The 53,965-nt window shown below is 70.8% G+C and carries 52 protein-coding genes and 3 pseudogenes (1 of these 55 cut by a window edge); 33 read left to right on the forward strand and 22 right to left on the reverse strand.

The window, feature by feature from the left end; all coding sequences use genetic code 11:
* Positions 1 to 713 carry the beginning of a sodium:solute symporter family protein gene (locus ACFYZ8_RS28805; RefSeq protein ID WP_359038527.1) on the reverse strand. The gene continues 820 nt to the left of window position 1, outside the view, so 713 of the gene's 1,533 nt are visible here — the first part of the coding sequence; it begins with the start codon at positions 711 to 713; its stop codon lies beyond the left edge, outside the window.
* Positions 714 to 902: 189 nt separating this feature from the next.
* Between ACFYZ8_RS28805 and ACFYZ8_RS28810 the strand changes: the two genes are divergently transcribed.
* From ACFYZ8_RS28810 to ACFYZ8_RS28825, 4 genes are all read left to right on the forward strand, one after another.
* A complete protein-coding gene (locus tag ACFYZ8_RS28810) occupies positions 903 to 1,118 on the forward strand; it encodes a DUF3311 domain-containing protein (RefSeq protein WP_037708068.1) in 216 nt (71 codons plus the stop codon).
* A 90-nt stretch (positions 1,119 to 1,208) separates the two neighbouring features.
* The gene (locus ACFYZ8_RS28815) at positions 1,209 to 3,308 is read left to right on the forward strand and encodes a carbon starvation CstA family protein (RefSeq protein WP_388538030.1); all 2,100 of its coding nucleotides are present in this window, start codon (positions 1,209 to 1,211) and stop codon (positions 3,306 to 3,308) included.
* Positions 3,305 to 3,499: a YbdD/YjiX family protein gene (locus ACFYZ8_RS28820; protein WP_359038533.1), complete on the forward strand. Its 195-nt coding sequence runs from the start codon at positions 3,305 to 3,307 to the stop codon at positions 3,497 to 3,499. The genes ACFYZ8_RS28815 and ACFYZ8_RS28820 overlap by 4 nt, the downstream gene beginning before the upstream one ends.
* Positions 3,500 to 3,580: 81 nt before the next feature.
* A complete protein-coding gene (locus ACFYZ8_RS28825) occupies positions 3,581 to 4,519 on the forward strand; it encodes a hypothetical protein (protein ID WP_388538032.1) in 939 nt (312 codons plus the stop codon).
* 3 nt (positions 4,520 to 4,522) lie between these two features.
* On the opposite strand, the gene ACFYZ8_RS28830 is transcribed toward ACFYZ8_RS28825, so the two are convergent.
* Positions 4,523 to 5,320 (reverse strand): SURF1 family protein, encoded by a 798-nt coding sequence (locus ACFYZ8_RS28830; protein WP_388538033.1) that lies wholly within the window; start codon positions 5,318 to 5,320, stop codon positions 4,523 to 4,525.
* A gap of 268 nt (positions 5,321 to 5,588) precedes the next feature.
* Between ACFYZ8_RS28830 and ACFYZ8_RS28835 the strand changes: the two are divergent.
* The 6 genes and pseudogenes from ACFYZ8_RS28835 to ACFYZ8_RS28860 form a co-directional block, all read left to right on the forward strand.
* Positions 5,589 to 7,595 (forward strand): annotated as a pseudogene (locus ACFYZ8_RS28835) (diguanylate cyclase domain-containing protein); the annotation flags it as partial.
* Between the two features lie 113 nt (positions 7,596 to 7,708).
* Positions 7,709 to 8,227, forward strand: coding sequence for a hypothetical protein (locus ACFYZ8_RS28840; RefSeq protein ID WP_359038539.1), 519 nt, complete (start codon positions 7,709 to 7,711; stop codon positions 8,225 to 8,227).
* An 89-nt stretch (positions 8,228 to 8,316) separates the two neighbouring features.
* Positions 8,317 to 8,565 (forward strand): hypothetical protein, encoded by a 249-nt coding sequence (locus ACFYZ8_RS28845; protein ID WP_388538035.1) that lies wholly within the window; start codon positions 8,317 to 8,319, stop codon positions 8,563 to 8,565.
* A gap of 111 nt (positions 8,566 to 8,676) precedes the next feature.
* Positions 8,677 to 8,940, forward strand: a pseudogene (locus tag ACFYZ8_RS28850) (hypothetical protein); the annotation flags it as partial.
* 73 nt (positions 8,941 to 9,013) lie between these two features.
* Positions 9,014 to 9,361, forward strand: a complete 348-nt coding sequence (locus tag ACFYZ8_RS28855; RefSeq protein WP_389050142.1) for a hypothetical protein — start codon at positions 9,014 to 9,016, stop codon at positions 9,359 to 9,361.
* Positions 9,362 to 9,478: 117 nt separating this feature from the next.
* Positions 9,479 to 9,721, forward strand: coding sequence for a WD40 repeat domain-containing protein (locus ACFYZ8_RS28860; RefSeq protein ID WP_388538039.1), 243 nt, complete (start codon positions 9,479 to 9,481; stop codon positions 9,719 to 9,721).
* A 278-nt stretch (positions 9,722 to 9,999) separates the two neighbouring features.
* On the opposite strand, the gene ACFYZ8_RS28865 is transcribed toward ACFYZ8_RS28860, so the two are convergent.
* Positions 10,000 to 10,983, reverse strand: coding sequence for a DEDDh family exonuclease (locus ACFYZ8_RS28865; RefSeq protein ID WP_388538041.1), 984 nt, complete (start codon positions 10,981 to 10,983; stop codon positions 10,000 to 10,002).
* Between the two features lie 87 nt (positions 10,984 to 11,070).
* Here ACFYZ8_RS28865 and ACFYZ8_RS28870 point away from each other — a divergent pair, with 87 nt between their 5' ends.
* The 4 genes from ACFYZ8_RS28870 (at position 11,071) to ACFYZ8_RS28885 (ending at position 14,719) form a co-directional block, all read left to right on the forward strand.
* The gene (locus ACFYZ8_RS28870) at positions 11,071 to 11,799 is read left to right on the forward strand and encodes a VIT family protein (protein WP_388538043.1); all 729 of its coding nucleotides are present in this window, start codon (positions 11,071 to 11,073) and stop codon (positions 11,797 to 11,799) included.
* Between the two features lie 104 nt (positions 11,800 to 11,903).
* Positions 11,904 to 12,812, forward strand: coding sequence for a sterol desaturase family protein (locus tag ACFYZ8_RS28875; RefSeq protein WP_388538044.1), 909 nt, complete (start codon positions 11,904 to 11,906; stop codon positions 12,810 to 12,812).
* A gap of 167 nt (positions 12,813 to 12,979) precedes the next feature.
* Positions 12,980 to 13,639, forward strand: a complete 660-nt coding sequence (locus ACFYZ8_RS28880; protein ID WP_388538094.1) for a lysoplasmalogenase — start codon at positions 12,980 to 12,982, stop codon at positions 13,637 to 13,639.
* A 36-nt stretch (positions 13,640 to 13,675) separates the two neighbouring features.
* A complete protein-coding gene (locus ACFYZ8_RS28885) occupies positions 13,676 to 14,719 on the forward strand; it encodes a zinc-dependent alcohol dehydrogenase family protein (RefSeq protein WP_388538045.1) in 1,044 nt (347 codons plus the stop codon).
* A 17-nt stretch (positions 14,720 to 14,736) separates the two neighbouring features.
* Here the strand turns inward: ACFYZ8_RS28885 and ACFYZ8_RS28890 are convergent, their stop codons facing one another.
* The 4 genes from ACFYZ8_RS28890 to ACFYZ8_RS28905 all read right to left on the reverse strand — a co-directional run bounded on the left by ACFYZ8_RS28890 (position 14,737) and on the right by ACFYZ8_RS28905 (position 20,462).
* Positions 14,737 to 15,744 (reverse strand): CopD family protein, encoded by a 1,008-nt coding sequence (locus ACFYZ8_RS28890; RefSeq protein ID WP_388538046.1) that lies wholly within the window; start codon positions 15,742 to 15,744, stop codon positions 14,737 to 14,739.
* Positions 15,745 to 15,855: 111 nt separating this feature from the next.
* Complete coding sequence (locus ACFYZ8_RS28895; protein ID WP_388538047.1) at positions 15,856 to 17,187, reverse strand: CoA transferase; 1,332 nt, start codon at positions 17,185 to 17,187, stop codon at positions 15,856 to 15,858.
* Positions 17,188 to 17,248: 61 nt separating this feature from the next.
* Positions 17,249 to 18,814 (reverse strand): S8 family serine peptidase, encoded by a 1,566-nt coding sequence (locus ACFYZ8_RS28900; RefSeq protein ID WP_388538049.1) that lies wholly within the window; start codon positions 18,812 to 18,814, stop codon positions 17,249 to 17,251.
* 100 nt (positions 18,815 to 18,914) lie between these two features.
* Positions 18,915 to 20,462, reverse strand: a complete 1,548-nt coding sequence (locus ACFYZ8_RS28905) for a S8 family serine peptidase (protein ID WP_388538051.1) — start codon at positions 20,460 to 20,462, stop codon at positions 18,915 to 18,917.
* A 252-nt stretch (positions 20,463 to 20,714) separates the two neighbouring features.
* On the opposite strand from ACFYZ8_RS28905, the gene ACFYZ8_RS28910 reads away from it, so the two are divergent.
* The 3 genes from ACFYZ8_RS28910 (at position 20,715) to moaA (ending at position 23,844) form a co-directional block, all read left to right on the forward strand.
* Positions 20,715 to 21,071 carry a DUF485 domain-containing protein gene (locus tag ACFYZ8_RS28910; RefSeq protein ID WP_359038561.1) on the forward strand — a complete coding sequence of 119 codons (357 nt, stop codon included), beginning with the start codon at positions 20,715 to 20,717 and terminating at the stop codon, positions 21,069 to 21,071.
* On the forward strand, positions 21,068 to 22,687 hold the full coding sequence (locus ACFYZ8_RS28915; RefSeq protein WP_388538053.1) for a cation acetate symporter: 1,620 nt from the start codon (positions 21,068 to 21,070) through the stop codon (positions 22,685 to 22,687). The genes ACFYZ8_RS28910 and ACFYZ8_RS28915 overlap by 4 nt, the downstream gene beginning before the upstream one ends.
* 167 nt (positions 22,688 to 22,854) lie before the next feature.
* Complete coding sequence (moaA, locus tag ACFYZ8_RS28920; protein WP_388538055.1) at positions 22,855 to 23,844, forward strand: GTP 3',8-cyclase MoaA; 990 nt, start codon at positions 22,855 to 22,857, stop codon at positions 23,842 to 23,844.
* On the opposite strand, the gene ACFYZ8_RS28925 is transcribed toward moaA, so the two are convergent.
* Both ACFYZ8_RS28925 and ACFYZ8_RS28930 read right to left on the reverse strand, forming a co-directional pair.
* Positions 23,841 to 24,059, reverse strand: a complete 219-nt coding sequence (locus ACFYZ8_RS28925) for a hypothetical protein (protein WP_057618194.1) — start codon at positions 24,057 to 24,059, stop codon at positions 23,841 to 23,843. The genes moaA and ACFYZ8_RS28925 overlap by 4 nt on opposite strands.
* A 204-nt stretch (positions 24,060 to 24,263) precedes the next feature.
* Positions 24,264 to 24,662, reverse strand: a complete 399-nt coding sequence (locus ACFYZ8_RS28930; RefSeq protein WP_359038568.1) for a DUF3099 domain-containing protein — start codon at positions 24,660 to 24,662, stop codon at positions 24,264 to 24,266.
* Between the two features lie 245 nt (positions 24,663 to 24,907).
* Here ACFYZ8_RS28930 and ACFYZ8_RS28935 point away from each other — a divergent pair, with 245 nt between their 5' ends.
* Positions 24,908 to 25,189 (forward strand): GlsB/YeaQ/YmgE family stress response membrane protein, encoded by a 282-nt coding sequence (locus tag ACFYZ8_RS28935; RefSeq protein ID WP_359038570.1) that lies wholly within the window; start codon positions 24,908 to 24,910, stop codon positions 25,187 to 25,189.
* A 63-nt stretch (positions 25,190 to 25,252) separates the two neighbouring features.
* Here ACFYZ8_RS28935 and tyrS read toward each other — a convergent pair whose 3' ends face one another.
* Genes tyrS through ACFYZ8_RS28950 form a run of 3 tightly spaced genes read right to left on the reverse strand, consistent with a single transcriptional unit; the run spans position 25,253 to position 29,494 of the window.
* Positions 25,253 to 26,521 carry a tyrosine--tRNA ligase gene (gene tyrS / locus ACFYZ8_RS28940; protein WP_388538057.1) on the reverse strand — a complete coding sequence of 423 codons (1,269 nt, stop codon included), beginning with the start codon at positions 26,519 to 26,521 and terminating at the stop codon, positions 25,253 to 25,255.
* 58 nt (positions 26,522 to 26,579) lie between these two features.
* Positions 26,580 to 27,974 carry a metallopeptidase TldD-related protein gene (locus ACFYZ8_RS28945; protein ID WP_388538059.1) on the reverse strand — a complete coding sequence of 465 codons (1,395 nt, stop codon included), beginning with the start codon at positions 27,972 to 27,974 and terminating at the stop codon, positions 26,580 to 26,582.
* Complete coding sequence (locus ACFYZ8_RS28950; protein ID WP_388538061.1) at positions 27,971 to 29,494, reverse strand: TldD/PmbA family protein; 1,524 nt, start codon at positions 29,492 to 29,494, stop codon at positions 27,971 to 27,973. The genes ACFYZ8_RS28945 and ACFYZ8_RS28950 overlap by 4 nt, the downstream gene beginning before the upstream one ends.
* Positions 29,495 to 29,760: 266 nt before the next feature.
* Here ACFYZ8_RS28950 and fabG point away from each other — a divergent pair, with 266 nt between their 5' ends.
* The 3 genes from fabG to ACFYZ8_RS28965 all read left to right on the forward strand — a co-directional run bounded on the left by fabG (position 29,761) and on the right by ACFYZ8_RS28965 (position 31,742).
* Positions 29,761 to 30,465: a 3-oxoacyl-[acyl-carrier-protein] reductase gene (fabG, locus tag ACFYZ8_RS28955; RefSeq protein ID WP_057618188.1), complete on the forward strand. Its 705-nt coding sequence runs from the start codon at positions 29,761 to 29,763 to the stop codon at positions 30,463 to 30,465.
* A 5-nt stretch (positions 30,466 to 30,470) separates the two neighbouring features.
* A complete protein-coding gene (gene fabI, locus ACFYZ8_RS28960; RefSeq protein ID WP_020140715.1) occupies positions 30,471 to 31,238 on the forward strand; it encodes an enoyl-ACP reductase FabI in 768 nt (255 codons plus the stop codon).
* Between the two features lie 150 nt (positions 31,239 to 31,388).
* Entirely contained in the window at positions 31,389 to 31,742 is a 354-nt protein-coding gene (locus ACFYZ8_RS28965) for a hypothetical protein (RefSeq protein WP_359038579.1), read from the forward strand.
* Here ACFYZ8_RS28965 and ACFYZ8_RS28970 read toward each other — a convergent pair.
* Entirely contained in the window at positions 31,717 to 32,412 is a 696-nt protein-coding gene (locus ACFYZ8_RS28970) for a FadR/GntR family transcriptional regulator (protein WP_359038581.1), read from the reverse strand. The genes ACFYZ8_RS28965 and ACFYZ8_RS28970 overlap by 26 nt on opposite strands.
* Before the next feature lie 70 nt (positions 32,413 to 32,482).
* Between ACFYZ8_RS28970 and ACFYZ8_RS28975 the strand changes: the two genes are divergently transcribed.
* The 4 genes from ACFYZ8_RS28975 to ACFYZ8_RS28990 all read left to right on the forward strand — a co-directional run bounded on the left by ACFYZ8_RS28975 (position 32,483) and on the right by ACFYZ8_RS28990 (position 34,961).
* Entirely contained in the window at positions 32,483 to 33,829 is a 1,347-nt protein-coding gene (locus ACFYZ8_RS28975) for a CynX/NimT family MFS transporter (protein WP_388538064.1), read from the forward strand.
* Positions 33,830 to 33,877: 48 nt separating this feature from the next.
* Entirely contained in the window at positions 33,878 to 33,994 is a 117-nt protein-coding gene (locus tag ACFYZ8_RS28980) for an SGM_5486 family transporter-associated protein (protein ID WP_086023195.1), read from the forward strand.
* 176 nt (positions 33,995 to 34,170) lie between these two features.
* Entirely contained in the window at positions 34,171 to 34,377 is a 207-nt protein-coding gene (locus ACFYZ8_RS28985; RefSeq protein WP_359038586.1) for a hypothetical protein, read from the forward strand.
* 65 nt (positions 34,378 to 34,442) lie between these two features.
* Entirely contained in the window at positions 34,443 to 34,961 is a 519-nt protein-coding gene (locus tag ACFYZ8_RS28990; protein ID WP_359038588.1) for a histidine phosphatase family protein, read from the forward strand.
* A gap of 89 nt (positions 34,962 to 35,050) precedes the next feature.
* Here ACFYZ8_RS28990 and serB read toward each other — a convergent pair whose 3' ends face one another.
* Together serB and ACFYZ8_RS29000 are read right to left on the reverse strand one after the other, a co-directional pair.
* Entirely contained in the window at positions 35,051 to 36,265 is a 1,215-nt protein-coding gene (gene serB, locus ACFYZ8_RS28995) for a phosphoserine phosphatase SerB (RefSeq protein WP_359038590.1), read from the reverse strand.
* Positions 36,266 to 36,404: 139 nt separating this feature from the next.
* Positions 36,405 to 39,189: pseudogene (locus tag ACFYZ8_RS29000) on the reverse strand (streptophobe family protein).
* A gap of 157 nt (positions 39,190 to 39,346) precedes the next feature.
* Here ACFYZ8_RS29000 and ACFYZ8_RS29005 point away from each other — a divergent pair.
* Positions 39,347 to 42,004 carry an FHA domain-containing protein gene (locus tag ACFYZ8_RS29005; protein ID WP_388538067.1) on the forward strand — a complete coding sequence of 886 codons (2,658 nt, stop codon included), beginning with the start codon at positions 39,347 to 39,349 and terminating at the stop codon, positions 42,002 to 42,004.
* 75 nt (positions 42,005 to 42,079) lie between these two features.
* Here the strand turns inward: ACFYZ8_RS29005 and ACFYZ8_RS29010 are convergent, their stop codons facing one another.
* From ACFYZ8_RS29010 to ACFYZ8_RS29020, 3 genes are all read right to left on the reverse strand, one after another.
* On the reverse strand, positions 42,080 to 42,838 hold the full coding sequence (locus ACFYZ8_RS29010) for a transglycosylase SLT domain-containing protein (protein ID WP_388538069.1): 759 nt from the start codon (positions 42,836 to 42,838) through the stop codon (positions 42,080 to 42,082).
* Positions 42,839 to 43,138: 300 nt separating this feature from the next.
* Positions 43,139 to 44,215, reverse strand: coding sequence for an S-adenosylmethionine:tRNA ribosyltransferase-isomerase (locus ACFYZ8_RS29015; protein ID WP_388538071.1), 1,077 nt, complete (start codon positions 44,213 to 44,215; stop codon positions 43,139 to 43,141).
* A complete protein-coding gene (locus ACFYZ8_RS29020; protein WP_388538072.1) occupies positions 44,212 to 44,907 on the reverse strand; it encodes an SDR family NAD(P)-dependent oxidoreductase in 696 nt (231 codons plus the stop codon). The genes ACFYZ8_RS29015 and ACFYZ8_RS29020 overlap by 4 nt, the downstream gene beginning before the upstream one ends.
* 186 nt (positions 44,908 to 45,093) lie before the next feature.
* Between ACFYZ8_RS29020 and ACFYZ8_RS29025 the strand changes: the two genes are divergently transcribed.
* The 3 genes from ACFYZ8_RS29025 (at position 45,094) to chpE (ending at position 47,233) form a co-directional block, all read left to right on the forward strand.
* Positions 45,094 to 46,239: a GAF domain-containing sensor histidine kinase gene (locus tag ACFYZ8_RS29025; protein WP_359038598.1), complete on the forward strand. Its 1,146-nt coding sequence runs from the start codon at positions 45,094 to 45,096 to the stop codon at positions 46,237 to 46,239.
* On the forward strand, positions 46,232 to 46,873 hold the full coding sequence (locus ACFYZ8_RS29030) for a response regulator (protein ID WP_388538074.1): 642 nt from the start codon (positions 46,232 to 46,234) through the stop codon (positions 46,871 to 46,873). The genes ACFYZ8_RS29025 and ACFYZ8_RS29030 overlap by 8 nt, the downstream gene beginning before the upstream one ends.
* A 114-nt stretch (positions 46,874 to 46,987) precedes the next feature.
* Entirely contained in the window at positions 46,988 to 47,233 is a 246-nt protein-coding gene (chpE, locus tag ACFYZ8_RS29035) for a chaplin ChpE (RefSeq protein ID WP_356112674.1), read from the forward strand.
* 215 nt (positions 47,234 to 47,448) lie between these two features.
* Here the strand turns inward: chpE and ACFYZ8_RS29040 are convergent, their stop codons facing one another.
* Positions 47,449 to 48,237: a hypothetical protein gene (locus ACFYZ8_RS29040; protein ID WP_388538076.1), complete on the reverse strand. Its 789-nt coding sequence runs from the start codon at positions 48,235 to 48,237 to the stop codon at positions 47,449 to 47,451.
* Between the two features lie 139 nt (positions 48,238 to 48,376).
* Between ACFYZ8_RS29040 and ACFYZ8_RS29045 the strand changes: the two genes are divergently transcribed.
* From ACFYZ8_RS29045 to ACFYZ8_RS29055, 3 genes are all read left to right on the forward strand, one after another.
* Positions 48,377 to 49,174 (forward strand): ABC transporter ATP-binding protein, encoded by a 798-nt coding sequence (locus ACFYZ8_RS29045; protein ID WP_030318316.1) that lies wholly within the window; start codon positions 48,377 to 48,379, stop codon positions 49,172 to 49,174.
* 94 nt (positions 49,175 to 49,268) lie between these two features.
* Positions 49,269 to 49,700, forward strand: a complete 432-nt coding sequence (locus tag ACFYZ8_RS29050) for an NfeD family protein (RefSeq protein WP_388538078.1) — start codon at positions 49,269 to 49,271, stop codon at positions 49,698 to 49,700.
* Positions 49,701 to 49,830: 130 nt separating this feature from the next.
* Positions 49,831 to 50,766, forward strand: a complete 936-nt coding sequence (locus ACFYZ8_RS29055; RefSeq protein ID WP_359038607.1) for an SPFH domain-containing protein — start codon at positions 49,831 to 49,833, stop codon at positions 50,764 to 50,766.
* Between the two features lie 62 nt (positions 50,767 to 50,828).
* Here the strand turns inward: ACFYZ8_RS29055 and ACFYZ8_RS29060 are convergent, their stop codons facing one another.
* The 3 genes from ACFYZ8_RS29060 to ACFYZ8_RS29070 all read right to left on the reverse strand — a co-directional run bounded on the left by ACFYZ8_RS29060 (position 50,829) and on the right by ACFYZ8_RS29070 (position 52,853).
* Entirely contained in the window at positions 50,829 to 51,335 is a 507-nt protein-coding gene (locus ACFYZ8_RS29060; RefSeq protein WP_120052820.1) for an HNH endonuclease, read from the reverse strand.
* Between the two features lie 152 nt (positions 51,336 to 51,487).
* Positions 51,488 to 52,027, reverse strand: a complete 540-nt coding sequence (locus ACFYZ8_RS29065) for a YbhB/YbcL family Raf kinase inhibitor-like protein (RefSeq protein ID WP_388538080.1) — start codon at positions 52,025 to 52,027, stop codon at positions 51,488 to 51,490.
* A gap of 43 nt (positions 52,028 to 52,070) precedes the next feature.
* Complete coding sequence (locus tag ACFYZ8_RS29070) at positions 52,071 to 52,853, reverse strand: sporulation protein (protein WP_359038612.1); 783 nt, start codon at positions 52,851 to 52,853, stop codon at positions 52,071 to 52,073.
* 141 nt (positions 52,854 to 52,994) lie between these two features.
* On the opposite strand from ACFYZ8_RS29070, the gene ACFYZ8_RS29075 reads away from it, so the two are divergent.
* Entirely contained in the window at positions 52,995 to 53,636 is a 642-nt protein-coding gene (locus ACFYZ8_RS29075; protein WP_359038614.1) for a DNA-3-methyladenine glycosylase, read from the forward strand.
* Positions 53,637 to 53,965 lie beyond the last annotated feature (329 nt).

Raw genomic sequence — 53,965 nt, forward strand, 5'->3', positions numbered from 1 at the left:
TGTCCGGGGGAGAGGAGCAGGGCCGGGGCGCCCAGGCGTTCGGCGGCCCCGTCGAACACCGCGCCCGGTCCGCCGAGCCGTTCCAGGACCAGCCAGGTGACGGCCGTGAGGGAGACGAACACGGCGACCGCCTTCAGTGCGGAGATCACGGTGGGCGCCCGCAGCCCGTGCCGGTAGGTGGCCACCGCGAGCCCCGCGAACAGCGCCACCATCACCAGGTCACCGGTCGCGCCCCGCGGATACACGCCCCCGGCGGTCAGCACGGCCCGTATCCCGAGCAGTTGCAGCGCCAGGTACGGCATCGTCGCCAGGATCCCGGTCAGCGCGACCACCAGGGCCAGCGGCGGCGAGCCGTAGCGGCCGCGTACGAAGTCGGCGGCGGTGATGTAGCCGTGCCGCCGGGCCACCTCACCGAGGCGGCTGAGCAGCACGAAGGCGATCGGACAGACGATCACCGTGTACGGCACCGCGAAGAAGGCGGCCCCGCCGTTGCCGTACGCGAGGCCCGGCACCGCGGTGAAGGTGTACGCGGTGAAGATCGTGCCGCCGAGCAGCAGCCAGGTCCACACCGGGCCGAGGCTGCGGTCGGCCAGCGCCCAGCCCTCCAGGGACGGCAGCCGGTCGCTCGGACGCAGCCGGCGCGCGGTCACGGCGAGCAGCGACGCTCCGCCGATCACGGCGAGGAACGTCGCGGTCATGGCGTTGTCGGCCATGGTCACCGTCCTTGGTGTGCCCCGGGTGTGTGCGCGGGGATGGCTGTGCCCTCGCGCATTAGTTGCGCGGACCGCCGGTTCGGATGACCGACATCGGCGGGAAATCTCCCCGGAATTCGCTGTCAACCGTCCGCGGGGGGTGGGCAACTCTTGCACAGACCGACAGCGATGGGGAGAGGAGCGCAGGTCATGGCACGGACCGGTCATCACCGGCTACGGCGCGTCGCGATCGCCGTACTGCTCCTCGCCCCCGCCGCCGGACTGCTGTGGGTCCCGATGTACGCCGGTGCGGAGCCGCGCCTCGCGGGCACGCCGTTCTTCTACTGGTACCAGCTCGCCTGGGTGCCGGGGTGCGGACTGTGCCTGCTCGCCGCGTACGCCCTGTCGGACCGACATCGCCGCTGAGCCCTTCTGATCTCGCACCGCTCTTGGTGAGGAGCCGCCATGCCCGAAACCGTCCTTCAGCCTGCCCTTGAGGCACCTGAAAAATCACGAATGTCACCCCGCTCGATCCTTCTGTGGGCCGCCGTCGCGCTGCTCGGCGCGGTCGCCTGGGGTGTGCTCGCGCTGGCCCGGGGCGAGCAGATCTCCGCGGTCTGGCTGGTCGTCGCCGCGCTCGGGTCGTACGCGATCGCCTACCGCTTCTACTCCCGCTTCATCGCCCGCCGCGTCCTGAAGCCGGACGACCGCCGCGCCACCCCGGCCGAACGGCTGGAGGACGGGGTCGACTTCCACCCCACCGACAAGCGGGTCCTCCTCGGCCACCACTTCGCCGCGATCGCGGGCGCCGGCCCCCTGGTCGGCCCGGTCCTCGCGGCCCAGATGGGATACCTGCCCGGCACCCTGTGGATCGTCGCCGGAGTGATCTTCGCGGGCGCGGTGCAGGACATGGTCGTGCTGTTCCTGTCGATGCGTCGGGACGGCAAGTCGCTCGGGCAGATGGCCCGCGACGAGATCGGCCGGGCGGGCGGTGCCGCCGCACTGGTCGCGGTCTTCGCCATCATGATCATCCTGCTGGGTGTGCTGGCCCTGGTCGTGGTCAACGCCCTCGCCCACTCCCCGTGGGGCACCTTCTCCGTCGCCATGACCATCCCGATCGCCCTGTTCATGGGCTTCTGGCTGCACCGCATCCGCCCGGGCCGGGTCGTCGAGACCAGCTTCATCGGCGTCGCGCTGCTGCTCCTCGCGATCATGGGCGGCAGCTGGGTCCAGAACTCCTCCCTGGCCTCCGCCTTCACCCTCAGCCCCACGACGCTGGTCTTCTGCCTGGTCGGCTACGGCTTCGTGGCCTCGGTCCTGCCGGTCTGGATGCTCCTGGCCCCCCGCGACTACCTCTCCACCTTCATGAAGATCGGGACCATCGCGCTGCTCGCGGTGGGCGTCGTGGTCGCCGCCCCGGTGCTGCGCGCGGACGCGGTGAGCGACTTCGCGACCTCGGGCGCCGGACCGGTGTTCGCGGGATCCCTGTTCCCCTTCCTCTTCATCACCATCGCCTGCGGCGCGCTGTCCGGTTTCCACGCGCTGGTCTCCTCCGGTACGACACCGAAGCTGATCCGCAAGGAGTCGCAGGTCCGCATGATCGGCTACGGCGCCATGCTGATGGAGTCGTTCGTCGCGATCATGGCGCTGATCGCCGCGGCCACCCTGGAGCCCGGCCTGTACTACGCGATGAACGCACCGGCGGGCCTGCTGGGCGCTACGGCCGAGTCGGCATCGCACGCGGTCGCCGGCCTCGGCTTCACCATCACCCCCGACCAGCTGACCCACGCGGCCAGGGCGGTCGAGGAACAGTCGCTGATCGCCCGCTCCGGCGGCGCCCCGACCCTCGCGGTCGGCATGTCGGAGATCTTCTCCGGGGTGTTCGGCGGCACTGCCATGAAGGCCTTCTGGTACCACTTCGCGATCATGTTCGAGGCGCTGTTCATCCTGACCACGGTGGACGCGGGCACCCGGGTCGGGCGCTTCATGCTCCAGGACATGCTCGGCAACGTGTGGAAGCCGGTCGGCCGGGTCAACTGGAAGCCCGGCATCTGGCTGTGCAGTGCTCTGGTGGTCGCGGCCTGGGGTTACTTCCTCTACACCGGCGCCACCGACCCGCTCGGCGGGATCAACCAGCTCTTCCCGCTCTTCGGCATCGCGAACCAGCTGCTGGCCGCCATCGCGCTGGCGGTGTGCACCACGGTCCTCGTCAAGTCCGGGAAGCTGCGCTGGGCGTGGGTGACCGGGGTTCCGCTGGCCTGGGTGGTCGCGATCACCTTCACCGCGGGCTGGCAGAAGATCTTCTCCGAAGACCCGCGGGTCGGGTTCTTCGCCCAGCGCGCCAAGTACGCGGACGGCATCGACGCGGGCCGGGTGCTCGCACCCGCCAAGACCCTCGACGACATGCACACGGTCGTCACCAACTCCACCGTCGACGGGGTGCTGATCACCGTGTTCCTGCTGCTGGTCGCGGTCGTGCTCGTGAACGCCGCGGTGGTGTGCGTGCGGGCGGTCCGGACACCGGGGGCACTTCCGACGACGGAGTCGCCGTACGCCGAGTCGCGGCTCGATGTTCCCGGCCGGGCCGGTGAGGAGCTGGCGGGAGTGCGCTCGTGACCGCGACCGCTCGGCGCTGGGCCCGGGGTGTCCGGTGGTACCTGCGGGAGCTGACGGGGGAGGCGGAGTACGACCGCTACCGCGAGTGGCATCTGCGCCACCATCCCGTCGCTCCGGTACCGACCCGGCGGGAGTACGAGGTGCTGCGCACGCGGCACCGGGAGGCTCATCCGCAGGGGCGGTGCTGTTGAGGCGTCACTGCTTTCGCCGCGGATCACGGGGCGGGCGTACTGCCCGCCCCGTGATCCCTCGACACTCACCCCGGGACCGAGATGCTCAGACGCCGCCGTCACGCCCTGCTGGTCCGCCCCGCCCTCGACGACGACGCGCTGCACGCGACGCTGACCGAGCTGCGGCCCACGCTCCAGTCCCACGGCCTCGGCGCGGGTTCCGGCCGCCCGCCCTGGCAGCCGGTCTCCACGCTGCTGCGGGACACGGGGAGGGACTGGGACCGCCGGTGGCACCGGATGTCCGTACTGGCGGGTGGCGTGCCGGTCGCGGTGTGCGAACGATGGATGGCGGAACGGCCCGGTGACGCGGACGCGCTGGTGCTGTGGGCCTGTGTCCGCAGCACACGGTGGACCTCCGCCGCGGGACGGTCCGCCGCCCAGGACGCCGAACGGGCGTGTCTGCGGGCCGCCGAGGCCTGTCCCGAGGATCCGACTCCCTGGCTGGCGCTCCTGGGGCTGATGCGTTCCCTCGCCGTGCCGGCCCGGGACGCCGTGCCCGTCTGGACCGAGGCCGTCACCCGCGCCCCCTGGCACCGGGGCGCCTACCACCGGCTGCTGAAGTACCTCTCCCCGCGCGGGCGGGGCTCGGTGGCCGACATGATGGACTTCGCCGGTCACGGTGCCACCCGCGCCCCGCACGGCTCACCGCTCGCCCTGCTCCCCGTGGCGGCCCGGGTCGAACTCGTCGCCCACCGGCATCGGCAGATGTCCCTCGGGGCGGACAGCCACTGGAACGAACCCCGGGCCGGTGCCGAGATCGAGGCGGCCCTGGCCGACTGGTTCCACACCGGGGCCGCCCCGCACGCCGAGGCCGTCGCCGACCTCAACCTCCTGGCCTTCGCCCTCGTCCGCATGCACCGCCCGGCCGACGCGGCTCCCGTGTTCCGGCGGATCGGCCGCCATATGACCCCGCATCCGTGGGAGCTGCTGCCCGAGCCGGAGCGCACGTTTCTTTACTGGCGGGACCGTCCGGACGGCTGAGGGTCACACGGCGGCCGGCTCGGCCTCTGTCGCGCCTTCCCGCTCCGTCTTCTCCCGGCGGTCGCGCAGCTCGCGCCGCACCAGGATGACCCATCCGACGGGGACCCCCACGGAGAACAGCCACCACTGGATCGCGTAGGCGTAGTTCAGCGCGGCGTCCTCCTTGCCAGGGTTGCCGCCGATCAGTTCCGGGCTGTCACCCTTCGGATCGGGCGCCGTCTGGGCGATGTAGCCGCCGAGCACCGTGGCGCCCAGCCGCTTCGCCTCCTGCTCGCTGTTGATCAGCATGACCTGCCGGTCCGGCAGCCCCTTGAGGTTCTTGATGCCGCTCGCCGCGGTCGTCTCGTCGGGCATCAGCCGCCCGGTGACGGTGATCTCGCCCTTCGGGGGAGCGGGGATCTCGGGGAACGCGGTCTGGCTCGGGCCGTTCGCGGGGATCCAGCCCCGATTGACCAGCAGCACCTTGCCGTCGTCGAGGACGAGGGGGGTCAGGACGTGGTAGCCGACCTCGTCGTCCGAGTTGGTGCGGCGACGGACGACGACCTCGTCGGCGGTGTCGAAGTGCCCCTTCGCGGTCACGCTGCGGTACCGGTCGTGCGTGGTGACCGTGTGTCCGGGTGAGGTCATCCGCTCCACGGGCACCGGCTTGGCGGCCATCGCGTCCGAGACCAGCTGGTTGCGGGCGCTGCGCTCCTCGTAGCGGTGCATCTGCCAGATGCCCAGCCTGATCATCGTGGGGATGAGGAGGAGGGCGACCAGCGTGAGGATCACCCACTGCCGGGACAACAGGAAGCGGTACACCCCATGACCGTACAACTCGGGCCCCGGGGTGTGCGCACAGGGGTGTGTCAGTGCTCGCAGATCAGTTTCACTCGATCGGGTTAGAAACTGGCCGTACCGTCCCATGCACGGAGTCCGCTGCGTAGGTTTCGGATCGAAATCACCGAGTGACCGTCCATATGCCATGCCAGCAGAAACGGGACCCACCAGCTCTTGGCGCTGGAGCCTCGGCACTGTGCAAGTAGTCACGAGGGGGGCTGTGGGCATTCGTCAGAATCGGATTCGCCCGATGGAGCCCGGCAGCGGGACAGCCCCGCCATGTCCGCAGGACTTCCGCAGCGGATTGCCGGGGTACGCACTGCTCGTTCTTGTCCTGCTGAGCGCGGCATACGCCGTTGGGGCCGCATTCGGCTGGGGGTCGGGCGAGGCCGCCCTGATCATGCGCGACTTCGGTCTCAGCGCCGCGTCCGGCGCGGCGGCCGTGTCCTGCTTCCTCTACGCCCGGCGCCACCAGGTCCGCGCCCGACTCGCCTGGCTGCTGTTCGCGCTGTCCTCGGCGACGGCGGCCCTGGGCTACCTGGTCTGGGGGTGGTACGAGGCTGTCCTGCAGCGGCCTGTGCCCAGCCCCAGTTATGGCGACGGGTTCTTCCTGTGCTTCGCGCCGCCCGCCGTCGTGGGCCTGCTGGTGCTCGTCAAACGGCCGGTGACGAGGGCGGGCTGGGTCTGTCTCGGGCTGGATGCCTGGCTCCTCGGTGGCTCACTGCTGACCCTGTCGTGGAGCCTCGCCCTGGCGGTGAAGTTCGACGGACTCAGCGTGGCGCACACCGCGCTGTCCCTGGCGTACCCGCTCCTGGACATCGCGCTGGTCAGCCTGGTGCTCGCGCGGTACCTCCGGCGCTCGTCGGTCAACCGCACCGCGGTCAACACCGCCTTCGGGGTGCTCGCGCTGACCGTGATGTGCGATGTCCTGCGCACTTCGCCGCTGCTGCACCACAACGGCCACTCGGGCCTGCTACTGGACACGGGCTGGTTCGCCGCTTCGCTGCTCCTGTCGTATGCCCCGTGGGCCGCGTCCCGGGGCGGGCTTCCGGAAGGAGCCAATGGTGCGCGCGGACGTCCGGGGCGTCTGGATGGTGACGCCCACGACGACCGTCGCGTTCGTTATCCGACCGCCAGGCCGACGGTGAGCCCCTGGCCGGCTCTCACGCCTTATCTGGCCGCCGCTGTCTGCACGTTGGGAATTGTCTACAACATCCTCAACGGCCGCAGGGTCGACCGCGTGGTGCTCCTCACCGGCGGCACCGTCGTGCTCGCCCTCGTGGTGCGCCAGGGCATCATGCTGCTCGACAGCATCACCCTCACCCAGGAACTCGCGCAGAAGGAGAACCACTTCCGCTCCCTGGTGCAGGGCTCCAGCGACGTCATCATGATCGCCGCGCCCAACGGCATCCTCCGCTACGTCTCCCCGGCCGCCGCCAGGGTCTACGGACGCCCCGCCGAAGACCTGGTGGGCACAGAACTGGCCGGTCTCATCCACCCGGAGGACCTGGGCTGCGTGGTGCACGAGGTGCGCCGCTTCCTCGCCGCCGACCCCCTCGAAGAACCCACCACCCGCATCGAGTGCCGCTTCCGGTCCGGCGACGGCGGCTGGCTCAACGTCGAGTCGACCGTCAACCGTCACCACGGCGGCCTCATCTTCAACAGCCGGGACGTGACCGAGAGAGTGCGCCTGCAGGCGCAGCTCCAGCACAACGCCGAGCGCGACCCGCTGACCGACCTGCTCAACCGTGCCCGGTTCACCCAGCGCGTCCAGCAGGCCCTCTCCGGCCGTCGCAGCGATCACAGCGTCGCGGTGCTCTTCGTCGACCTCGACGGCTTCAAGGCCGTCAACGACACGATCGGGCACCAGGCCGGGGACGAACTGCTCGTCCAGGCCGCCCGCAGACTCCAGCAAAACGTAGGGAACGAAGATACCGTGGCCCGTCTTGGCGGCGACGAGTTCGCTGCTCTCGTCGTGGACAGCAGCATCCGCGACCGCTCGACCCGCGAGCAGCACATCCTTGAACTCGCCGACAGGCTGAGAATCACCCTGTCCCAGCCTTCGCCCATCGACGGCGGAGACGTGAAGGTCACCGTCTCCATCGGAATCGCTTTCGCCGAGCCGGGGCTTGCCGCGAGCGAGTTGCTGCGCAACGCCGACTTGGCCATGTACCGCGCGAAGAGTTGGGGGAAGGACAGGGTCGAGCGATACGCGCCATATATGCAGGACGAGACTCCTGCGGTGGCCAGAGCCGCCGGCGAGACGCTGGAGCATACCCTCGCCCGACTCCTTGTATGGCTCGGGCCGCCGCCCGAGCCGACCGAACTCGAATACGCCCCGGCAGGAAACGGTGACGGAGGCGCCCGGCAGTGAGTACGGACGAAAACAGCAGTGCTCTGTCCCTTCCACAGGACGATCCCGTCGTTGCGGCGGGTCTGGACATCGCCATGAAATGGGGCGCCGCCCTCGGAGGGCCGGAAAAACTCAAAATCGCGTTCGAAGCCCTGGAGCCCCAGCTGAAGAGGGAGCACCAAATCCGCCTCCGGCAACTGGACATGCAGCGCGAGGCCACCGCACGTGCTGAAGAGAACGCCAGGGCCGCCGCGGAAGACATGGTGAGACTGGAGCGGGAGAAGCGACAGCACGCACTCCGGATGACCGGTTTGTACCTCAGTGCCGTGATCAGTGTCGCCATGCTTGTCGTCGGCGTTTACGTGGCCAAGGACATGTGGTGGCTTTCGCTCTTTCTCTGGGGTCCCAGCCTGGTGGCCATGGGCAAGCTGTATGCGCTGCGCCGTAGTGACCCTGGCGATATGAAGGCTCTGTCTCTGGGAGCCAGGACCGCGACAAGCGCAGCCCAGCAGGCGCAGCCGCCCCCCGTTCCGTGATGACACCGCTACGCCGACTCGTGGTACTCCCGGGTCGGTTCGGCGATGTCAGCTTGCGAGTGCCCGTCTCACCCCTGACGATGTGGTTCATGGCACGTTGCGAAGTGTGTGGGAATGACTACGAGCTGGCGTTCACTGTCGAGACCCGAGACAGGGCACGTCACGTTTTCGACTCGTTCGCTTGTGCGATCCATCGCATGGCGCCCATCTGTGAGCACTGCCGGGTGCAGATCATCGGCCAAGGTGTCGAGGTGGATGGCCACTGGTACTGCGGCGCGCACTGTGCCCGCGCGGAGGGCAAGGTAGGTGTCGTGGACAAGGTCGGTTCCGCCGTGTAGCCAACGGGCGCTTTGAGCAACGCCAGTCGGGCTGCCGTCGAGGGAGCCTGCTACGCCGAGCACCGGCGAACTGGGGAACGGTCGCCGTGACCGTAGCTCGAAGGCAGCCTTGCCCGCACCGCGGAGGAGTTCTACGGACAGCTCGACCCGGAGCAACGGAAGCTGGCCCGGCGGGTGTTCGTGCGGCTGACCGCGCCGGGCGACGGAACGGAGGACACCCGGCGGCCGGCGCGCCTGGAGGGACTGGAGGGGCTCGCCGAGCGGGCCGACGGCACCGACATCGTCGCTGTACTGGATCGTGCCGCCGGAGCACGGCTGCTGACGCTGGACCGCGAACGGGTCGAGCTGACCCATGAGGCGCTGATCCGCTGCTGGCCCCCGGCTGCACGGATGGCTGGCCGAGGACAGGGAAGCCCTGCGGGTGCTGCGCCGGCTCACCGATGCGGCATTGGCGTGGGAGGCGCTGGGACGGGATTCCGGCGCGCTGTACCGAGGCACGCGTCTTTCCACGGCCGGCGCGCTAGAGCGCGCTTCCCTGTCCGCGCGGGAGCGGGAGTTCCTGGACGCGAGCCGGGCCGCCGCGGACAGCGAACAAGCCGCCGCACGCCGCAGTGCGCGCCGCCTGCGCCGGCTCACCGTGTTGCTGACCCTGCTCCTGATCACCGCCTCGGCCACCACCTTCCACGCGATACGTGCCCAGGGCACCGCCACCCGGCAGCGCAACATCGCCGTGTCCCAGAAAGTCGCGGAGCAGGCCACCGCACCGCGCTCCACCAATCCCGCGCTCGCCAACTAGCTCAGCCTCGCCGCCTACCGCCTGGCCCTCACCACCGAGGCCCGGAGCAGTCGGCTCAGCACCTTCGCCACCCCGTACGCGACACGCCTCACGGGGCACACCGACAACGTCAACGCGGTGGCCTACTCCGCCGACAGCCGCACACTCATCACCGGCGGTAACGACGACACGGCCCGTCTGTGGAACGTCACCGACCCCCATCGCGCCCGCCCGATGGCCACCCTGACCGGCCACACCGGCAAGGCCAGCCACGCTGCCTTCAGTGCCGACGGCAGGACCCTGGCCGCCGCGAGCTGGGACGACACCGCGCGGCTGTGGGACACCACCGACCCGGCCGCCCCCAGGCGCTTGCCTCGCTGACCGACGACGAGCCCGTCACGCCGGTGTTCGCGGCGGCGTTCGGCCCCGGTGACCACACCACCCTGGCCACCGCGGGTGCGGACGGCGTCGCCCGACTGTGGGAGACGGACCCGGAGCGCGTCGCCGACCGTGTGTGCCGGCTCCGCCGTCCCGCCATCACCCGCGCCGAGTGGCAGACGTACTTCGGGAACCTTGGCTACCGGCCCCGTGCCCGTAGTAGGCCATCGCGGAGACGGCGGCGCCGGGCGAGTCGTACGGCGCATCATCCGTCCGTACGGTCATCCCTCCGACGCCGGTTCCACATCCCTCAGGAGCTGCCCGAAGGCCGCCTCGTCGACGACCGGGGTGCCGAACTGCCGGGCCTTGACCACCTTGGACGTGCCCGAGTCGGGGTCGTTGGTGACGAGGAGGCTGGTCAGCCGGGAGATGCTGGTGGCGACATGCAGCCCGGCCTCGATCGCCCGGTCCTCCAGGAGGTCGCGCTCGGTCGAGGTGTCCCCGGAGAACGCGATCCGCATGCCCTGCTTGAGCGGCTTGCCGTCCTCGTACCGCCCCGGGTTGGGGTAGGGGCAGGCGGGCCGCTTGCGCGTGGGCCGCCAACTGGTCGGCCGGTAGCCGCCGTAGCCCGCCGACTGCCGGGGCACCGCGCGGTCCGTCCACTCGGTGAGCGGCCGGCACTCGTGCAGCGGCAGCCGCACGCTGCGCGCGGCCGCGGCCCGCAGACTCGGCCGGAACGCCTCCGCGAGCACGCGCGCGTCGTCGAGGGCGTGGTGCGCCCGCTGCTGTACGACTCCGAAGTGGGCCGCCAGCGACTCCAGTTTGTGGTTCGGCAGCGGCAGGCCCAGCTCCTTCGACAGGACGATGGTGCACAGCCGCTGGCTCACCGGCGCCACCCGGCCCGCGCGCGCGTACTCGCGGGCGATCATCTGCCAGTCGAAGACGGCGTTGTGCGCGACGAGCACACGGCCGTCGAGACGGGCCGAGAACTCCTCGGCGATGTCCTGGAAGAGCGGGGCGCCTTCGAGTGCCTCGCTCGTCAACCCGTGGATCCAGACGGGGCCCGGATCGCGCTCCGGATTGACCAGCGTGTACCAGTGGTCCTCGACCTCGCCGCGGGCGTCCAACCGGTAGACGGCCGCGGAGATTATCCGGTCGTCGCGGGCCAGGCCGGTGGTCTCCACGTCGACGACCGCGTATCCCTGCGGATACGCGGCCGGCCACGCTGTGGGGGAGGACGCTGCGGTCGTCTGGTCTTCGAGCATGGTCCCTGAGGATACGGGCCACGACTGACAGTCCCTCACGGAGGCGTCGCTACCCGGCTCGCGGGCACGGGGTGCGATCCTCCGGGGATGACACAAGAGGGTGTGAGCGGGCCGGAGCACGGCGAGGCCCACGGCGGCGGGCTCGGCGCCCGCCTCAACTGGCTGCGCGCCGCCGTCCTCGGCGCGAACGACGGCATCGTCTCCACGGCGGGCCTCGTCGTCGGCGTGGCCGGCGCGACGGCCGACCGCGCGGCGTTGCTGACGGCGGGTCTGGCGGGCCTGCTGGCCGGCTCGATGTCCATGGCGGCCGGGGAGTACGTGTCCGTGTCGACCCAGCGCGACTCCGAGATGGCCGCGCTGGCCGTGGAGAAACGCGAACTCCGCGAACAGCCCGAGGCGGAGCTCGAGGAGTTGACTGAGCTTCTGGAGGAACGGGGCCTGTCCCGCGAGGTGGCCCGCGAGGCGGCGGAACAACTGACGGAACGTGACGCACTGCGGGCCCATGCGCGCGTGGAGCTCGGCATCGACCCGGACGACCTGACGAACCCCTGGCACGCGGCCTGGGCGAGCTTCCTGGCGTTCACGGCGGGAGCGCTGCTGCCCCTCCTTGCCATCGTGCTGCCGCCGTCGGGGTGGCGGGTGCCGGTGACCGTGGTGTCGGTGGTGGCGGCCCTGGTGCTGACGGGGTGGAGCAGCGCACGGCTGGGGGCGGCGGACGCTGGGCGGGCGGTGGTGCGGAACGTGGGGGGCGGAGTGCTGGCGATGGGGGTCACCTACGGGGTGGGGGTGTTGTTGGGGGCGGCCGGGGTCAGTTGACGTGTCCCTTGGCGGAGATCGCCAAGAAGCAAGCGCGTACCGCCGTGAATACTTGTGGGTAACAACGTCTAGCCGTGCCCGACCGGCGGTTCTACCGTGCACGCATGCCGAACCTCCCCGATGTCGTGGTCTGGTCCATACCCGCCTTCGTCCTGCTCACCGTCATCGAGATGATCAGCGTCCGACTCCATCCGGACGCCGAAGGTGCCGCGGCCGGCTACGAGGCGAAGGACACCGCCACCAGCCTCGGCATGGGGCTCGGCAGCCTCTTCTTCGACTTCCTCTGGAAGATCCCGATCGTCGCGATCTACACGGCGGTCCACGAACTCACCCCCCTCCGCGTCCCCGTCCTGTGGTGGACGATCCCCCTGATGCTGCTCGGGCAGGACTTCTTCTACTACTGGTCCCACCGCGGCCACCACGTCGTCCGCATCCTGTGGGCCTGCCACGTCGTCCACCACTCCAGCCGCAAGTTCAACCTCACCACCGCGCTGCGCCAGCCCTGGACGACGCTGACCGTCTGGCCGTTCTACGTCCCCCTCGTCGCCGCCGGCGTCCACCCGGCCGCGCTCGCCTTCTGCTCCTCCGCGAACCTCGTGTACCAGTTCTGGATCCACACCGAACGCATCGACAAGATGCCCCGCTGGTTCGAGTCCGTGTTCAACACCCCGTCCCACCACCGCGTCCACCACGCCTCCCAGGGCGGCTACCTGGACCGCAACTTCGGCGGCATCCTCATCGTCTGGGACCGGCTCTTCGGGTCGTTCGTCGCCGAGACCGAACGGCCCGTCTACGGGTTGACCAAGAACATCAACACGTTCAACCCGGTCAAGGTGGCCACCCATGAGTACGTGGCCATCGTCAAGGACATCAAGGCGGCGCGCAGTTGGCGCGAGCGGGCCGGCCGGGTGTTCGGCGGGCCGGGATGGGAGCCGACGCCGACGCCGACGCCGACGCCGCCGCCGGCCCCGGCCGGGGAACCGGCTCCGGCCGAGGGAAGCGCGGCCGCGTGAGAGGCCGGTCCGAGCGGCGGCCACGCGCGCGTGTCCTCTCGGGGCGGCACGAGCGCGGGCCGGTTCGCGCCGGGGGGCGGGAGCGTGACCCGGGCCGCCGTCCCGACCGTGAGCCATCCACACCCGCCCGTCCCGGGCCGGGCCCTCGTCCGCGTTCCCTCGCCGCTCTGCTGCTCGCCTGCTTCGCCGCCGCCACCCTCACCGACCTCGTCTCCCTGGCCGTCGGCTTCGGCGGCGGCCACCTCGTCGCCAAGCCCCTGCTCATGCCGCTCCTCGCCGCCTGGGCGGCGGTCCGCGGCGCACCCCGCCTCCTCGTCACCGCACTTCTGTGCGGCTGGGGCGGTGACGTCCTGCTGCTGTCGGACACCGACGGGGCCTTCCTCGCGGGCATGGCCTTCTTCGCCGCCGGGCACGTCTGCTACATCGCGCTCTTCGGGCGGCACGGCACCCCACGCGCGCGTGCCCTCCTCCCGGCTCCCGTCTACGCCCTCACCCTCGTGACCACGGTCGCCCTCCTGTGGCCGGACCTGCCGGCGGACCTGCGCATCCCCGTCGCCGCCTACAGCACCCTGCTCGTGGCCATGGCGTACACCGCGGCCGCCCGGTTCGGCCTCGTCACCGGACTCGGCGGCGCGCTCTTCCTGCTCTCGGACACCCTCATCGCGACCGGCGTCGCCGACTGGCCCCGGCTTCCCCGGCCCGACTTCTGGATCATGCTCACCTATGTCGCCGCGCAGTTCCTGCTGGCCAGCGGCACACGACGAGCCCTCGAAGCGCGCCCGGGACCGATGGCGACGTACGGTGAGGTGCGCTCGACCACCCCCTGAGCGCCGCCACGACCTCGCACGAGAAGGACCCTCGCCATGCGCGCCACCACCATCCACGCCCCCTACGACATGCGCGTGGAGGACGTGCCCGAACCCGTGGTGCAGCTGCCCACCGACGCCGTGCTCCGGGTGCTGCGCGCCTGCATCTGCGGCAGCGACCTGTGGGCCTACCGCGGCGAGTCGGCGCGGCGGCCGGGGCAGCGGATCGGCCACGAGTTCCTGGGCGTCGTGGAGGAGACCGGCTCCGAGGTCGCCACCCTCAAGCGCGGTGACCTCGTCGTCGCCCCCTTCATGTGGTCCGACGGCGTCTGCGACTACTGCCGCGAGGGCCTGACCACCTCCTGCGAGCACGGCGGCTTCTGGGGCTCCGTCGGCTACGACGGCGGCCAGGGTGAGGCCGTGCGCGTCCCCTTCGCCGACGGCACCCTCGTACGGCTGCCCAAGGAGGCGGCCTCCGACGACCACTTGTTGTCCTCGCTGCTGACCCTCTCCGACGTCCTCGGCACCGGCCACCACGCGGCCCTCGGCGCCGGAGCCCGCCCGGGCGCCACGGTCGCCGTCGTCGGCGACGGAGCCGTCGGCCTGTGCGCGGTGCTGGCCGCCAAGCGGCTCGGCGCCGAGCGGATCATCGCCCTGGGCCGCCACCGGAGCCGCACCGACATCGCCCGTGGCTTCGGCGCCACCGACGTCGTCGCCGAGCGCGGGGAAGCGGCCGTCGACGCCGTCCGCGAACTCACCCGCGGCCAGGGCGCGCACGCCGTCGTCGAGGCCGTCGGCACCGAACAGTCCATGCGTACGGCCGTCGCCATCACCCGTGACGGCGGCGCCATCGGCTTCGTCGGTGTGCCCCACGGCAGCGGCACGGGCGTCGACCTCGGCGTCCTGTTCGACCGGAACATCGCCCTGCGAGGCGGGGTCGCGCCGGTCCGCGCCTACATCCCCGAGCTGCTCCCCGACGTCCTGGACGGCACCGTGGACGCCTCACCCGTCTTCGACATGACCGTCGGCCTGGAGGGCGTCCCTGACGGCTACAAGGCGATGGACGAGCGCACCGCGCTCAAGGTCCTCGTCACCAACTGACGCTCACCGGGCGGCTCTCACCAGCGGATCGGCAGCGGCAGCGCGGTCAGCAGCCCCGACACCGCGACGACCAGCCCCAGCGCGACGACCTCCACGCGCGCGGGGACGCAGGCGGCCAGCGGGTCGGGGGCGCGGCGCAGCCGGATCCGCGCCGACAGGGCGAGCGCGGCGACGACCGCCACGAGAAGCACCTTGGCGAGCAGAGTGCGCCCGTAGGCCGTGTCCGTCAGCTGCTCCAGGACCGTGCCGGGCGCCATCCGGCGCAGTGAACTCCACACGCCGGTCGCGGTGATGGCGGCGAACAGAACGGCCGCCACGCGCGCGTAGAGACCGAGCAGCGCCGCGCCGGGCTCTCCCCGGCCCCAGTGGCGCAGGGTCCGCAGCACACACAGGAGTCCGCCCGCCCACAGCGCCGCGCACGTGAGGTGAACCAGCGTCAGCCCGGAGCCGACCAGCGGAGTGTGTTCGGTCGTGGGGTGCGCGCGCAGGGCCTCCGCCACCACCACGGCGGCAAGGGGCCACACCTGGACGGCGGGGCGGCCCGAACGGGCGCACAGCGCGGCCACCAGGAACGCGTTGAGCTCCAGCAGGGCAACCGTGCCGTCCCGCGACGCGTACAAGCCGCCGACATCGATCTCGGAGAGGCTGTGCGGCACCAGGTTGCCGGTCGCCACGACCGACGCCAGCCCCAGCGCGGCGACGAAACCGGCGGCGGCCGCCCAGACAGCCCAGGAGCGCGGAACATCGGGCGGGGCGCCGGGCACGGCGCGGACCAGCCGGCCCACGAACAGTTCGCCCAGCGGCACACACAGCGCCGCGAACAGCACGGTGCGCAGCAGCGCCACCCCGCCGGCGCCGGGCGCGGCGGCCTCCCCGGTGCCGTGCAGCGCGGCGGACGGACCGAACAGGGGTATCGCCACGGCCAGGATCACCAGGACGAGCACGGCGACCGCCCGGACGGTGCCGGGCCGCCGCGCGGGGCCGCGCCCGGCGGCCGCCTCGGAGGTGGGTCTTGTCAAGGTCACCCCCCGATCTTGACCACAACGGACAGAACCGGGCAACTGCAGAGAAACAAGTGGTGGTAGGGCATTCCACCCATGAGGACGTCCCCGGTGCCACCGCCGGTTCAGGCCGCCTCAGCCCCAGCGCGCCGCGTCCGTGCCCCACCGCACGGGCGGGCGGTTCCAGTCCGCCGGGCCACCCTCGAAGGAGACCGGCGACAGCGCGTACCGCAGCCGCCCGAGCGCACTGTCCGTCTCCGACAACCAGGGCCCGGGACCGTCGTAGGAGCCGCTCCCGGTGTCTTCCGCGGACAGGTCGCCCGGGCCGTCCGCACCCTCCGTCAGCCACCGGGCTGTACGCGCCAGCGCCAATCGGACGAACCGGCTCCCGCCCTCGGACGACTGCTCGGTCAGTGCCCGCAGGACGGCCGCCGCCAGCAGATAGCCCGTCCCGTGGTCGAGGGCCTGCGCGGGCAACGCGCCCGGCCGCTCCGGCGAACCCTCCAGCACCGCGATCCCGGTGGCCGCCTGTACGAGGCTGTCGAAGCCCCGCCGTTCCCGCCAGGGACCGTACGCGCCCCAAGCCGACAGCTGCGCGACGACCACCCCGGGCCGCCGCTCCGCCAGCGCCTCGGCGGACAGTCCGAACCGGTCCAGGGCGCCGGGACGGTACCCGGTGACGACCACGTCCGCCGCCGCGAGCAACTCCTCGAAGGTCTGCCGGTCGGCGGCCAGGTCGAGGGTCGCCGACCGCTTCCCGAAGCCCGTGTCGGCGTGCTGGTCCGGCAGTTCGGGCAGCCGGGGCGCGTCCAGGCGCAGGACGTCCGCGCCGAGCAGGGCGAGCGTGCGGGTGGCGACCGGACCCGCGAGCACCCGGGTCAGGTCCAGGACGCGCAGTCCGGCGGCCGGCAGCAGGGGAGAGGTGCCGACCGGAGTGAAGGTACGCGCGCGTGCCGTGTCCAGTCGCCCTCGTTCGACCAGTGGCCGTCTCGCCACCTCGGCCGCCTGCGGGTGTGCGGCCCACTCCTCGGGGGAGCGCAGGGCGACGGCGAGACCCCCGGCCGCGTACACGGCTTCCTCGACGTCCAGGGCGGACCGCTCGGCGAGCGCCGCCTCGACGGCCGCCGCGTCCTCCGGCACCCTCAGCGCGTCGAGCAGCCGCGCCCGGTGGTGCGGGTAGTTCGCGTGCGTCCGCACCCACCCGTCCGCCGTTCGCCAGAACCGGGACAGCGGGGCGAAGTTGACGGGCGCGCGACCGTCGATCAACAGATGGCGCTCGCTCAGGAACGCCGTGGCCACCGCCCCGTCGTCCACCCGGACGGCCGGCACCTCGGTGAGCCCGGCCCGCCGCGCACCCAGTTCGGCGGCGGCCAGCGCGCACTCACCCACACAGGCGCGCGCCAGCCTCTGCACGGGAAGGCGCCCCTGAAAGGCGCCCTCCCGCACCATGAACTTGATTCCAGTCATGACTGCACTATGCAGTATTGACGGAATCAACATATGGATCGACCTTGATCGATCCTTCCCGCTACTTCGTCACGGCGTCCAGAGCGTCCACCGTGCCCCAGCCGTAGAAACCGTTGCGGTTCTTGGACCCCTCGCACACCGCGTCGACCTTGCCGTCACCGTTGATGTCGTACGGGTCCGTGCACGGCGTGGCGTCGGCCTCCGCGTACAGCAGCGCCTTCACCAGGGCCGGCGGGGCGTACGGGTGCGTCGACTTGATCAGGGCGGCCACGGCGGCGACGTGCGGCGACGCCATCGACGTACCGGCCATGTAGCCCCACTTGCCGCCGGGCAGCGTGCCCAGGATCAGACCGCTGGTCGCGGGCGGCGCGGGCGTCTGGTAGGCCGTCGAGTCACCGCCGGGCGCGGCGACGTCGATGACGCCCAGGCCGTAGTTGGAGAAGGACGACTTGATGCCCTTGGCGCCGGTCGCCGCCACCGTCACGACACCCGGCAGCTGGGTCGGTATGTCGAAGCACTCCGACGGGTCGATCACCCGGTCCGAAGGCGTGCCGTCGTTCGGCGAGACCGGGTCGGTGATCTCGTCGGCCGCGAGGTCGTAGTTCTCGTTGCCGGCCGCGGCCACGTTGACCACGCCCCGCTTCTCCGCGTACCGCGAGGCCCGGGTGACCGCGTCCACGAGGGCCTTCTGGTCCGGGTCGTCGGTGCAGTTGAAGTACCACGGGTCGGTGTAATAGCTGTTGTTGGTGACGTCGACGCCGTGCGTGGCCGCCCACATGAAGCCGCAGACCACGGCCTCCGTGTAGAAGTAGCCTGCGGTGGTCGCCACCTTGATGCCCGCCACCTTCACCCCGGGCGCGACACCCGTCATGCCGACGCCGTTCTTGGCGGCCGCGATCTCACCGGCCACGTGCGTGCCGTGCGGGCTCTCCTGGGCGCTCGGCCGCCAGGCCCCGTCGGTGGTGTCCGGCTTGCCCGTCACGCAGTTGACCGAGGCGGCCCGGTCGAAGTTCGGCGCGAGGTCCGGGTGGGTGTCGTCCACACCGGTGTCGATCACGGCGACGGTCACCTTGCTGCTGCCCAGCGACTTCTCGTGCGCCTTGTCCGCCTTGATGGCGGGCAGGTCCCACTGCAAGGACTCCAGCGGGTCCTGACCGGCGTCGGCGGCGGCCCGCGCGGCGGCCAGCTGCGCCGAGTCGAGCGCCTTCGGCGTCCCCTCGTCTGTCGTCGACTGCGCGGGCAGCGGCGCGTTGCGCGTGTTGCCCGCCGACTCGACCCCGCGGACCCCGCGGACCGTCTTGGCGAAGTCCGGGTTCGACGAGTGGACGACGATCACGCCGATCTGGTCGTACGACGTCACGATCGTGCCGCCGGCCTGGGCGATGGCCTTCTTCACCTGGGCGGAAGGGCCGTGTCCGGGGCGGACGTTGACGACGTAGCTGAGCGCCGTCCCGTCCGTGGCGGTGGAGGCGAGGACGTCGCTGACGGCACCGGGGGCACCGGCGGTGGTGCCGGACAGGCCGGACGCGGACGCCGTGGCGCCCGGCAGGAACGCCATGGCCGTCGCGACGGCCATACCGAACGGGATCGCGAGCGTGCGCCGGTAGCGCGGATGGGGCCCTGTCATGATGGGTGTCTCTCCAGTTCGTTCTCGGTACAAGCGGTACAAGCGGTCCGTGCGGGAGGTGCGGGAGGTCCCGGCGGGGCGAAGTCGCGGGACGGGCGGGTCACTTGACCGCGCGCAGCGCGTCGACGATCCCGAAGCCGTAGAACCCGTTGACCCGGGGACCGCCCTCGCACACCGCGTCCTGCGTGCCGTCGCCGTCCTGGTCGTAGGAGGCCGGGCAGCTCGTCGCGTCCGCCTGTGCCTTGAGCAGCGCCTGCAACTGGGCCGGGCTCGCCTTGGGGTGCGTCGACTTCAGCAGCGCGGCGACGCCCGCGGCGTGCGGCGAGGCCATCGAGGTGCCCTGGAGGAAGCCGTACGCGCCGTTCGGCAGGGTGGACAGGATGCGGCCGTTCTTCGACGGTGTGTCCGGGATCTGGTAGAGCCGGTCGCCACCGGGCGCGGCGACGTCGATGACGCCCTTGCCGTACGAGGAGTAGTACGACTTGAGGTTCTTGACGCCCGTCGCGCTCACCGTGACGACACCCGGCAGCTGCGTCGGCACGTCGAAGCACTCGTGCGGGTCGATCGTGCGCTCCACCGCGGTGGAGTCGTCGGGGCTCGAGTCGTCGACGATCGCGTGGGAGTCCAGGTCGTCGTTGGAGTTGCCCGCCGACGCCAGGCTGAGCGTGCCCTTCTTCTGCGCGTACAGCTGCGCCCTGTTGACCGAATCAACAATGGCCTGCTGATCGGGGTCGTCCATGCAGTTGTACAGCCATGGATCAACGTAGTAGCTGTTGTTCGTGATCTCGACGCCGTGGTCGGCGGCGAACACGAACGCGCACACGACGCTCTCCGGGTAGAAGAGGCCGTTGCTGCGGTCGGTCACGTTGATGGCCGAGACCTTCACACCGGGGGCGACCCCGGCCACGCCGATGCCGTTGCGGGCCGCGGCTATCTCACCGGCCACATGTGTGCCGTGGTAGTCGTCCGCGGTGTACGGCCGCCAGGCACCCGCGCTGGTGTCCGGGACGCCGCCGTCGCAGTTGGCCGACTGGGAGGCCGAGAAGTTCGGCGCGATGTCGGGGTGGGTGTCGTCGACGCCGGTGTCGATCACGGCGACGGTCACCTTGCGGCTGCCCGGGTTGATCCTGGCCGCCTTGTCGGCGCCTATCGCGCGCAGGTCCCACTGGTCGGCCTCGAGGGGCTCGCTGTCGGGCGCGGCGGCCGAGGCCTTGGCGACCTTCGCGGCCTGGGCGGCCGACAGCGTCTGGACCGCGCCCTCGTCCGTCGTGCCGGCCGGGGTCAGCGCCGAGGTACGGGTGGCTCCTGCCGACTGCACCCCGCGCACCGTGCGGATCTTCTGGGCGAAGTCCGGCGCGGAGGAGTGGACGACGATCACGCCGATCTTCTCGTACGCGATCACGACGGTGCCGCCGGCCGCCGGTATCGCCTTCTTCACCGCCGCGATCGTGCGGTGGTCCACCTTGGTGTTGACGACGTACGACAGGTTCGTCGCGTCCGCGGCCTGGGCCGTGGCCCGCGCGGAGGGCGCCGCCGAGGCGGCCGAGGGCAGGAAGCCGAGCGAGGCCGTGAGGGACAGCACGACGGGCACGGCGAGCGCGAGGCTGCCCCGGGAACGTCTCGAACGTCTGGAACGCGGCTGGGACATGGGGTCTCCACATCATCCGGAAACGAAACCGGCCCGAGACGCAGGTGTCGCCCGGGCAGGTACATGACGGGTGGTGCAGGCCGAAGTTATCTCCCGAAGTCGCTGGCCAGCAATGACTTCCCCAAGGTGAGTTCGGAAAGAAGCAAAGCGAGTTGAACCGGTCCCAGCGCGGCGCCGTGACCTTGAACAGGGAACGCGAGGACACTCGCCCCCGATCCCGTCACCACCGCACCCGCAACGCGAGGAGAGTCCGTGTCCACCGACGCACCGCCACCCTCGAAAGAGACGCACAAACTCCCCACCACCGAGGAGTTCACCGAGGTGCAGGAGAGCGCGGAGTTCGGTGAACTGCGCCGCTCCTACCGCTCCTTCGCCTTTCCGCTGACCGTCGGCTTCATCGCCTGGTACCTGCTGTACGTCCTGCTGTCCAACTACGCGGGCGACTTCATGGGCACCAAGCTCTTCGGCAACATCAACGTGGCCCTGGCCCTGGGCCTCGCGCAGTTCCTGACCACGTTCCTCATCGCCTGGTGGTACTCGCGCGTGGCCGCCGCCAAGTTCGACCCCAAGGCCGACGCGATCAAGTCCCGGATGGAGGGCGGCGCATGAGCCCCGCGATCACCCTGGCGGCCGGCGAGGCCAGCGAGCACCGGCCGCTGATCATCAGCCTGTTCGCGGTCTTCGTCGTCGCGACCCTCGTCATCACGGTCTGGGCCGGACGCCAGACCAAGGACGCCTCCGACTTCTACGCGGGCGGACGGCAGTTCACCGGTTTCCAGAACGGTCTCGCCGTCTCCGGCGACTACATGTCCGCCGCGTCCTTCCTCGGCATCGCGGGCGCCATCGCCCTCTTCGGCTACGACGGCTTCCTCTACTCCGTGGGCTTCCTGGTCGCCTGGCTCGTCGCCCTGCTCCTGGTCGCCGAACCGCTGCGCAACTCCGGCCGCTACACCATGGGTGACGTCCTGGCGTACCGCATGCGCCAGCGGCCCGTCCGCACCGCGGCCGGCACCTCCACCATCGTCGTCTCGATCTTCTACCTGCTGGCCCAGATGGCGGGCGCGGGCGTCCTGGTCTCGCTGCTGCTCGGCATCACCAGCGACGCCGGCAAGATCGGCGTCGTCGCCCTGGTCGGCGTCCTGATGATCGTGTACGTCACCATCGGCGGCATGAAGGGCACCACCTGGGTCCAGATGGTCAAGGCCGTCCTGCTGATCGCGGGCGCCCTGCTGCTGACCTTCCTGGTGCTGCTGAAGTTCGACTTCAACGTCTCCGACCTGCTCGGCTCCGCCGCCGACAACAGCGGCAAGGGTGCGGCCTTCCTGGAGCCGGGCCTGAAGTACGGCGCCACGGGCACCACCAAGCTGGACTTCATCTCGCTCGGCATCGCCCTGGTCCTCGGCACCGCGGGACTGCCGCACATCCTGATCCGCTTCTACACCGTGCCCACCGCCAAGGCCGCCCGTAAGTCGGTCATCTGGGCCATCGGCCTCATCGGCGCCTTCTACCTGATGACCCTCGCCCTCGGCTTCGGCGCCGCGGCCCTCATCAAGCCGGACGAGATCATCGCCTCCAACAAGGCGGGCAACACGGCCGCGCCCCTGCTGGCACTGCATCTGGGCGGCGTCGACTCCAACTGGGGCGCGATCCTGCTGGCCACCATCTCGGCGGTCGCCTTCGCCACCATCCTCGCGGTCGTCGCCGGCCTCACCCTGGCCTCGTCCTCGTCGTTCGCGCACGACATCTACGCGAACGTCATCAAGCGCGGACAGGCCACCGAGAAGCAGGAGATGAGCGCGGCCCGCTGGGCCACCGTCGGCATCGGCGCCGTCTCCATCCTGCTGGGCGCCCTCGCCCGCGACCTCAACGTCGCGGGTCTCGTCGCCCTCGCCTTCGCGGTCGCCGCCTCGGCGAACCTCCCGACGATCATCTACAGCCTCTTCTGGAAGCGGTTCACCACCTCCGGGGCCCTGTGGTCGATCTACGGCGGCCTGGTCACGGCGGTCGGCCTGGTGCTGTTCTCACCGGTCGTCTCCGGCAAGCCCACCTCGATGTTCCCGGACGCCGACTTCCACTGGTTCCCGCTGGAGAACCCGGGCATCATCTCGATCCCGGTCGGCTTCCTGCTCGGCGTCATCGGCACCTACCTCTCCAAGGAGGAGCCGGACAAGGGCAAGTACGCGGAGCTGGAGGTCCGGTCGCTGACCGGTACCGGCGCCCACTGACCCGCCCCCTGAGCGGCCGTGTCGTAGGTCTCTACGACACGGCCGCTTCGTACGTCGTGGGATCGGGCACTGTCGTTGTCAGTGACGTCACGTAGGCTCGCAAGTGACGGAAAAAGACAGAGCAAGCACAGAGCAAGCACTGATCCGCGACGAGGGAGGGGGCCCACGTGCTCATCGACACCTATGGCCGGCAGGCCACCGACCTGCGGGTCTCGCTGACCGACCGCTGCAATCTGCGGTGCACCTACTGCATGCCGGAAGAGGGCCTGCAGTGGCTGGCCAAGCCGGATCTGCTCACCGACGACGAGATCGTCCGCCTGATCGACATCGCCGTCACCTCCCTCGGTATCGAGGAGGTCCGCTTCACCGGCGGCGAGCCCCTGCTGCGTCCCGGTCTGGTCGGCATCGTGGAGCGGGTGGCGGCCCTGGAGCCGCGCCCCCAGATGTCCCTGACGACCAACGGCATCGGTCTCAAGCGGACCGCGCCCGCGCTGAAGGCGGCGGGCCTGGACCGGGTCAACGTCTCCCTCGACACCCTGCGCCCCGACGTCTTCAAGACCCTCACCCGCCGGGACCGCCACCGGGACGTCCTGGAGGGCCTGGACGCCGCCCGGGAGGCGGGCCTGACCCCCGTCAAGGTGAACTCCGTCCTGATGCCGGGGCTCAACGAGGACGAGGCCCCGGACCTGCTGGCCTGGGCCGTGGAGCACGACTACGAACTGCGCTTCATCGAGCAGATGCCCCTGGACGCCCAGCACGGCTGGAAGCGCGACGGCATGATCACCGCCGGGGACATCCTGACCTCCCTGCGCACCCGCTTCGAGCTCACCGAGGAAGGCGCGGAGAAGCGCGGCTCGGCCCCCGCGGAGCGCTGGATCGTCGACGGCGGCCCCCATGTGGTCGGCGTCATCGCCTCGGTCACCCGCCCGTTCTGCGCGGCCTGCGACCGCACCCGCCTCACGGCCGACGGCCAGATACGCACCTGCCTGTTCGCCCAGGAGGAGACCGACCTGCGCGCGGCCCTGCGCTCCGACGCCGGGGACGAGGAAATCGCCCGTCTCTGGCGCGAGGCGATGTGGGGCAAGAAGGCGGGCGCGGGCCTGGACGACCCGACCTTCGTCCAGCCGGACCGTCCGATGTCCGCGATCGGCGGCTAGGCCCCTTCGGGCGCCTGCCAGTCCTCGAACTTCACGACGTCCTTGAGGAAGCCCCGCACCCCGAGGAACTGCGACAGGTGCTCCCGGTGCTCCTCACAGGCCAGCCAGGTCTTCCGTCGCTCCGGAGTGTGGATTTTCGGGTTGTTCCACGCGAGCACCCACACGGCGTCGGCGCGACAGCCCTTGGCGGAGCAGATCGGGGTCTCGTCACTCACGGATTTCGGCTCACGGATTTCGTTTCAAAGGCGGGTGGAAAAGGCGACGCCGAGCAGCCACGGGGGGAGCTGCCCGGCGTCGGTCTGTCGCTCCGACGGGGGATGCGGAGCGCGTACGAAGTATGTCACGGGTAACCCACGACCCGGCACCGGAACAACATGATTGATCTGAGCTTTTCTTGAGCTTGGTGTCGAGCAGACCTGTCACGTCCGCTCGCGCGGCTCACCGCGTGCGCCCGGCGCCGCCCCCCGCGCACCGTCTTCCGGCACGGGTTCCGCGAAGCCGTCGTCGGCCCGCGGCGGCATGATCACCGGCCGGGTCGGAGCGGTCACGAAGGTCGACGGCAGCGAGGGCGCGTTCTCCCGCCCCGCGTTGGCGATGACGACGGCGATATACGGCAGCACCGCCCCCAGCACCAGCGCGACGATCGCGACGTGCCGTTCGACGTTCCAGAGCGTGGCCGCGAGCACCACCGACAGCGTACGGACCGTCATCGAGATGACGTACCGGCGCTGACGTCCGCGCACGTCCTCCTGAAGGCCCGCCCGGGCGCCGGTGATCCGGAACACCTGGGCGCTGCCGCCGCCATGCTGCTTCCGCATCAGATTCCACCATCCGCCCGCATCGGATTCTTCCCGCTCCGCCTCCGCTCCGTACCCGGTGGAGGTACCGGGCCCGGACAGCTCCCACGTTACGCCGCGCCTGCGCCGCCTACGAGACCGGGGCACCTCCCGCCTGGGCCAACGGCCTCGCTCCCGGCGCGTACGGCGGTACCCGACATGCGGCGTAGCGCGAACGGACCGACACTGGCGGTAATGCTCACGTAGAGCCGTACGAGGAGGCAGCCATGGGCTGGTTGTGGGCGATCATCGTGGGATTCGTGCTGGGCCTGATCGCCAAGGCGATCATCCCCGGCAAGCAGCACAGTCCCCTCTGGCTGACCACCATCTTCGGCATGCTCGGCGCCATCGCCGGCAACGCCATGGCACGCGGGTTCGGCGTGGACGAGACACCCGGCATCGACTGGAGCCGCCACGCCTTCCAGCTCATCGCCGCGATCATCATCGTCGCCGTCGGCGACATGCTCTACATGGCGACGCTGGGCAAGAGGAAACAGCGGCGGGTCTGAGAGCCGTACGACGAAGGGGGCGCCCCCCGGTGACGAGGGGCGCCCCTTCTGCCGTGCAGAGACCTACGCGGACGTGACCTCGACCGCCGCCAGGTTCTTCTTGCCGCGGCGCAGCACCAGCCAGCGGCCGTGCAGCAGGTCCTCCTTGGCGGGAACGGCGTCCTCGGCGGCGACCTTGACGTTGTTCACGTAGGCCCCGCCCTCCTTCACCGTCCGCCGCGCGGCCGACTTGCTGGCCACGAGACCGACCTCGGCGAACAGGTCCACCACGGCGCCGAGCTCGGCGACCCGGATGTGGGGCACCTCGGAGAGCGCGGCGGTCAGCGTCCGCTCGTCCAGCTCCGCCAGCTCACCCTGCCCGAAGAGCGCCTTCGAAGCCGCGATCACCGCGGCCGTCTGGTCCGCGCCGTGCACCAGCGTCGTGAGCTCCTCCGCCAGCGCCCGCTGCGCGGCCCGGGCCTGCGGCCGCTCCTCGGTCTGCTTCTCCAGCTCCTCCAGCTCCTCGCGGGACCGGAAGGACAGGATGCGCAGGTAGGTGGAGATGTCCCGGTCGTCCACGTTCAGCCAGAACTGGTAGAACGCGTACGGCGTCGTCATCTCGGCGTCCAGCCAGATGGCCCCGCCCTCGGTCTTGCCGAACTTGGTGCCGTCGGCCTTGACCATCAGCGGCGTGGCCAGACAGTGCACCGAGGCGTCGGGCTCCAGCCGGTGGATCAGGTCGAGACCCGCCGTGAGGTTGCCCCACTGGTCGCTGCCGCCCTGCTGGAGCGTGCAGCCGTAGCGCCGGTACAGCTCGAGGAAGTCCATGCCCTGGAGCAGCTGGTAGCTGAACTCCGTGTAGCTGATGCCCTCCTGGGACTCCAGCCGGCGTGCGACCGAGTCCTTGGTGAGCATCTTGTTGACGCGGAAGTGCTTGCCGATGTCCCGCAGGAACTCGATGGCCGACATGCCGGCCGTCCAGTCCAGGTTGTTCACCATCGTCGCGGCGTTCTCGCCCTCGAAGGACAGGAACGGCTCGATCTGCGCGCGCAGCCGGGTCACCCAGGCCGCGATGGTCTCCGGGTCGTTCAGCGTGCGCTCCGCCGTGGGGCGCGGGTCGCCGATCTGACCGGTCGCCCCGCCCACCAGCGCCAGCGGGCGCAGACCGGCCTGCTGGAGGCGGCGCATGGTGAGGACCTGCACCAGGTGACCGACGTGCAGGCTGGCCGCGGTGGGGTCGAAACCGCAATAGAACGTGACGGGACCGTCCGCGAGCGCCTTGCGCAAAGCGTCCTCGTCAGTGGACAGGGCCCACAGCCCCCGCCACTTCAGCTCGTCGACGATGTCCGTCACGGTTCTCGTATCTCCTAGAAATGGTCCTCGGGCAGTCGGGTGACTACCGGCTACGAGGTTATACGCCCTGACTGACAGAACTCATATTGAAATCCGGCACCCGCAGCGCCGGCATCGCGGCCCTGGTGAAGTAGTCGCTCCACTCCCGCGGCAGCGTCTTCTCCGTCCGCCCCGCCTCCGTCGCCCGCCCCAGCACGCCGACCGGCGACTCGTTGAACCGGAAGTTGTTGACCTCGCCGGTCACCTCGCCGTTCTCGACCAGGTACACACCGTCCCGGGTCAGCCCGGTCAGCAGCAGCGTGGCCGGGTCGACCTCGCGGATGTACCACAGGCAGGTCAGCAGCAGCCCGCGCGTGGTGTCCGCGACCATCTCCTCCAGGGAGCGGTCCTGGCCGCCGTCCAGGATCAGGTTGCCGATCGCCGGGGCGACGGCGAGCCCGGTCAGGCCCGCGCTGTGCCGGGTGGTGGTCAGATGCGCCAGCGTGCCCTGCCGTACCCAGTCGGTCGCCCCGACCGGAAGACCGTTGTCGAACACCGACTGGTCGCCCCCGGAGGAGTGCGCGACGACGAACGGGGCGGTCTCCAGGCCGGGCTCGTTCGGGTCGCTGCGCAGCGTCAGCGGCAGCTCGGTCAGCTTCTCGCCGAGGCGGGTGCCGCCGCCGGGCTTGGAGAACACCGTCCGCCCCTCGGCCGCGTCCCGGCCCGACGCCGACCAGAGCTGGTAGATCAGCAGGTCCGCGACCGCGGTCGGCGGCAGCAGGGTCTCGTACCGGCCGGCGGGCAGCTCGACGCGCCGCTCGGCCCATCCGAGGCGTACGGCGAGCTCGGCGTCCAGCGCCGCCGGGTCGACGTCCTTGAAGTCCCGCGTGGAGCGTCCGGCCCAGGCCGAGCGGGTGCGGTCCGGCGACTTGGCGTTGAGCTCCAGCGTGCCGTTGGGCTGGTCGTGGCGCAGCCGCAGCCCGGTGGAGGTGCCCAGGTAGGTCGAGACGAGCTCGTGGTTGGCGAAGCCGTACAGCTCGCGGCCGCCCGCACGCGCGCGTGCGAAGGACTCGCCGAGCGCCGGCGCGAAGTCGGCGAAGACGGCCGAGGAGGTCTCGGCGGGCGCGTCCGTGAAGTCCGGGGACTCCGGTACGCCCGTGACCAGCGGCTGGGCGTCCTCGGCGGGCGCGGCGCCCCGCGCGGCGGCCTCGGCGGCCCGCACCAGCGGCTCCAGTTCGTCCGCGGTGACCGCCGACCGGGAGACCACCCCGGAGGCGGTGCCCTCCTTCCCGTCGACGGTCGCGACGACCGTGAGCGTGCGCCCGCGCGTGACGCCGTTCGTGGTGAGCGCGTTGCCCGCCCAGCGCAGGTTGGCGGTGGACTGCTCGTCGGCGATCACGACACAGCCGTCGGCCCGGGACAGCGCGAGCGCCCGCTCGACGATCTCGTGCGGCTTGTTGGTACGCGGGCTCATCGACCGGCCTCCTGCGTGGTGTTCAGAATGTTGACGCCCTTGAAGAGGGCCGACGGGCAGCCGTGCGACACCGCCGCGACCTGGCCCGGCTGGGCCTTGCCGCAGTTGAAGGCGCCGCCGAGGACGTAGGTCTGCGGGCCGCCCACCGCGGCCATCGAGCCCCAGAAGTCGGTGGTGGTCGCCTGGTAGGCGACGTCCCGCAGCTGCCCGGTGATCCGCCCGTTCTCGATCCTGAAGAACCGCTGGCCGGTGAACTGGAAGTTGTAGCGCTGCATGTCGATCGACCAGGACCGGTCCCCGACGACGTAGATGCCGCGGTCCACGCTGCCGATCAGATCCTCCGTCGACATGCCGGCCGGATCCGGCTGGAGCGACACGTTGGCCATGCGCTGCACCGGCACATGGCCGGGGGAGTCGGCGTAGGCGCACCCGTTGGACCGCTCGAACCCGGTCAGCTTCGCGATCCGCCGGTCCAGCTGGTAGCCGACGAGGGTGCCGTCCTTCACCAGGTCCCAGGACTGGCCCGCGACGCCCTCGTCGTCGTACCCGATGGTCGCGAGGCCGTGCTCGGCGGTGCGGTCACCGGTCACGTTCATCAGCTCGGAGCCGTAGCGCAGCTTGCCGAGCTGGTCGAAGGTGGCGAAGGAGGTGCCGGCGTAGGCCGCCTCGTAGCCGAGGGCGCGGTCCAGCTCGGTGGCGTGGCCGATGGACTCGTGGATGGTCAGCCACAGGTTGGACGGGTCGACGACGAGGTCGTACAGGCCCGCCTCGACGCTGGGCGCCCGCATCTTCTCGGCGAGCAGCTCCGGGATCTGCTCCAGCTCGCTCTCCCAGTCCCAGCCGGTGCCCGTGACGTACTCCCAGCCGCGTCCGACCGGCGGCGCGATGGTCCGCATGGAGTCGAACTCGCCGCTGGACTCGTCGACCGACACGGCGGTCAGCTGCGGGTGCAGCCGGACCCGCTGCTGCGTGGTCACGGTGCCCGCGGTGTCGGCGTAGAACTTGTTCTCGTGCACGGTGAGCAGCGAGGCGTCGACGTGGTTGACGCCGTTCGCCCCCAGCAGCCGCGCGCTCCAGTCGGCGAGCAGCGCCGCCTTCTCCTCGTCGGGCACGGTGAACGGATCGATCTCGTACGACGAGATCCATGTGCGGTCGGCGTGCACGGGCTCGTCGGCGAGCTCCACGCGCTCGTCGGAACCGGCGGCCCGGATCACCTGCGCGGACAGCTTCGCCATCGCCACGGCCTGCGAGGCGACCTTGGCGGCGGCGTCCAGCGTCAGGTCCACGCCCGACGCGAAGCCCCAGGTGCCGCCGTGCACGACCCGCACCGCGTACCCGAGGTCGGTGGTGTCCGAGGACCCGGACGGCTTCGCGTCCCTGAACCGCCAGGACGCGCTGCGCACCCGCTCGAGCCGGAAGTCCGCGTGCTCGGCCCCGAGCGCACGCGCGCGTGCCAGCGCGGCGTCGGCGAGGGCACGTAGGGGAAGCGCTGTGAAGGCTTCGTCGATCGTATGAGGCACCTGGGTCTCTTCCTGTCCTGTTGTGGTGGGCGTCCGGTATGAGGGTGGGCGGCTGCTCCGATCATGTCGCGACGACCGGTGCTCGGACCACACGTTTGGGACCGCCGCCGGCATCTTTCTGTAGGGACCCGACAGCGAGTCCCGTAAGCCACTGTCGGTGCCCGAATGTCCTCCGGCGGGGGCGGCCCGATAGGTTTTCGGAGAAGCCGCCTGTCATCCCAGGTGTTCGGGCGGGTGTGTCAGACACCTATGGAAAGGGTGATCCGTTGAGCCGCTCGGTTCTCGTCACCGGAGGCAACCGGGGCATCGGCCTCGCCATCGCCCGCGCCTTCGCCGACGCCGGCGACAAGGTCGCCATCACGTACCGCTCCGGTGAGCCGCCGGCAGGCTTCCTCGCGGTCAAGTGCGACATCACCGACTCCGAGCAGGTGGAGCAGGCCTACAAGGAGATCGAGGCCGAGCACGGCCCGGTCGAGGTCCTGATCGCCAACGCCGGCATCACCAAGGACCAGCTCCTGATGCGGATGTCCGAGGAGGACTTCACCTCGGTCGTCGACACCAACCTCACCGGCACCTTCCGCGTGGTCAAGCGCGCCAACCGGGGCATGCTGCGCGCCAAGAAGGGCCGGGTCGTCCTGATCTCCTCGGTCGTCGGCCTCTACGGCGGCCCCGGCCAGGCCAACTACGCCGCCTCCAAGGCCGCCCTGGTCGGCTTCGCGCGGTCGCTCGCCCGTGAGCTGGGCTCGCGCAACATCACCTTCAACGTCGTCGCGCCCGGCTTCGTCGACACCGACATGACCAAGGTGCTCACCGACGAGCAGCGCGAGGGCATCGTGAAGCAGGTGCCGCTCGGCCGTTACGCGCAGCCCGAGGAGGTCGCCGCGACGGTGCGGTTCCTCGCCTCGGACGACGCCTCGTACATCACTGGAGCCGTCATCCCCGTTGACGGCGGACTGGGAATGGGTCACTGAACACCATGAGCGGAATTCTCGAGGGCAAGCGCGTCCTGATCACCGGTGTGCTGATGGAGTCCTCCATCGCGTTCCACGCCGCCAAGCTGGCCCAGGAGCAGGGCGCGGAGATCATCCTGACCGCGTTCCCGCGGCCCACGCTGACCGAGCGCATCGCCAAGAAGCTCCCCAAGCCCACCAAGGTCATCGAGCTCGACGTCACCAACGACGAGCACATGGGCCGCCTGGCCGACGTCGTCGGCGAGGAGCTCGGCGGCCTCGACGGTGTCGTGCACTCCATCGGCTTCGCGCCGCAGGACGCGCTCGGCGGCAACTTCCTGAACACGCCGTTCGAGTCCGTGGCCACGGCCATGCACGTCTCGGCGTACTCCCTGAAGTCGCTCACCATGGCCTGCCTGCCGCTGATGCAGAACGGCGGCTCGGTCGTCGGCCTCACCTTCGACGCGCAGTACGCCTGGCCGCAGTACGACTGGATGGGCCCGGCCAAGGCCGCCCTGGAGGCCACCAGCCGTTACGTCGCCCGTGACCTGGGCAAGCAGAACATCCGCTGCAACCTGATCTCCGCGGGTCCGCTCGCCTCGATGGCCGCCAAGTCCATCCCGGGCTTCAGCGACCTGGCCGCGGTCTGGGACAACCGTTCCCCGCTGGAGTGGGACCTCAAGGACCCGGAGCCGGCCGGCAAGGGCATCGTCGCCCTGCTGAGCGACTGGTTCCCGAAGACCACCGGCGAGATCATCCACGTGGACGGCGGCCTGCACGCCATCGGCGCCTGATGCCGTACGTCCTCGACGCCCCGTTCCCGCAGGGAGCGGGGCGTCCCCCGTTCGGCCTATCAGGCCGGGCGCGCACGGTCTGCAACTGGGCACCCTGGATTACGCGTTCACCCGAGATTCCCTCCCCAGCACGGCCGAGGAGGTCCCCTTGTGCGCCTGTCCCGCAGTCTGGCCTCAGTGACCGCAGCCGTCTGTCTCGTGATCTCCCTGGCGTACGAAGCGACGCCACACGCACGCGTGGACGAGCCCGGAGCCGCCGCTTCGGAGCTGTTCGGCGCCTCCTGCCGCAGCAGGGTCACCGGATCCCGGGTGACCACCTACTGCCACAACCCCTATCCGCGCACCGACGGCGTCCGCCTGCACATCGAGTGCGACCGCTGGTGGGACCTGGACAGCGACGGCGCCGAGGTCGCGGCCGGGCCCGCGCAGACCGTACGGCTGACCGGCCGGTGCTGGAAAGAGGTCCGCTCGGTGTGGGTCAGCCACCGGAAGCTGGCGCTGTGAACCGTCCAGGACGGCACAGGAAGGGGTAGCCGGCCGCCTCCGCGGCGGCGGCCGCCGCGTCGCCCGCGCGGATCGCGTCGACCAGCCGGGCGTGGTCCATGTACGTCTCCGGCGTCAGCTCCTCGCCGACGTCCTCGCGCAGCCAGTCCCGCAGCACCTCGCCGAGATCCGCGTACATCTCGGTCATCACGTCGTTGTGCGAGGCGGCCACCACGGCCAGGTGGAAGGTGGTGTCCGCCGTCACGAAGGCCTCCGCGTCCCCCGACTCCCAGGCCTCCTCGCGCCGCACCAGGAGCGCGTCGAGCTGCTTGAGGTCCTTCTCGGTGCGCCGCTCGGCTGCCAGCCGCGCCGCGGACGACTCCAGCGTGGACCGCAGCTCGGCCACATGCCGGGGGTCCGCGTCGGCGAACCTGCGGTGCATCACCCCGGCCAGCTCACTGGTGGCCACCACATACGTCCCCGAGCCCTGGCGGATGTCCAGCAGACCGTTGTGCGCCAGCGCGCGGACGGCCTCGCGGACGGTGTTGCGGGCCACCCCCAGCTGCTCGACCAGCTCGGGCTCCGTCGGGATCCGGGAGCCCACCGGCCACTCACCCGAGGTGATCTGGTTGCGCAGCGCGGCGATGACCTGCTCGGACAGTGCCGAGCGACGCGGATGGCTCAGGGGCATGGCACACCTTCGCACGGGCGGGACGACAGCGGACGACCCGGGGATGGACAACCAATCATCCCATGATTCTATGATGGGTGTCATGGCCAGCGAGGAAACCCGGACAGTGAAGTCCACGAGCGCACGCAGTTCCGCGACCCCGCCCGAAGGGGCATCCCCGGTGCCCGCCCCGCGCGCGTGGGCGGTCCGCCTGGTCGTCGTCGGCATCGTCCTGTCCGCCCTGAACCTCCGCCCCGCCATCACCAGCCTGGGTGCCCTCCTCGAAGAGGTACGCGACGGACTCGGCATGAGCGGCAGCGTGGCCGGCCTGCTCACCTCGGTGCCCCCGCTCTGCTTCGCCGTCTTCGGCGTCACGGCCCCCCGCCTGGCCCGCCGTTTCGGCGCGGGCGCGGTGGTGTGCGCGGGCATGGTCGCCATCACGACGGGCCTGCTCATACGGCCGTACACGGGCTCCACGGCGGGCTTCCTGGCCGCCAGCGCCCTCACCCTCATGGGCATCGCCGTCAGCAACGTCCTGATGCCGGTCATCGTCAAGCGCTGGTTCCCGGACCGGGTCGGCTCCATGACCGGCCTGTACTCGATGGCGCTGGCCCTCGGCACCGCGGCGGCCGCCGCCGTGACCGTCCCGGTGACCGAGGCGCTGGGCGGGAGCTGGCAGTCCGGGCTGGCGGTGTGGGCGGGCCTGGCCGCGGCGGCCGTACTGCCGTGGATCCCGCTGATACGGGAGCGGGAGGCCGCGCCTGTACGGCGGGGTGTGTCCCGGCACGTACCCGCGCGCGTGGAGCGCGCGGGGGAGGTCCGGCACGTGCACGCGCGCGTGGAGCCGCCCGCGCTGCGGATCACCCGGAGCCGGACCGCCTGGGCGCTCGCCGTCTTCTTCGGGCTCCAGGCCACCGCCGCCTACATCACCATGGGCTGGATGGCGCAGATCTTCCGGGACGCGGGCGTGTCCGCCGGCACCGCCGGGCTGCTGCTGGCCGTCACCATGGTGATGGGCGTTCCGCTGGCCTTCGTCATCCCGCGCGTGGCCACCCGGCTGCCCCACCAGGGCCCGATCGTGCTCGCGCTCGGCGTCTGCGGCCTCGCCGGATACGCGGGCCTGTACCTCGCCCCCGCCGGCGGCGCCTGGGCCTGGGCCGTGCTGCTCGGCGTCTCCAACTGCGCCTTCCCCCTGGCGCTCACCATGGTCGGCATGCGCGCCAGGACCGGCGCGGGCGTGGCCCAGCTGTCCGCGTTCGCGCAGAGCACCGGCTATCTGATCTCCATTCCGGGACCGCTCCTGGTCGGGGTGCTCTACCAGCACAGCGGCGGCTGGGGCCTGCCGATCGCGCTCATGATCGGGCTGATGGTCCCGCAGATGGCGGTCGGGGTGCTGGCGGGCCGCGACCGTACGGTGGAGGACGAGGCGGCCCGCTGAGGTCACCCCGGCAGCCTTGGTAAGAGACCGGGGTGCGAGACTGGCCGCATGCCAGTGCTCGACCCGAATCCCCAGAACGGCCAGAAGAAGATGCTGCTGGTCTTCGGCTCGTTCTTCGCCATCTTCGTCATCATCGCGATCATCGCGACGATCGCCTCGCCCTGACCCGCCCACCCGCTCCCCGGCGCGGCGGTGGGGTTAACCCCCCTGTCCCCTAGGGGGCGAGTGTCAGGGTCAACTGGGTGGATCACCGGATGGGTTGAGGGCGTCGGCTTCCGTACCTTCGAGATGTGGCCGCGAGGAGCGGACCACGGAGGACTCGAAGACCCGCGGAGGCACTCATGTCGGCCCCTACGCAGACCCCGACCCACCCGGCGTCCCGGGGCGGCGTCGACATCCGGCTGCCCTGGTGGGCCCTCGCGCTGCCGACGCTCGCCTTCGTGGTGCTCCTGGCCCTCATCCTCAATCCGGCCGACGCCCACGCGGCCTCCGGCGACCCCCTCGTCACGCAGTTCCTGGAGCGCGTACAGCAGCTCACAGCGCGCTGAGCACCCGCAAAGCCGCCCGTCAACTCCCTGCGCCCGATGGCCTGTTTCATGCGAAGCTGGATCCCATGAGCGTCGCAGATCCCCGCAGGATTGTCCTTTTCCGGCATGCGAAAGCCGACTGGCCACAGGTCACCGACCATGAGCGGCCGCTCGCCGACCGGGGCCGGAAAGATGCAGCCGAAGCCGGACTGAGACTGGCCGACTCCGGCATCCCCTTCGACCTGGCCCTGTGCTCCACCGCCGTCCGGACCCGTGAGACCTGGAAGCTCGCCGTGCAGGAGTTCCCGCACCGGCCGAAAACGGTCTACGAGGAGCGGATCTACGAGGCCTCTCCCGGTGAGCTGATCGCCGTTCTCAACGAAACCCCCGACGACGTGCACAACGCCGTCCTGATCGGCCACAACCCGGGGGTGCAGGGCCTCGCCGACGTCCTCGCGGGTGCCGCCGAGGGGGATGCCCGCCAGCGGATGACCGGACGGGGCTTCCCGGCCGCGGCTTTCGCCGTCCTGTCGTTCAGCGGCCCCTGGAAGGCCCTGGAGCCCGGCGTGGCCACCCTCGTCGACTACTGGGCGCCCGCCGACTGACGACGGCCTCGACCACCCCACTCGCGCGCGACATGGCAGGGGCCCGGCACCGTGGTGGTGCCGGGCCCCTGCCGATCCGTCGTCGGAGGTCAGTCCTCCTCGTGCGCGTCCGCCGCCTCGACCTCTTCGCGGGTGACACCCAGCAGGTACAGCACCGTGTCCAGGAAGGGCACGTTCACCGCGGTGTGCGCGGCCTCCCGCACCACCGGCTTGGCGTTGAAGGCCACCCCGAGGCCGGCCGCGTTCAGCATGTCCAGGTCGTTGGCGCCGTCGCCGATCGCCACCGTCTGGGACAGCGGCACGCCCGCCTCGGCGGCGAACCGGCGCAGCAGCCGCGCCTTGCCCGCGCGGTCCACGATCTCCCCGGTGACCCGGCCCGTCAGCTTCCCGTCGACGATCTCCAGGGTGTTGGCCTGCGCGAAGTCCAGCCCCAGCCGGTCCTGCAGATCATCGGTGACCTGGGTGAACCCGCCCGAGACGACACCCACTTGGAAACCGAGCCGCTTCAGCGTACGGATGAGGGTGCGCGCGCCCGGCGTCAGCCGTACTTCGGAACGCACCTTGTCCACGACCGAGGCGTCCAGCCCCTCCAGCAGCGCCACGCGCGCGTGCAGCGACTGCTCGAAGTCCAGCTCGCCGCGCATCGCGGCCGCGGTCACTTCGGCGACCTCGTCCTCGCAGCCGGCGTGTGCGGCGAAGAGCTCGATCACCTCGTCCTGGATGAGCGTGGAGTCCACGTCCATGACGACCAGCCGCTGGGCCCGGCGGTGCAGACCGGCGGCGACGACGGCCACGTCCACGCCGAGCTTGCCGGCGTCCGTCACCAGGGCGGTGCGCAGCGGCTCGGTCTCCACGCCGGACACCGCGAACTCGACGGCCGTCACCGGGTACTTGGCCAGGCGGAAGATACGGTCGATGTTGCCGCCCGCCTTGGCGATCTTGGCGGCGATCGCGGCGGTGGCCTCCGCGGTGAGCGGGTGACCGAGCACGGTGACCAGGGAGCGGCCCAGCCCTCGCGGCCGGTTGTCACCGAGACCGGAGATGATCTCCGCCTGCATCTTGATCGACTCGGCCCAGCTGTGGACCGTCGCCCGCAGATCGCCCTCCAGCGCCCGGGGCGGCGCGGTCACGAGCGCGCACAGCACCATCCGGCCACGCGTGACGACCTGCTCGATGTCGACCACGTCGACGGAGTAGGCGGCGAGGGTGTCGAAGAGGCCGGCCGTGATGCCCGGCCTGTCCTTCCCGAAGATCTTGACGAGAAGGGTGGGGACGTCGGAGGACGAGGTCTGCTCAGCGCTCATGGTGTTCCCACCGTATCCGGCACCCAGTGCCTTCTGCTCCCGCGGTCCGTCTGACGGACACGGAACAGTCGGTGTCGGGCGGGTGGCGAGATCCTTACGCGCAGGACACGTCCGCGGTGCGGTGCGCTGCGGTGGAGACTCAGCGCCGTCCCTTCGGCTTCCCGGGCGGCGGCGGAGGAGGCGGAGGAGGAGGGGGCGGTGGGGGCGGCGGGGACTGCGGCCCGTCGTCACGGGAGGGTGAGCGCCGGCTGCCGGGCCGTCGCGGAGGCGGGTCGATCGGAGCCGCCATCGTGGGGGCGCCGTAGACGTGGTCGGGCGGAGGCGAACCACCCGGCCGGCCCGGCCCCCTCGGCTCGTCCGACGGCCGAGAGCTGTCCGCGTCGGGCGGCACCGCGCCGCCCGTCTCCGCCGGGCCACCTGTGTCCTCCGGCTCCCGCAACTCCTCGGGCACCCGCAGATAGGGGTTCGTCGCCGGGTTCGGAGCCCGATACGGCGTACCGGGCACATACGGCCCGACCCCGCCGCCGTACGCCCCGGCCTCGCGACCATGGGCCCCGGACCCGCCCTGGTCCGCCATGAAGCCGCCGTCCTGCGGGTCTGGCCGCCCGGCGTCACGCCGGTACGGCCGGCTCTCGCCGTGGTGCGGTGCGGTTCCACCGGGGTACGGCCCGGCCTCGCCGTGGTGCGGTCCGGAGCGGGCGTCATGGGCCTCGCGCCCACTGTCCTGCGGTTCCACCTCGCCTCGGTAGGCCCCGGAACCGCCGGCGGACGCCCGGGCCTCGCCTTCGTACGGCCCGGACGGGCCGTTGTAGCCCCCGGGTCGGCCGGCGTCCGTCCAAGGGGCGCCAGCGCGCGCCCCGGACCCGCTCTCGTACGGCCCGGACCCGCCGTCGTACACCCCAGGTCGGCCAGTGTCCGCCCTGGGCCCACCAGTGCCCGGCACCGCGGACCCGCCTTCGTAAGGCCCAGAGCCGCCGGGATCGCGCGCCCCCACTCCGTCCTCGTACGCCCCGGCCCCCGCTCCGTGCGGCCCAGCCCCACTGCCGTAGGGCCCAACCCCGCCGGCGGAAGCCCCGCTCCCACCTCCGTACGGCCCGGACCGACCGTCATACGCCCCGGCTTCGCCTCCATGGGACCCGGCGTCGCCGTCGTATGCCCTGGCCCCGCTTTCGTACGGGCCGGCCCCACCTCCGTACGGCCCCGCCCCGCCCCCATGCGACCCCGCCCCACCGTCGTACAACCTCGCCGTGCCATCCCCGTACGGCCCAGACCCACCCCCATGGCCCCCAGCCGGGCCCCCGTACCCCCCGCCCCGATACGGCTCAGTTCCCCCCTCGTACGCGACACCCCCGCCCGCATACCGCGGATCACCGACCGCCCCCACCGTTCCCGCCCCCGCTCCCGCCGAGTCACGCAGTGCCAACCCCGCCGCCCGCGACCCCGCCGCCCCCGTCGCCCGGGCCAGCAGCGCCCCCGCGGCGCCCGCTCCCGCACCCCACAGCGCCCCGAGCAGGACCGCCATGCCGAGTTGCCCCCGCAGCCGGACCCCGGCGCCGAACGCGTCGAAGCCCAGTACCGACAGCGAGGCGTCCACCGACACCTCCGTCAGCCAGGCCAGCAAGGGCAACGCCAGCGCGGTAGCGACCCCCAGCCGCACCGCGCACCGGCCCGCGAAACCAAGGGCCCCCGGATCCCGTACGGCTTCGGAACCCACCCGCATCCCCACCGGCGTCCGCACAGCGCTGAGCACGCCCGCGAGCAGCATCATCAGCGCCGCCGCCACGCCCAGCAGCCACACCCGTCCGTCCAGCTCCGCCAGGCGCCCCAGCGACACCGACTGGTCGGAGCCCGAGTCGAGCAGCCGGTCCAGCGGGTCCGGGAGGAAGTTCGTCAGTACCCCCGTCGCGCGGCCGTCGAAGGGCACGAACAGGCCGACGGGAATGCCCAGCCACACCCCGTTCGGCGCCCCGAGCAGCGCCGCTCCCGCGATCCGCTTGGGGTGGTCGTCGCCGATCGCCGCGTACGCCGCCGCCGAGAGCCCCGCGGCCACGGCGATCAGCAGCACCGTGACGAGGGCGGACACGGCCGGCCGTACGACCCGGTGGACCGCGTCCCAGCCTTGCGGCAGCGGTGTACGACGGGACGCCAGCAGCGCGACCAGCAGGATCCCGGCCGACCAGCCCAGCCCGCCGAGCAGCGTCGGCGCCGTGTCCACCGTGAAGCCGACCGCGGCCTTCGCGTCGATGAGGTTGCCGATCCGGTCCGGCAGCAGTCCGCCGATGTCCCCGACGTCACCCAGCCCGGGGATGTCGAGACCGCCGCCCCCGCCCGCGCCGGGCAGCTTGTCGAGCCCGAGCGCGCCCCCGTCGATGGTGATGACGTCGTGCCCGGCCCAGGCCAGCCCGCCCATCATCGCCGTGAACAGGACGACCACCGCGCCCGCGCGGGCGAGGAGTTCGGAGGGCGCGATCACCGCGCCGGCCCGCCGCAGGGACCGTAGGAAGAACCATGACAAAAGCACCGCACCGACCAGGCTCACGCCCAGTGGCGTGATCTCGATGGCGGTCGCCGCCTCCGCCCCCTTCAGCCCGAACGCGGACACATCACCGGAGGGCGTCACCGAACCACCCGCCGCAAGGGCCACAACCGCCGCCGTCATCGGACCCAGCGACGCCGCGGAATCGGCCTCCAGCAGATGCAGGCCGAGCGCCGCCGTACCCGCCATCCCGATCAACGCCCAGCTCACGGCGGCCATGGCGGACAGCAGGATGTCTCCCCACGGCAGCCTCGCGCCGTGCTTCGTGGTCTCCGCGTTCATCGACGCGTTCATCGACGCACTCATGGCAGACCCCCCGATCCGCGGCACGGCCGAGACCGCGCTTGTCCCCCTCGCGTGGATTACCCACTCTCCGGGTCGGTTTCAACCCCGTCAACGGAACCGGCCGAAGCGCGCGAACGTGGTGTTCTCGGGGCTCGACTTTCGGTCAGGAGGGGGATCCTGAAATAGTTCCCGACGATGTTCGACATCCCTACACTCCCTGTGACGGGGGCAATTCGGGGGACTACTCAGTGGGGCTTGGAGTGCCGGAACTCGTACTGGAAGCGAACGGACGTACCTGGACGCTCGATTCGTCCAGGCCGTACCGCCTTGGACGCGATCCGCAGGGGGACATCGTGTTCGACGACGCCAGAGTCTCCTGGCGTCACGCCACGATCAGCTGGGACGGGCGCGGTTGGGTCATCGAGGACCACAGCAGCACCAACGGCACCTTCGTGCACGGCCGGCGGATCCATCGGACGGAACTCGGCCCCGGCGCGGCCGTCCACCTCGGCAACGCGAGCGACGGCCCGCTGCTGAGCCTGACCGGCACCGCGGCCCCGGTCGCGCAGGCGCAGCCTCAGCCCGAGCAGCAGCCGTACGCCGCGCAGAGCGCGAACCCGGGCTGGGCCCAGCAGACACCACACCAGAGCCCGCACCAAAGCCCGCAACAGGCGCCACACCAGGCGCCGCACCAGACCCCGCACCCGGCCTCGTCGCAGCCGGCGCAGGCCGCGCCGTCCGGCTGGCCCCAACCTCAGCCCCAGCAACAGCAGCGGCCGCAGTCGCAGCCGTACTCCCACCAGCCGCCGCAGAAGTTCCCGCAGCAGCAGGGCCCGGGCGCGGCGGCAGGGGCGGGGGCGGGGGCCGACGGGGGCGCGCCGCCGGTCTACGGCGACCGCAGCCCGACCACGTTCCACCAGTTCACCATCGGCCGCATCATGCGCATCGGCCGTGCCCTGGAGAACGACCTGGTCGTCTCCGACCTCCAGGTCTCCCGCAACCACGCCGAGTTCCACTCGATGCCCGACGGCCGTATGGAGATCCGCGACCTCGGCTCCCACAACGGCACCTACGTCAACGGCCAGCCGATCCCCAAGGGCGGCTCCACGCTGCTCGGCCCGAGCGACATCGTCGGCGTCGGCCACTCCACGTTCCGGATCGTCGGCGACCGCCTGGAGGAGTTCGTCGACACCGGCGAGGTCTCCTTCTCCGCCCGCCACCTCACCGTCACGGTCGACGGCGGCAAGCAGATCCTCAAGGACGTCTCCTTCGGCGTCCCGGAGAAGTCCCTGATCGCGGTCATCGGACCGTCCGGTTCCGGCAAGTCGACCCTGCTCAAGGCGCTCACCGGCTACCGGCCGGCCAACCAGGGCGACGTCCTCTACGACAACCGCAACCTGTACAAGCAGTTCGCCGAGCTGCGCCAGCGCATCGGTCTGGTCCCGCAGGACGACATCCTGCACAAGGAGCTGACCGTCAAGAAGGCCCTCAAGTACGCGGCCAAACTCCGCTTCCCCGCCGACACCACGGGCGAGGAGCGCGAGCACCGCATAAACGAGGTACTGCGCGAGCTGAAGCTCGACATCCACCGCGAGAAGAAGGTCACCGCCCTCTCCGGCGGCCAGCGCAAGCGCGTCTCGGTGGCCCTGGAACTGCTCACCAAGCCGTCCCTGATCTTCCTCGACGAGCCGACCTCCGGCCTCGACCCGGGCATGGACCGCGATGTCATGCAGCTGCTGCGCGGCCTCGCCGACGACGGCCGTACGGTCCTCGTCGTCACCCACTCCGTGGCCGAGCTGGCCCTGTGCGACAAACTCCTGGTGATGGCCCCGGGCGGCGCGGTCGCCTACTTCGGCCCGCCCGAGGAGGCGCTGAACTTCTTCGGCTACGACACCTGGGCCGATGTCTTCTCCGCCTTCGAGAACTACCGCGACTACGACTGGGCCGGCCGCTGGAAGGGCTCGCAGCACTACCAGATGTACGCCGCGGACATAGACGCCGTTGCGCCGCAGTCCGTACAGACGCCTCCGATGCAGGGCATGAAGCCGCCGAAGCCACAGCGCTGGATGGGCCAGTTCGGCACCCTCGTGCGCCGCTATGTCTCGGTCATCGCGTCCGACAAGGGCTTCCTGGCGCTGACGGTGATCCTGCCGCTCGTCCTCGGCTCGGTGAGCCTGCTCATCGACTTCGGCGACAACCTGCTGCCCAAGCCGGTCGACCCCAGGACCAAGCTTCCCGAGCCGAACAGCACCGCCACCACGGTCCTGCTGATCCTCGCGGTCGGCGCCTGCTTCGCGGGCGCGGCCAACTCCGTCCGCGAACTGATCAAGGAACGGGTCATCTACGAGCGGGAGCGCGCCACCGGCCTGTCCCGCTCGGCGTACCTGATGTCCAAGGTGGTCGTCCTGGGCGTGATCACCATCCTGCAGGGGCTGATGGTGGGCCTCATCGGCTTCGCCAGCCGCGGACTGCCGAAGGAGGGGCTGGTCCTCGGCAACGCCACCCTCGCGGAGCTGTGCCTGCCGATCATGGGGCTCGGGTTCACGTCGATGATGTTCGGGCTGATCATCTCCGCGCTCGTGAAGACCTCCGAGAAGACCATGCCGCTGCTGGTCATGTTCGCGATCGTCCAGGTCGTCTTCACCGGTTGCCTGTTCCCCCTGCACGGCACCCTCGGCGTCAACGAGCTCTCGTATCTGATGCCCTCGCGCTGGGCGGTCGCCGCCGCGGGCGCCACCCTGGACTTCAACCAGGTCAACCCGCCCGTCAAACCGGGCGACACGACCGACCCGCTGTGGGACCACACCGTCAGCACCTGGGGCCTCAACATGATCGCCCTCATCGCCATCGGCGTCGTCTGCGGATTCCTGGTCTCCCGCTTCCTGCGCCGCCACGAACCCGAGGTCATGCGCAAGTGATCACTGTCGTACGACGGTGAAGGGCGGCACCCGACAGGGGTGCCGCCCTTTTGCGTACGAGAGGTCCGCGCGACCTCAGTACGCGCTGTTCACGTTGTCCATCGAGCCGTACCGGTCGGCCGCGTAGTTCGCCGCGGCGGTGATGTTGGCCACCGGGTCGTAGATGTTCCAGGACGTGCCCGCGACGTGGTACGCCTGGAACGTCGGCGGGATGACCTGGAGCAGCCCCTTCGAGGGGATGCCGTTGATGGCGTTGATGTCCCAGTTGTTGATCGCGTTCGGGTTGCCCGACGACTCCCGCATGATGTTGCGGTACAGACCGTTGTAGCTGCCCGGGATGCCCTTGGCCCTCATGATGGCCAGGGACTCCTTGATCCAGCCGTCCAGGTTGTTGGCGTAGCTCTTCTTCGGCGCGGCGGCCTTGAGCTTGGCGCGGTGGGCGGCCCGGCTCGCAGCCTCCTTGGCCTTGCGCGCCTGCGCGGCCTTCTTGGCGGCGGCGGCAGCGGCGGCCTTCTTCTTCGCGGCGGCGGCCTTGGCCTTTGCCTTCGCCTTCGCCGCAGCCTCTGCCTTCGCCTTCGCCTCGGCGGCCTTGCCCTGGAGGGCCTTGGCGGCGAGCTGCTCGCTGACGTCCGCCTGGAGGCCCTTGAGCTGCTCGGAGGAGTACTTCACGGGGGCCGAGTAGGTGGCCGCCTCGGACGTGGTGGTCTCCGCGTTGCCCGGAACCGCGCTGAAGGCGACGGCGGCGGCGCCGAGCGTGGCGACACCAGCGACGGCGATCTTGTGGCGCTTGGTCAGCGCGCGACTATGACCACGGGTGAAAGGGTTCTTGGGCATGCGGGAATGACCTCTTCGGGATAGCGCGGAGGTCGCTCGCTGTCCGTCGGGGGACACGGGTGCTTCCGGCACAAACGCCGCGGGGGGAACCCGCGGCGCTGAGCGACGTTGGCCATTCTTAGCTGCCGCAAAACACCCGGGCAAAGGTGTGACGTACGACCCCGGATAGTGGACCGGGGGAGGGCAAAACGGGACAGACTGGAACGTCTGCCCCGTTCATGCGGGAACCCTTTGTCTCCTATTTCGCTTCGTACGTGATGTGCGCCCTATGCGCGGGCTCACATGGTCTCCACAGCAGCCTCACCAGCAGTTGCTGACGCAATGCTCTGCGTGAGGGTCCTCCGCCGGGAGGAGGAGATGCAGGTCCCCGAACTCGTGCCACAGGTACCGCCGGCGCAACGCCTCTTCGTAACCGCGGTCGATCGCCGCCCGCCCCGCGACCGCCTCCAGCATCAGCAGATGCGAGGCCTGCGGCTCGTGCAGCCCCGTCAGCAGCCCGTCCACCACCCGCACCCCTCGCTCCGGGGTCACGACGAGATCCGTCCACCCCTCACGCGCGCGTACGATCCCGTCGGCCCCGGCGGCCGACTCCACGGCCCGCACAGCCGTCGTCCCCACGGCGACGACCCTGCCGACCCCGGCCCGCACCCCGTTGATCAGCCGCGCGGAGGCCTCCGGCACCGAGAACCGCTCCGGATACGGCGGCTCGTGCGCCTCCGCCGAGGCCACCCCGGTGTGCAGCGTGACGGGGGCGAACCGCACGCCCCGGCTCACCAGCTCCGCCACCAGCCGCGCGGTGAAGGGCCGCGCCGCACTGGGCATCTCCGCACTGCCCGACCCGTCGCCGGACGGCAGCGCGAACACCGTCTGGTAGACGGACAACGGCTGGTCCCGCTCCGTGTAGGCGTACCGAATCGGCCGCCCGTGCTCCCGCAGCAGCCCGGCCACCTCCCCGCCGCGCACCCGTGCCCACCACAGCCGCCCGCTCACCGCCTCCTCCAGGACCAGCCGGCCACCCCCGGGCAGCCGCACCTGCGTCCCCGCGGGCCCGCCCGCACGCGCGCGCGTGGTCCCCCTCCCGTCGGGATCCCGCAGCTCGACCGCCCACCGGCCGTCGTCCCCGCGCGTGGAGAAGTGCACCACCACACGCGCGTGCCCGATCCGCCCGTCGACGGCCGCGGCCAGCGTGGGGGAGGTGTTCACCACGAGCAGGTCCCCGGCCCGCAGCAGCCGCGGAAGCTCCCCGAACGAGTGGTGCGACACCTCGGTGCCCCGCGACACCAGCAGCCGTACGGCGTCCCGGTCGAGCCCGGGCCCGCGCTGCTCGGCCGGCACCCGAGCCGACAGTTCCTCCGGCACGCGTACCGCGAGCGTCATCGCCCCTCCAGCAGCGCCGGGGCCCCGTACCGCCCGCTTGCCGGCCGCTCGTCCAGCAGCCGCAGAAACGCCGGTACCACGCTCGCCGGCTCGGGCCGTGGGCCGGTGTCGTCCGGTACGGCCGCCGCGTACAGGTCCGTAGCCATGTCCCCGGGGTCGACGGCCCACACCCGCAGCCCCGGCTCCTCCGCGCCCAGCACCGCCGCGAGGTGGTCCAGGGCGGCCTTCGACGCCCCGTAGCCGCCCCACGTCTCGTAGGCCTCCGAGGCGGCGTCCGAACTGACCGTGATCACCGTGCCGGCCTCCGCCGCCCGCAGCAGCGGCAGCGCCTCCTGGACCAGGCCCAGCGCGGCCACGACGTTCACCTCCAGCGCGCGGCGCAACCCCTCCAGGGGCAGCTCCTCAAGACGCGCCAGCGGTTCGGCGCCCAGCGCGCTCGCGTTGTTCACCAGCAGGTCGACTCCGCCGAGCTTCCAGGCGGCCGCCACCAGCTCGGAGCGGTGCGCCGGATCCGTCACGTCCCCGGGCAGGGCCGTCACCCGGGTCCCGTGCGCGGCGAGCGCGGCCGCCGACTCCCTCAGCACCTCCGCCGCCCTCGCGTCGAGCACCAGGTCCCAGCCCCGCGCGGCCAGCGCCTCGGCGAGCGCCCGTCCCAGCCCCTTCGAGGCCCCCGTGATGATCGCTACCGGCATGTCGCACGTCCCCTCGTCCTCCACGCCTCCTGATGGGCGTGCCCCCAACGTAGGAACGGGAGCGCCCCTGCCGCCTCGGACGCGGGCCGCAGAGCGGCGAGGCCCTTCGCCCTAGGTCCCCCGCCCTACCCGGAGGCGGTCACAGGTCCGATCCGCGCTGTCACACCCCGCCCGTACGCTGAGGTCATGAGTCAAGGCCCCCGGTCCGGCCTCGCCGCGGTGAGCTCCGCGCTGCTGGCCATGAGCAGGCATCTCGAGGTGCGCGACGTCCTCAAGACGATCGTCGCCTCCGCCCGCGAGCTGCTCGACGCGCAGTACGCCGCCCTCGGCGTCCCCGACGACCACGGCGGCTTCGCCCAGTTCGTGGTCGACGGCGTCAGCGACGAGCAGTGGAAGGCCATCGGCCCCCTCCCGCGCCAGCACGGCATCCTCGCCGCGATGCTCCACGAGGCCACCCCGGAGCGCCTCGCCGACGTCCGCAAGGACCCCCGCTTCGAGGGCTGGCCCTCCGCCCACCCCGACCTGGTCGACTTCCTGGGCCTGCCGATCCGCGACGGCGACGAGGTCATCGGCGCCCTGTTCCTGGCCAACAAGAACTGTCCAAAACCGGAAGGCAGTTGCGGCTTCACCGAGGAGGACGAGGAACTGCTCTCGATCCTCGCGCAGCACGCCGCCATCGCCCTCACCAACGCCCGCCTCTACGAACGCAGCCGCGAGCTGACCATCGCCGAGGAGCGCTCCCGCCTGGCCCATGAACTGCACGACGCGGTCAGCCAGAAGCTCTTCTCCCTGCGCCTGACCGCCCAGGCAGCCGCAGCCCTCGTCGACCGCGACCCGTCCCGCGCCAAGGGCGAGCTGCACCAGGTCGCCGTGCTCGCCGCCGAGGCCGCCGACGAACTGCGCGCCGCCGTGGTCGAGTTGCGCCCCGCCGCCCTGGACGAGGACGGCCTGACCGCCACCCTGCGCACCCACGTCCAGGTCCTGGACCGCGCCCACACCGCCCGCGTGACCTTCGCCGCCCGCAGCTTCCGCGCCCTGCCCGCCGCCCAGGAGGAGGCCATGCTGCGCGTCGCCCAGGAGGCCCTGCACAACGCGCTGCGACACTCGGGCGCCGAGCATGTCGACGTGACCCTCGACCGGCGCGGCTGCGGAGCCGTCCTGCGGGTCACCGACGACGGCAGCGGCTTCGAACCGCAGGCGGTCCGCCGCGCGGGACGCCACCTCGGCCTGGTCTCCATGCGGGACCGCACCAACGGGGTCGGCGGCAAGCTGACCGTGGAATCGGCGCCCGGCAAGGGCACCACGATCGAGATGGAGGTCCCCGGTGGCTGACGCGATCAGGGTCCTGCTCGTCGACGACCACCAGGTCGTCCGCCGGGGACTGCGCACCTTCCTCGAAGTGCAGGACGACATAGAGGTCGTGGGCGAGGCCGCCGACGGCGCCGAGGGTGTCGCGCGCGCGGAGGAACTGAAGCCCGACATCGTCCTCATGGACGTGAAGATGCCGGGCATGGACGGCATCGACGCCCTGCGCAAGCTCCGCGAACTGCACAACCCCGCGCGCGTGCTGATCGTCACCAGCTTCACCGAACAGCGCACGGTGGTCCCGGCCCTGCGCGCGGGCGCCGCCGGCTACGTCTACAAGGACGTCGACCCCGACGCCCTCGCCGGCGCCATCCGCTCCGTCCACGCCGGGCACATCCTGCTCCAACCCGAGGTCGCGGGCGCCCTGTTGTCCCAGGAGGAGAACAACTCCGGCCAGGGGAGGGGCGGTTCGCTCACCGAGCGGGAGCGCGAGGTGCTCGGGCTGATCGCGGACGGCCGCTCCAACCGGGAGATCGCCCGCGCGCTGGTCCTCTCCGAGAAGACCGTGAAGACCCACGTCTCGAACATCCTGATGAAACTCGACCTGGCGGACCGGACACAGGCGGCGCTGTGGGCGGTTCGTCACGGAGTGGCCGGATAGGACTTCATACTGTCGTGGGAATGTCCCTCGGATGGCGCATCCTCTGTGGATCTCCACCGTTCTCCAGTGCGTGCTGCGGCGACTGCCGCGGCAATCGTTAGGGAGGGCTCAGAAGTGAAGAACCTGAAGAAGGCAGCGGCCGTGACGATGGTGGCCGGCGGGCTGATCGCCGCCGGAGCCGGTATGGCCTCCGCCACCGACGGGGCGCACGCCGACGGCAAGGCCGTGGGCTCGCCCGGCGTCGTCTCGGGCAACCTCGTCCAGGCGCCGGTGCACGTCCCGGTGAACGCCGTGGGCAACAGCGTGAACGTCATCGGCGTGCTGAACCCGGCCTTCGGAAACCTCGGCCTCAACCACTGACGTCCCGCGCCGAGCGGGCAGTGACTTCGGCCTCCCGGATGCGTCACGCACCCGGGAGGCCGGTCCGTTTGCCGGGCGAATGAGCCCCTGAAGTCAACGGCGACTTGAGGGACCCTTGGTGCTGCCCGTGGGCGCCGGCACACGCCGCTCAGCTGCACCCACTCAGGGGCGCGGGGAACTGCGCGACCAGCCACGACGCACCCGCACCGCACAACTCACCGCACCCCTCGCTCCCGCTCCTCCACATACGCGTTGTACGCGGCCACCTGCGCCCTGCGGGCCGTCCTCTCCACCGGCCTCAGCGCCTCGGACCGCGCTCCCATCTCCCCGGCGGTGACGGCCGCCCCGTGTCCGTTCTCGTACGCCAGCGACACCAGCAACCCCACCCGCTGAGCCAGCTCCAGCACCCGCACCGCGCGAGGCGGATACCCCGGCGCAAGAACCTCCCGCCCCCGCTCGGCCCGAGCCCGGTACGCCCCGAGCGCCGCCTCCGCCACCGGCCCCGACGCGGCCACGTCCAGCCGCGACAACACCTCCGTCGCCTCCCGCAGGGCCTCCGCGAGCTCCCGCTCCGCCTCGCCCAGCGAGGGAACGTCCGCCGGCGGGGCCTCCCGCACCGGCAGCACGTGCCACACCACCTCGACATGCACATCACCCGAGGGCCCGGCCTCGAACACCTCCGGAACCAGGCCCAGGGCGGCGCCGTGGCAGACCACCGCCTCCTCCGCCTCCAACGCCCGCGCGTTGAACTCGGGCGGCCCGCTCAGCCCCAGCGGATGCCCGGGCGCGGGCAGGGCCACCCGAAGGCCGGTGACCCCGAGCGACCGCAGCCGCCCGAGCGCCAGCGTGAGACCGACGGCCGAGGTCTCCCCGGGCAGCCCCTCCACCCGGTGCACGGCATCGTCACCGACGATCGCCAGTACGGCGTCGTCCGGCGAGACAAGTCCGGCCAAAAGGCCGTTTCCCCAAGCGGCAAGGCGTCCAGAGCGCGGTTCCGAGAGCATGCCCCCAGCCTAAGGACCGGACCGATGGACGGGAGCAGCCGACCGGTGGCGTAGATTTCTTCGAGGGCTGCGCCCAAAAGCGCGCACGCGACAGCCGAGACGTCGACACCGTCACACTGCAAGGGGAGACAACGCGCTCATGAGCGATGTTCTGGAGCTTCAGGACGTATCCGTGGTCCGTGAGGACCGGGCTCTGGTGGACCAGGTCTCCTGGTCGGTCAAGGAGGGCGAGCGCTGGGTCATCCTCGGCCCCAACGGCGCCGGCAAGACCACGCTCCTGAACCTCGCCTCCAGCTACCTGTACCCCAGCAAGGGCACCGCCACCATCCTCGGCGAGACCCTCGGCAAGCCCGGCACCGACGTCTTCGAGCTGCGCCCGCGCATCGGCATGGCCGGCATCGCCATGGCCGACAAGCTCCCCAAGCGCCAGACCGTCCTGGAGACCGTGCTGACCGCGGCGTACGGCATGACCGCCGGCTGGCAGGAGGAGTACGAGGACATCGACGAGCAGCGCGCCCGCGCCTTCCTCGACCGCCTCGGCATGAGCGACTACCTGGACCGCAAGTTCGGCACCCTCTCCGAGGGCGAGCGCAAGCGCACCCTCATCGCCCGCGCCCTGATGACCGACCCCGAGCTCCTCCTCCTCGACGAGCCCGCCGCCGGCCTCGACCTCGGCGGCCGCGAGGACCTGGTCCGCCGCCTCGGCCGGCTCGCCCGCGACCCGATCGCCCCCTCGATGCTCATGGTCACGCACCACGTCGAGGAGATCGCCCCCGGCTTCACCCACGTCCTCATGATCCGTCAGGGCAAGGTCCTCGCCGCGGGCCCCCTGGAGCTCGAACTCACCTCCCGCAACCTCTCCATGTGCTTCGGCCTCCCCCTCGTCGTCGAGCAGGTCGGCGAACGCTGGACCGCGCAGGGCCTGCCTCTGTCGTGATCACGTGAAGTCCCCGCAAAAACACGGGTAAGAAGCCCGTCCACGCTCCATCGCGCCCTGTCGGCGGCAGTACCCCCGGACCTACCATGACCATGTGAACGACATCGACGCATGGGTGTGGTGGCTCGTCGGCGCGGCAGCGCTCGGAATCCCGCTCGTGGTGACCGCGATGCCCGAGTTCGGCATGCTCGCGGTCGGCGCCGTCGCGGCAGCGGTCTCGGCCGGCCTCGGTGGTGACGTCGTCGTCCAGGTGCTCGTCTTCGTCGCCGTCTCGGTGGCCCTCATCGCCGTCGTACGGCCCATCGCGAACCGGCACAGCTCCCAGCGGCCCCAACTCGTCACAGGAGTCGACGCGTTGAAGGGCAAACAGGCCGTCGTCCTGGAGCGCGTCGACAGCGCGGGCGGCCGGATCAAGCTCGCCGGAGAGGTCTGGTCGGCCCGCGCCCTCGACACCGGCCGTGCCTACGACGTGGGCCAGGAAGTGGATGTCGTGGACATCGAAGGAGCCACGGCGATCATCATGTGACCTCGCAGGATGCAACTGAACCGAACGCACCACGAGTTGCACGACGGTCTGTCAGACTCGACCAGCAAGATCTTCAACAACCATAAGATCTTCCGAAAACGCCGAGGCGGAGAAGGGCACGGGGAGCACGATGGAACCGGTCATCATCGTCTTGATCATCCTGGTGGTGTTGGTCTTCATCGCCCTGATCAAGACGATCCAGGTCATCCCACAGGCCAGTGCGGCCATCGTGGAGCGCTTCGGCCGCTACACGCGGACACTCAACGCGGGACTGAACATCGTCGTCCCGTTCATAGACACCATCCGCAACCGCATCGACCTGCGTGAACAGGTCGTGCCGTTCCCGCCCCAGCCGGTGATCACCCAGGACAACCTGGTCGTCAACATCGACACGGTCATCTATTACCAGGTCACCGACGCCCGCGCCGCGACCTACGAGGTCGCCAGCTACATCCAGGCGATCGAGCAGCTCACCGTCACCACCCTCCGCAACATCATCGGCGGCATGGACCTGGAGCGGACCCTGACCTCCCGCGAGGAGATCAACGCGGCCCTGCGCGGCGTTCTCGACGAGGCCACCGGCAAGTGGGGCATCCGCGTCAACCGCGTCGAGCTCAAGGCGATCGAACCGCCCACCTCCATCCAGGACTCGATGGAGAAGCAGATGCGCGCCGACCGGGACAAGCGCGCCGCGATCCTCACCGCCGAAGGTACGCGCCAGGCCGCCATCCTCACGGCCGAGGGTGAGAAGCAGTCCCAGATCCTGCGCGCCGAGGGCGAGGCCAAGGCGGCCGCCCTGCGCGCGGAAGGCGAAGCCCAGGCCGTCCGCACGGTCTTCGAGGCGATCCACGCCGGCGACCCGGACCAGAAGCTCCTCTCCTACCAGTACCTCCAGATGCTCCCCAAGATCGCCGAGGGCGACGCCAACAAGCTCTGGATCGTCCCCAGCGAAATCGGCGACGCCCTCAAGGGCCTCTCCGGAGCGATGGGCAACTTCGGCATGGGCGGCGGCTCGAACGGCGGCAACTCCGGCTCGGAACGCCGGGAGACCCCGAAGATCGACTGACATGCGTACGGAACTGGGCTCACCTCGCCGGAGGTGAGCCCAGTTCTGCTTCCGGCCACGGCCTAGGCGGCCTCTCGGGCCAGCCAGTCCGGCAGCGCGGAGAAGTCCTCGTGCCCCAGGGACAGCAGCATCGCGTCCGCCGGAGTCGGCTCGAACGGCTCCCGCAGCAGCGGCATCCCCGCCTCCGCCGGAGTCCGGTTCGCTTTGCGGTGGTTGTCCTCCGCGCAGGAGGCCACCGTGTTCAGCCAGGTGTCCTGACCACCCTGGGACCGCGGCACCACGTGGTCCACGGTCGTCGCCCGCCGCCCGCAGTACGCGCACCTGTGCCGGTCACGCACCAGAACACCCCGCCGGGACCACGGAGCTTGTCTTCGGAAGGGCACCCGTACGTACCTGCACAGCCTGATCACCCGGGGCGCCGGTATGTCGACCGCGGCTCCGCGCATGCGCAGTTCGGGGTGGGACTGCTCGACGACAGCCTTGTCCTGAAGCACCAGAACGACGGCTCGATTCAACGTCACCGTCGACAGCGGCTCAAAGCTCGCGTTCAGTACCAGCGTCTCCCGCATGACCAGCCCACCTCCCGTTGCGTACCGGCCCACCCCTGGCGGGCTTGGGCTTGGATCAACTCTGGCCGGGCACGCCGAGATGGACAACGCAATAAAAAGTGCCCGCCTCTGATCAATTCCAAGACCAGAGGCGGGCAAACGCTCAATGAACGTCAGTCTTCGGCGGGCACCTCGTACTCACCGATCAGCTGAGCGCGCGCGATCGCGTGGAAGCGCAGGTTGAAGCCCACAAAGGCGGGAGAGGCGTCGGAATCCGGCCCGAGCTTCTCCTGGTCCACCGCGTACACGGTGAAGACGTACCGGTGCGGTCCGTCCCCGGGCGGCGGAGCCGCCCCACCGAAGTCCTTCGACCCGTAGTCGTTCCGCGCCTGTACGGCACCCGCCGGCAGCCCTTCGAACGTGCCGCTGCCCGCACCGACCGGCAGCTCGGTCACCGAGGCCGGAATGTCGAACACGACCCAGTGCCAGAACCCGCTGCCCGTGGGCGCGTCGGGGTCGTAGCAGGTCACGGCGAAGCTCTTGGTCTCCGGCGGGAAGCCCTCCCAGCGCAGCTGCGGAGAGGTGTTGCCGGCCGCGTAGACCTGAGCGTCCTTGAGCGTGCCACCCTCCTGCACGTCCTCGCTCGTCACCGTGAACGACGGGACGGGCGGATGGAAGTCATGGGGGAGCGGCCGCCGCTTGAGCTCGGTCACCTCGGTACCTCCTGATCGATTACCGGAATCAGCAGTTCCGAGCCTAGAACCAGTTGCGCTTGCTGCCGACCTCGGACAGCCACTGGTTGAGATAGGCGGCCCAGTCGGTCCTCTGGTAGTCGTGCAGACCCACCTGGAAGGACCGGAAGGTGTCACTGCCCTCGCTGAACAGCCCCGGCTTCTTGTCCATCTCCAGCACGACGTCCATCGCGTTGCCGTCGGCGACAAAGCTCAACTCGACCTGGTTGAGCCCGCGGTACTGCTGCGGCGGGAAGAACTCGATCTCCTGGTAGAACGGCAGCTGCTGACGCGTCCCACGGATGTGGCCACGCTCCAGGTCCGCGTTCTTGAAGCGGAAGCCGAGCTGCATGAAGGCGTCCAGGATCGCCTTCTGCGCCGGCAGCGGGTGCACGTTGACGGGGTCCAGGTCACCGGAGTCCACGGCCCGCGCGATCGCCAGCTCGGTCGTCACGCCGACGTTCATGCCGCGCAGCGCCTGGCCGTCGATCATCGTGATCGGCGTCTCCCAGGGGATCTCGAGCCCGAACGGCACCGCGTGCACCGCGTTCGCCTGAAGCGTGAAGGCACCACCGAGCGAGACCTTCGTGAACTCGATGTCCTGCTTGTACTCCTGGTCGCCGCTCTCGACCTCGACCCTGGCCTGGAGCCCGACCGACAGCCCCTCGATCTCCTGGTCGACGGACCCGCCCTGGATCCGCACCTCGCCCTGGACGACACCACCGGGGACGACATTGACCTCGGTCAGCACCGTCTCCACCGAAGCCCCACCGGCCCCCAGGCTCGCGAGCAGCTTCTTGAACGCCATGTCTCTCCTCTTAGAACGCGCGGATTCCTGATCCCTACAAACGCGATCCGGCCGTGGTCGGTTCCGCGCCCTCACCCTGGCAAGCGGACGGACCCTTGACCACCCCTTGGCACACACCCGTCTGGACTACGCTCGTTTGCCATGATCACGCCCCCGGACCGTACGCCACTGCCACGAGAGTTCTTCGACCGCCCTGTACTGGAAGTCGCCCCCGACCTCCTCGGCCGCACCCTCGTCCGTACGACCCCCGACGGCCCGATCGCGGTGCGCCTCACTGAGGTCGAGGCATACGACGGCCCGAACGACCCCGGCTCCCACGCCTTTCGCGGCCGCACGGCCCGCAACGACGTGATGTTCGGTCCGCCGGGGCATGTCTACGTCTACTTCACGTACGGCATGTGGTTCTGCATGAACCTGGTGTGCGGACCGGAAGGCCGGGCGAGCGCCGTCCTGCTCCGCGCCGGAGAGGTCCTCGAAGGAGCCGAACTGGCGCGCAAACGTCGACTCTCGGCCCGAAATGACAAGGAACTGGCCAAAGGACCGGCCCGCCTGGCCACCGCCCTGGGCGTGGACCGGGCCCTGGACGGCACGGACGCGTGCGCCCCGGGTGACACCCCACTGAGGGTGCTCACCGGTACCCCGGTCGCCTCCGACCAGGTACTCAACGGTCCGCGGACCGGGGTGGCCGGCGAAGGCGGCGTGCACCCCTGGCGGTTCTGGGCCGCCAACGACCCGACCGTGAGCCCCTATCGGGCGCACGTCCCGAGGCGCCGCTCAAGTTGACTCGCTCTTGGAAGATGCGTAACGTGGCCCGAGCCGCTTGACCCGGTTACGGCGATCGCCAGCAGCCGAGAGCGGCCAAACCACTACCTACGACTTCCCCTCAGCGGGGGCGATTTCGGCGTGCTTGCATGCCCGAATTCGAACTCGCGGAACTCGATTATGAGTTGGCGAGGGAATCGGCTAACGTAGTGAATGTCGAAAGGCCCCGCCGACAGGGAATCAGGCCCGAAAGGATCTGATAGAGTCGGAAACGCAAGACCGAAGGGAAAAGCCCGGAGGAAAGCCCGAGAGGGTGAGTACAAAGGAAGCGTCCGTTCCTTGAGAACTCA

Source organism: Streptomyces sp. NPDC001668 (assembly GCF_042893155.1).
Classification (GTDB): domain Bacteria; phylum Actinomycetota; class Actinomycetes; order Streptomycetales; family Streptomycetaceae; genus Streptomyces.

What these genes read in the sequence shown, in the direction of transcription:
- ACFYZ8_RS28810 (WP_037708068.1), top strand. Translation starts at nt 903, where the DNA reads ATGGCACGGACCGGTCATCACCGGCTACGGCGCGTCGCGATCGCCGTA.
- ACFYZ8_RS28815 (WP_388538030.1), top strand. Translation starts at nt 1,209, where the DNA reads ATGTCACCCCGCTCGATCCTTCTGTGGGCCGCCGTCGCGCTGCTCGGC.
- ACFYZ8_RS28825 (WP_388538032.1), top strand. Translation starts at nt 3,581, where the DNA reads ATGCTCAGACGCCGCCGTCACGCCCTGCTGGTCCGCCCCGCCCTCGAC.
- ACFYZ8_RS28845 (WP_388538035.1), top strand. Translation starts at nt 8,317, where the DNA reads ATGGCACGTTGCGAAGTGTGTGGGAATGACTACGAGCTGGCGTTCACT.
- ACFYZ8_RS28865 (WP_388538041.1), bottom strand. Translation starts at nt 10,983, where the DNA reads ATGCTCGAAGACCAGACGACCGCAGCGTCCTCCCCCACAGCGTGGCCG.
- ACFYZ8_RS28870 (WP_388538043.1), top strand. Translation starts at nt 11,071, where the DNA reads ATGACACAAGAGGGTGTGAGCGGGCCGGAGCACGGCGAGGCCCACGGC.
- ACFYZ8_RS28875 (WP_388538044.1), top strand. Translation starts at nt 11,904, where the DNA reads ATGCCGAACCTCCCCGATGTCGTGGTCTGGTCCATACCCGCCTTCGTC.
- ACFYZ8_RS28885 (WP_388538045.1), top strand. Translation starts at nt 13,676, where the DNA reads ATGCGCGCCACCACCATCCACGCCCCCTACGACATGCGCGTGGAGGAC.
- ACFYZ8_RS28895 (WP_388538047.1), bottom strand. Translation starts at nt 17,187, where the DNA reads ATGACTGGAATCAAGTTCATGGTGCGGGAGGGCGCCTTTCAGGGGCGC.
- ACFYZ8_RS28900 (WP_388538049.1), bottom strand. Translation starts at nt 18,814, where the DNA reads ATGACAGGGCCCCATCCGCGCTACCGGCGCACGCTCGCGATCCCGTTC.
- ACFYZ8_RS28905 (WP_388538051.1), bottom strand. Translation starts at nt 20,462, where the DNA reads ATGTCCCAGCCGCGTTCCAGACGTTCGAGACGTTCCCGGGGCAGCCTC.
- ACFYZ8_RS28915 (WP_388538053.1), top strand. Translation starts at nt 21,068, where the DNA reads ATGAGCCCCGCGATCACCCTGGCGGCCGGCGAGGCCAGCGAGCACCGG.
- ACFYZ8_RS28930 (WP_359038568.1), bottom strand. Translation starts at nt 24,662, where the DNA reads ATGCGGAAGCAGCATGGCGGCGGCAGCGCCCAGGTGTTCCGGATCACC.
- ACFYZ8_RS28935 (WP_359038570.1), top strand. Translation starts at nt 24,908, where the DNA reads ATGGGCTGGTTGTGGGCGATCATCGTGGGATTCGTGCTGGGCCTGATC.
- ACFYZ8_RS28945 (WP_388538059.1), bottom strand. Translation starts at nt 27,974, where the DNA reads ATGAGCCCGCGTACCAACAAGCCGCACGAGATCGTCGAGCGGGCGCTC.
- fabI (WP_020140715.1), top strand. Translation starts at nt 30,471, where the DNA reads ATGAGCGGAATTCTCGAGGGCAAGCGCGTCCTGATCACCGGTGTGCTG.
- ACFYZ8_RS28970 (WP_359038581.1), bottom strand. Translation starts at nt 32,412, where the DNA reads ATGCCCCTGAGCCATCCGCGTCGCTCGGCACTGTCCGAGCAGGTCATC.
- ACFYZ8_RS28975 (WP_388538064.1), top strand. Translation starts at nt 32,483, where the DNA reads ATGATGGGTGTCATGGCCAGCGAGGAAACCCGGACAGTGAAGTCCACG.
- ACFYZ8_RS28980 (WP_086023195.1), top strand. Translation starts at nt 33,878, where the DNA reads ATGCCAGTGCTCGACCCGAATCCCCAGAACGGCCAGAAGAAGATGCTG.
- ACFYZ8_RS28985 (WP_359038586.1), top strand. Translation starts at nt 34,171, where the DNA reads ATGTCGGCCCCTACGCAGACCCCGACCCACCCGGCGTCCCGGGGCGGC.
- ACFYZ8_RS28990 (WP_359038588.1), top strand. Translation starts at nt 34,443, where the DNA reads ATGAGCGTCGCAGATCCCCGCAGGATTGTCCTTTTCCGGCATGCGAAA.
- serB (WP_359038590.1), bottom strand. Translation starts at nt 36,265, where the DNA reads ATGAGCGCTGAGCAGACCTCGTCCTCCGACGTCCCCACCCTTCTCGTC.
- ACFYZ8_RS29010 (WP_388538069.1), bottom strand. Translation starts at nt 42,838, where the DNA reads ATGCCCAAGAACCCTTTCACCCGTGGTCATAGTCGCGCGCTGACCAAG.
- ACFYZ8_RS29015 (WP_388538071.1), bottom strand. Translation starts at nt 44,215, where the DNA reads ATGACGCTCGCGGTACGCGTGCCGGAGGAACTGTCGGCTCGGGTGCCG.
- ACFYZ8_RS29020 (WP_388538072.1), bottom strand. Translation starts at nt 44,907, where the DNA reads ATGCCGGTAGCGATCATCACGGGGGCCTCGAAGGGGCTGGGACGGGCG.
- ACFYZ8_RS29025 (WP_359038598.1), top strand. Translation starts at nt 45,094, where the DNA reads ATGAGTCAAGGCCCCCGGTCCGGCCTCGCCGCGGTGAGCTCCGCGCTG.
- ACFYZ8_RS29040 (WP_388538076.1), bottom strand. Translation starts at nt 48,237, where the DNA reads ATGCTCTCGGAACCGCGCTCTGGACGCCTTGCCGCTTGGGGAAACGGC.
- ACFYZ8_RS29045 (WP_030318316.1), top strand. Translation starts at nt 48,377, where the DNA reads ATGAGCGATGTTCTGGAGCTTCAGGACGTATCCGTGGTCCGTGAGGAC.
- ACFYZ8_RS29055 (WP_359038607.1), top strand. Translation starts at nt 49,831, where the DNA reads ATGGAACCGGTCATCATCGTCTTGATCATCCTGGTGGTGTTGGTCTTC.
- ACFYZ8_RS29060 (WP_120052820.1), bottom strand. Translation starts at nt 51,335, where the DNA reads ATGCGGGAGACGCTGGTACTGAACGCGAGCTTTGAGCCGCTGTCGACG.
- ACFYZ8_RS29070 (WP_359038612.1), bottom strand. Translation starts at nt 52,853, where the DNA reads ATGGCGTTCAAGAAGCTGCTCGCGAGCCTGGGGGCCGGTGGGGCTTCG.
- ACFYZ8_RS29075 (WP_359038614.1), top strand. Translation starts at nt 52,995, where the DNA reads ATGATCACGCCCCCGGACCGTACGCCACTGCCACGAGAGTTCTTCGAC.